The sequence below is a fragment of the Idiomarina sp. OT37-5b genome, assembly GCF_002968395.1.
GTDB classification, from domain to species: Bacteria; Pseudomonadota; Gammaproteobacteria; order Enterobacterales; family Alteromonadaceae; genus Idiomarina; species Idiomarina aquatica.
In genome coordinates, this window is record NZ_CP027188.1 from 978,816 (window position 1) to 1,036,486 (window position 57,671).

Sequence of the window (57,671 nt, forward strand, 5' to 3'; positions counted from 1 at the left end):
TGCGGTTGGCCATTGCTGCAGGCATTGGCGCATTCCTGGCGCTGATTGGCCTGAAAAATGCCAACATCATTGTCGCCAGTGACGCGACCATGGTGGCACTGGGGGATTTAGGGGATACCTCGGTGTTGTTAGCCGCAGCCGGGTTTTTCCTCATCATTGGCTTGGTAGCGCGCCAAGTGCAGGGCGCCGCACTGATCAGTATTTTGCTGATTTCGGTGATTGCGGTCACGCTGGGGCTGGTGGATTACAACGGTCTGGTTTCCATGCCTCCGTCGCTGGCACCGACCTTTATGCAGATGGATATCGCAGCGGCGTTTGATCTGGGTATGTTGTCGGTGATTTTTGCCTTTCTATTCGTCGACTTATTTGACACCTCTGGTACCTTATTGGCCGTTGCTCAACGCGCCGGCATCGCCAAGCCGGGGGGCGAGATGCCGCGCTTAGAAAAAGCGTTGATGGCGGACAGCACGGCGACGGTGGCAGGCTCGATCATGGGCACATCAACCACGACCAGCTACATTGAGTCGGCGGCGGGTGTTGCTTCCGGTGGCAAAACCGGCCTAGCGGCGGTAACGGTGGCGGTGCTGTTTTTGCTGGCGATGTTTTTTGCACCGCTGGCCGGCATGATTCCTCCGTATGCGACGGCCGGTGCCATCATTTATGTCGCCGTATTGATGCTGTTCACGCTTAAGGACGTCGCCTGGGAGGACATTACCGAGGCCGCACCGGTGGCCGTGGTGTTATTAATGACGCCGTTGACGTACTCCATTGCCGACGGCATCGCGTTAGGGTTTATCAGTTACGTCGTGGTAAAATTGTTGGCCGGTCGCTACCAGGATTTAAATCCCAGCGTGGTGATTCTGGGCTTACTGTTTATCGCTAAATTCATTTGGTTAGGATAGAAACATTATGGGATGGCACTCGAATAAAGAATTCTTTGTTTCCTGGGAAGAACTGCACCGCGCAACGAAAGAACTGGCACGTCGTCAGTTACCAGCCGAGCAGTATCAAGGCGTTATCGCCGTCAGCCGCGGTGGTTTGGTGCCTGCAGCCATTATTGCCCGTGAACTGAATTTACGGACGGTCGATTGTGTGTCGGTCAGTTCATACGACCATAACGAACAACGAGATGATTTGAACCTGCTGAAAGACGTAACCGCTACGGAAGACGGTGAAGGTTTCCTGGTGGTTGACGATCTGGTCGATACCGGTAATACCCTTAAGTTTTTGCGTCAACGTCTGCCGAAAGCCAAGTTTATTACGGTTTATGCTAAGCCGGCAGGCATGGAACTGGTTGACGATTACGTTGCTGATTTGGAGCAGGATACCTGGATTCACTTTCCGTGGGATATGCATTTGCACTACGTTGAGCCGTTGGCCGGCCAAGAAAGTTAATCTGCACTTTCGTCAGTGTTTGGGTAACCCGTGTTTAGGTAACCCTTGCTTAGATAATCAACGTTCAAACAACAAAAAACGGAGCCTATTATGGCTCCGTTTTTTTAGCTCGACAGCAGCGCCCGGCGATTAAGCCAACTGCTGCTGCAGGTGGCTTACCACGTCGTCAATGCTTAGCTTGATCTTGTTACCGTCTTTACGCGCCTGGTACTCGACCATGCCGTCATCGAGGTTACGCTCGCCAATGACCACCTGATGCGGTATGCCAATTAACTCCATGTCGGTAAACATCACGCCGGGGCGTTCTTTGCGATCATCAAACAGCACATCAACACCGGCATCAAGCAGGCTTTGATAGAGTTTTTCAGCCGTTTCCTGTACCCGTGCAGACTTGTGCATGTTCATCGGGATCAACACCACCTGGAACGGTGCCAGGTTGTTCGGCCATTTGATGCCTCGTTCGTCGTGATGCTGCTCGATAGCGGCGGCAACAATCCGTGATACGCCAATGCCGTAACAACCCATGGTCAGGGTTTCGTGCTTGCCGGTTTCGGACAGCACGCCAACTTTCATTGCGTCACTGTATTTTTTACCCAACTGGAAGATGTGACCAACTTCGATACCACGGGCAATTTTTAACTGACCGTTACCGCAAGGGCTTGGGTCACCTTCTACCACGTTACGGATATCCACGGTTGCGGTGATGCTGGCATCACGATCCCAGTTAACACCGGTCAACCAGACACCGTTTTCGCTGCTACCACAGGCAAAATCGGCCAAATGAGCGGCGCTGTGATCGACCAATACCGCGCCGTCAAAGTTAACCGGCCCCAGAAATGCCGGATGAATGCCGTGGGCTTTGTGGCTGTCAACCAACACCAACGGACTGGCAACCGCCGGGTGTTTCTCGGCCTTGATGGTGTTCAGTTCATGATCGGCTCGCACCGCCAACAGCACATACTCGGCGTCGATGTCGTCACTGGCTTCGGCAATATAGCACTTTACGGCCTGTTGGGTTTCTACCGACAAAGGTTGCAGCAGTGCCGCTAAATCGTCCCCTTTGACCTCGTGGCGTTGCATCTCCATGCTGGCTTTGGCACGCTCGCCGGTTGGTGGCAGCGCTTCCGCCATTTCAACGTTAGCGGCATAATCCGAACCGTCGGAGAACGCGATGGCGTCTTCGCCGGAGCTGGCCAGTACATGGAATTCGTGTGACGAGTGGCCACCAATGGAGCCGGTATCGGCGATCACTGGGCGATAATCCAGACCTAAGCGTTCAAAGATGCGGCAATAGGCCTGATACATCTGGTCATAAGCTTGTTGTAAGGATTCTTGTGACAGATGGAAGGAATAGGCGTCTTTCATTAAAAATTCACGCGCCCGCATGACCCCGAAACGCGGGCGAATTTCGTCGCGGAACTTGGTTTGAATTTGGAATAAGGTCAACGGCAGTTGTTTGTAACTGCTGATTTCCTTACGCACCAGCTCACTGATAATTTCTTCGTGAGTAGGGCCCAGCAGAAAGTCACGCTGGTTACGGTCCTTAAGGCGCAACAGTTCCGGGCCATAATCGTCCCAGCGACCGGATTCCTGCCATAAGTCGGCTGGCTGTACCATCGGCATCAAAATTTCCAATGCGTTGATGGCTTCCATTTCTTCACGCACAACTTTCTCTACTTTACGCAGCACGCGTAAACCACTGGGCGTCCAGGTATACAAACCGGCTGCCACCTTGCGGATCATACCCGCACGTAGCATCAGTTGGTGGCTGACGATTTCTGCGTCAGACGGGGTTTCCTTTAAAGTCGACAGTAAATATTGGCTGCTGCGCATGATGTCACAATCTCATGTTAATTAACCCGAAAAATCAGGGCGAAGTTTAACAGTGTCTGCCCAATGTCAAAAGTACTTTTAAAAAACAGTCGTTTGTCCTGCTGCTCAATCGTGGTCGCCTGTGATGGCGGTTACCCACAGTTGTTGATCACGGACATGCCAGTGGACATCAAGATCGTATAAACGGCTGGCATAACGCTTATCGGGGTTTTTGCTGGCATGATAGGCAGGGCGCGGATCCTGACTGAGCACTTCAACCAACACGGCGCCAAGTTCCGGGCGTAACTGTTGATGCTCGCTCAGTTGTAGACGAGCCTGGTCGGTAAAATGCACTGACAGCGGCGCTGGTTTTGCCTGGGCGAATTCACTGCGGGCGTCGGGTAGACAGTCGACATAAGGAACGTAAGGTTTGATGTCCATGATCGGTGTCTGGTCCAGTAGGTCGGCTCCGGCCACCACTAAGGCGACCTCTGGCTCGCGCACCACCTCAACCAACTTCACCACAGATAAACCAATGTTATTGGGACGGAACGGCGAGCGGGTGGCAAACACGCCCATGCTTTTGTTGCCGCCCAGCCGCGGTGGCCGTACTCGCTCACGCCAGCCGTGATCACGGTGTTGATTGAATTCAAACAGCAGCCATAGGTGAGAGTGCTGCTCGATACCCTGGATGCTGGCAAGGTGATCAAAGTCACCGGTAAATTCAATGCGGGCCGTCACCGACGGTGCCAAGCCCGGTTGTCGGGGAATACTGAATTTATCAGGGAACGGCGTACGAATGAGCGCAATCGGTTGCAAGGGATCACCTGCACAGTAAGTGAGTAAATTCGCCATATTTTAACCTAAATGGCTAATCCTGTAATGGCAGAATAAAAAGATGTTTCCATAAGGCATTGATTATATTGAATAAATAAAAATGGCACGGGCTTTGCTCAAACCTTTTTGTGAGTAACAGCGACTAATTAAAAAAAACAAAAGGAATACAGACTATGTTTAAGCAAAAAGTATGGCCTATCGCAATTGGTTTGGTTGGCTTAGTGACATTGAGTTCAGCCGCTTGTGCCAAAGATGAAGTCACTCATGAGCACCAATTCAGTGTCAGTTCAGTAACCGAGCTGTCTATTGATAATGCGGTTGGTGAAATTGAGTTTGTCCGTGGCGACAGTGATCAGTTACTGGTTGAGTTAACCATTAGAGAAACCGACGATGGCTTCTTTTACGGCGGTGGCGATATTTACTCGGTTGAACTGGTGAGTGATCGTTCCGGCGATGACTTGAACCTGTCTATTGAGCCGAACGAAGATGTTCAGGTTAACTGGCGCATTACCTTGCCACAGGTGGCGAGTCTGGAAGTGGATATGGGCGTCGGTGAAATTCATGGTGAAATTTACACCACGGACAGTCGCTTTGACCTCGGTGTCGGGGAACTGGATTTAACCCTGTATGGTGATGATATTGCCCGCATCAGTGCCGATGCCGGTATTGGTGAAACTTCGATTAAGGGGTTTGCCAACGGCGAGAGCAGTACCACCCGCGCCATTGTCAGCTCTGAATCTGACGCGCGCGGTCAGGGACGCTATCGGGTCAGTGCTGATGTTGGAGTCGGTGAAGCCAGTTTCCGAGTACGCGGCTTAAAGTAAGCCGCGCATCAATCGGTTAATAATACCGCTTTGCCAAAACAGCTGACTTGCGTATAACACTGCGAGTCCGCTGTTTTTGGTAACTGATAGCACTGATGGTCAATAATCGCCTGAGCGCCGAAGCGGGCAGCGTCTTCTCGTAAAAACTGTAACGCCTGCTGATTGGATGCCGCGGGTTGATCCATGCGCGTTTGGCAACTGTCACCGGTGACCACACTGAGCACTTTAATACCACTTCGTTGTGACGGTTGCAGCAACTCGATGTCGTCAGGGTTGCTAACCCGTGCTTGTGGATGCTGACCTGTAACGGCTGCACCACCGACGTCAAAGGGACTTTGCCAGGTTAATTCGGCGCAGCCGCTGGTGAGCAACGTGAACAATCCACACAGGCTTATTGTTGTTATTCGCTTATTCATCGCTTAGCGCTATCAGTCCTGTCCAGGGAAGGTCGTATTAGCGTATCAGAAAGTCTTGCAATGGACGACCATTGTCAACGGCTTTTTGTAACGCTTTCGGCATCCGGCCTTGACCCGTCCAAGTCTTACGCTCACCATTTTCGTCAGTAAATTCATACTTCGGTGGCTTTGGTGCACGTTTCTGCTTTGTCTTTTTCAATACTTCGCCGCCGATTTCCTCTTCCAGAATATCCGAGATATCAATACCGGCTTCTTGCATAGTGCGTTTTAACTCAGCAATTTTTTCTTTTTTCTTTTGCCGCTCTTGTTCCAATTCCGCTTCTTCTTGTTCGCGTTTCTTAACAACATTATCCAGTTTGGTCTGAATATCCTTTAACTCACTGATGCTTAATTCTTTAAGTGCGGCATTTAAACGGCGTTCGTGACTAATAATGTTAATAAAGTCGCTCATGGTTTTTCCTTTAATGAAAGTTCAATCTATATTGTAGCTAAAATATAGCGTCATATTTTATATTACAAAAACTAAGCGATATTCTACAGAAACTTTAAAAATACGATATATATTACAAATGGATAGTAAAAACATGAATAGAATGATCAAAAAAGGCGAGTCCTGATGGACTCGCCTTTTTCATTTGTTGCTCTTTACATATTAGGGTAAGTCGGGCCACCGCCTCCTTCAGGGGTAACCCAGGTGATATTCTGCGACGGATCTTTGATGTCACAGGTTTTACAGTGAATACAGTTTTGGGCATTAATTTTAAATACCTCTTTGCCGTCCTCTTCGACAACCTCGTAAACGCCGGCAGGGCAGTAGCGCTGTGCGGGTTCAGCGTATTCAGGTAAATTAACCGTAAGAGGAATATCGGCGTCTTTCAACTGCAAATGACAGGGTTGATCTTCCGCATGGTTAGTATTTGATAAAAATACCGATGACAAACGATCAAACGTTAATTTGTTATCCGGTTTAGGATAATCAATGGGTGAATAGTTCGCCGCTTTACCGGTGCATTTGTAATCGGGCGTCCATTCTTTAAATTTAAAGGGTAATTTACCACCGAAAATATTTTGGTCGAGGACATTATAAGCGCCACCTAAGGTGGTACCGAACTTATGAATGGCGCCACCGAAGTTGCGCGAGCGATACAACTCATCAAACGCCCAGGATTGTTCGAAAGCACTGGCATAGTTGGTTAAATCGGTGTGCTGTTGGTCATTTTGCAGCGCGTCAAAAATGGTTTCAGCGGCAATCATGCCCGATTTCATGGCCGTGTGGTTGCCTTTAATTTTGGCAAAATTCAGGGTTCCGGCATTACAGCCAACCATTAATCCGCCCGGGAAGGTCATTTTCGGCAAGGAATAATAACCGCCTTTAGCAATAGCTCGTGCGCCATAGCTCACGCGCTTACCCTTTTCCAATACCGCTTTAATGGCCGGGTGAGTTTTAAAGCGCTGAAATTCCTGGAACGGATTTAAATAGGGGTTTTTATAATTTAAATCGATGATTAAACCGACGTAGACCTGGCCATCTTCCGCGTGGTACAGGTAGCCGCCGCCAGAGCCGTTGTCAGCCAATGGCCAACCGGCGGTATGCACAACTTTACCGGCTTCATGAACGTCCGCAGGAACGTCCCAAATTTCTTTAAAACCAATACCGTAATGTTGTGGTGTCGAGTCTTTATCCAGCTCAAATTTTTGAATCAGTTGTTTGCCCAAGTGACCACGGCAGCCTTCGGCAAAAATGGTGTATTTTGCCCGCAGTTCCATGCCCGGCATGTAACCGTCTTTCTCTGAACCGTCGGCGGCCACACCCATATCACCGGTTTGAATACCGGCAACACTGCCATCGTCGTTGTAAAGGATCTCGCTGGCGGCAAAGCCAGGGAAGATTTCAACACCTAACTGCTCGGCCTGCTCGGCCAGCCAGCGGCAGATATTGCCCATACTGACGATATAATTGCCTTGGTTATGAAAGGTTTTAGGAACCGCAAAACCAGGGATTTGAGAGGCGGTTTGCTCATCTTTCAGCAATAAAATCTCATCGCCTGTGACCGGCGTATTGAGCGGCGCTCCTTTTTCTTTCCAGTCCGGAAACAGCTCGTTCATGGCGCGGGGTTCGAACACCGCGCCAGACAGGATGTGCGCGCCGATATCGGCGCCTTTCTCAACCACGCAGATCATCAGTTCCTGGTCGTTGTCCTGCGCTAACTGGCCAAGACGGCAAGCTGTCGCCAGGCCTGATGGGCCGGCGCCCACAATCACGACATCAAAGTCCATGCTTTCGCGTTCCACAATAACCTCCCGTTCACTAGGCAATCTGTATAGGGATCAGCCCGTGATAATTTTCCAGTAATTCGGTAATGTTTTCTGCCGACAGAGGGCGGCTAAACAGGTAGCCCTGGCCAATGCCGCATTCCCGGCTCATTAAGAAATCCACCTGATCCGGTGTTTCAATACCTTCAGCGACCAGTTGGATGTTTAAGTTTTTCGCTAAATTAATGATGGTCTGGACGATAACGGCATCGTCTTCGTTATCCGGTAAATCGTTGATAAACGAACGGTCAATTTTCAGCGACGTGACCGGAAAGTTTTTCAGGTAGGACAACGACGAATAACCGACACCAAAATCGTCGATCGCCAGACTGATGCCGTTTTCGCGTATCGCGTGCATAAAGTGCGTATGCGATTGGATGTTTTCGATAAAGACCTGTTCTGTCAGCTCCAGCTCGATGCGATCGGCCGGCACCTGCGCGGCATGAACCGTATTCATGATGTCGTCGACTAAGTGCGGCAAGTGCAACTGTTTGCCGGAGATATTAATCGCCATGGTAAGGTCATCAAAACCGAGCTTGTGCCAATGATGCAACTGTTTACAGGCTTCTTTAAGCACGAATTCTGACAGTGGAATGATCAGCCCGGTGTCTTCGGCAATGGGGATGAATTTGTCCGGCCCGACAACGGTGCCATCTTCCTGGATCCAGCGAACCAGCGCTTCCATACCGACGATACGGTGGCTGAGCAGCTCCACTTTGGGCTGGTAATAGACCACCAATTCTTCATTTTCTACCGCGTAGCGGAGTTGTTTTACCAGCTCGAGTTTCTTCGCCAAATCACGGTGTACGGCCTTATTGTATAAGTGATAGGTATTGCGGCCGTTATCTTTCGCCTGATAAAGGGCGGTGTCGGCATTACGGATTAAATATTCCGCATTAAAATCGGCGTCCTCGGCGAAGGCGATGCCGATGGATGCACTGATGAACAATTCGTAATCATCGACAAAGAAATGCGAATCGAGCGCTTTCAGCAACTGTGCGGTCAGATCCAGTACCTGTTGACGATTATCCGGTTGCATCAGCGCCAGCAGGAACTCATCCCCACCGGAGCGCGCCAGACGGCTGTTGTTCGGCGCCAGCTTACTGATACGCCGTGCCACCCGTCGCAGTAGCTCGTCACCAACGGTGTGGCCGAGCGCGTCATTGACTTCTTTAAAACGATCCAAATCGATAAAGAGGATCGCGGTATTGGCGCTTTTTTCGTTATCCTGTAGGTGTTCCGAGAGTATCCGCATCAGCGCGTTACGGTTAATCAGATTGGTCAGCGAGTCGTGCTCGGCCAGATACGCCATCTGTTTTTCGATGCGCTCGCGCTCGTCAATCTCGGTATAAAGTTCGATGTTGGCATCGGCCAGTTGCTGGGCTTTGTAGCGGCTTTGTGCGAGGATAAAAATCACAAACGTCAGCATCGCGGTAATCAACAACCCGGCCAGTAAAATCGCTACCGACACGCCACCCCGTAATTTCGCCAGTTTTTCCGCAGTCAGCCAGATGGTCAGTTGCCAGCTGTTACCCAGTAACTGCAGGTCGCGCTGTTCGCTCCAGCTTTGCTGCAGACTGATGTCACCGGCAAACTGATAGAGGGTTTGGTCGTCGTGACTGAGTGACAGTTGGAAGCCTTCCGAAATGTTGCCGCGAATGACATTATTGAGCAGATCCTGCATGCTGATGATCAACCCCAGGAAGCCACGCTTATTATCGCTTTCCAGCCGTGCGAACATCGCCACATCGCTGCTCAGGCGGCCCAGATTGCCGGCTTCGCCGACCATTGCATGACGGTTACCGGAGGAGGACTGTAACGTCGTCAGCAGATCCGACTCACGGAATTTGGTGCCCAGTAACTGGGGCTGCCGACTGGGCGGGTAAAAACGTTTAATGGTTAAATCGGGGCTAAGCCAGACTAACCCGTGCACGCTTTGATAATACAATGAGATCAATTCCGCGTCGCGCTGCCAGCTCTGTGCTATCGATTGCGGGCTCTGCTCCCATTCGCGAGCCAGTAACTCGGTGGCGAACAAATGGGCGGTCATATTCTGGCGAATCTCGCGCTGAATATTAAAGGCCTCGGTTTGTAACGCCTCCCTTGCGGTCAGGTTTTCTTCGTGGCGTAAATAGCCAAATGCAGCGAGTGACAGAATCACGCCTGCACAGGCTGTCAGCAGAACTTGTTTTGCGCCTGGAAATAATGTCATAACGGCCTTTCTGGGCTAGTTACTACAGCGCTTCATGACAACTCGGGGCGGTCACGAAATTCATCGAGTGCCTCCGGGTTGGCCAGAGCATCGGTATTCTTAACCGGCTCGCCGTGAATGACATTGCGAACCGCTAATTCGACAATCTTACCACTGATAGTGCGCGGTATGTCACGCACTTGCAAAATAATAGCGGGAACATGGCGTGGTGTCGCATTAGCGCGGATGGTTTTTTTAATCTGTTGGCGCAGTTCGTCGTCAAGGGTGATGCCGTCGCGCAGTTTTACAAACAGAATTACGCGCTCGTCGTCTTCGTATTGTTGGCCAACGGCAATGCTTTCCAGCACCGCGTCGACTTTTTCAACCTGACGATAGATTTCTGCGGTACCAATACGAACCCCACCGGGGTTTAACACCGCATCGGAACGGCCGTAAATGATCACTCCGTCGTGCTCGGTCAGCTCGGCAAAGTCGCCGTGCGCCCAGGTGTTATTAAAACGAGCAAAATAAGCGTTAAAGTAGCGTTTGCCGTCGTCGTCATTCCAAAAGCCGACCGGCATACAAGGGAACGAGTTTTCACAAACCAGTTCACCTTTTTCACCGCTGACCGGCTGCCCGTCTTCATTGTAGACATTAACCGCCAGCCCCAGCCCCCGACACTGTAGCTCACCGCGATAAACCGGCAGAATAGGGCAGCCTAAGGCGAAACAGGAAATGATGTCAGTCCCCCCGGAAATCGAGGACAGACAGACATCTTTCTTAATATCGCGGTAGACATAATCAAAACTTTCCGGCGGTAGCACCGAACCCGTGGTCAAAATGCTACGCAATGACTCCAGTTGATGCGATTCGCGGGGCTTCACGCCCGCTTTTTCCAATGCCGCTAAATATTTGGCGCTGGTACCGAACACACTGATGTTCTCTTCATCGGCGACGTCCCAGAGAAATTCAGGCTGGGGCGCAAACGGTGAGCCGTCAAACAGCACCAGGGTGGCGCCGTGCGCCAAACCACTGACCAGCCAGTTCCACATCATCCAGCCACAGGTGGTGAAGTAAAACAGCGTGTCTTCGGCAGCTAAGTCGGTATGCAGGCCATGTTCTTTAAGATGTTGCAGTAAGGTACCGCCGGCGCCGTGAACGATGCATTTAGGCACGCCGGTGGTGCCCGAAGAAAACATGATGTAAAGCGGGTGATTAAACTCGCTAACGACGAAATCCACGTCACCGGCGTCGTTATCGATAAATCGTTCGTAGGCAATGACTTTGGGGTCGTCAAGCCGATCGGACTGATCACTGAAATTGACCAGCACCAGTTGCTCCACACTCGGTAATTGCGCCAGGATGTCTGCCGTTTTGTCTTTGATGTTGAGGTTTTTGCCGTTGTAGAAGTAACCATCAACGGTGAGCAGCACCTTCGGCTCAACCTGACCGAAGCGATCCAGTACGCCTTGCACACCAAAATCCGGTGAACAGGAGGACCAGATGGCACCAAGGCTGGCGGTGGCCAGCATCGCGACGATGGTTTCGATGGTATTCGGCATCATTGCCGCGACCCGGTCGCCTTTGCTGACACCGCGTTGTTTCAATGCTTCGGCAAAACGCGCGACCTGCAGATAAAGATCGCTGTAACTGAGCTGTCGGCGAGCGCCGTTCTCACCCCGAAACACCAGCGCAACTTTGTCATCACGATGACGCAACAGGTTCTCGGCAAAATTAAGCCGTGCCTCAGGAAACCACTGGGCGCCGGGCAACTTATCCTTGTCCTTAACAAGGGTGTCGCCTTTGTCGCCGATGACATGGAAGTAATCCCAGATCATCGACCAAAAGGTTTCAGTGTTATCCAGTGACCACTGATAAAGATCATGATAATTGGCCAATGCCTGATCGTGATCGCTGTTTACCTGCTGTAGAAAATGCGTCATGTTCGCGTCAGCAATGGTATCGGCTGACGGTTGCCAAAGTTGTTCTGTTGTCATTGTTATTTCCCTTGTTTCGCCAGTTCTGCCAGCGCAACCTGAGAGCGTGGGCCATGATTTAAATGTTGGCAAATCGTGGCACCGGCGGCAATCAGTTTTTGTAAATCAATGCCGGTTTCAATGCCCATGCCGTGCAGCATATACACCGCATCTTCAGTGGCCAGATTACCGCTGGCACCTTGTGCATACGGGCAGCCGCCAAGGCCGGCAACGGCGGTATCAATGGTCGCGACGCCGAGGGGAAGACAGGCGGCGATGTTTGCCAGCGCCTGGCCATAGGTATTATGGAAGTGCAGTGCCAGATGCTGCATGGGCACCTGTTCGGCGACCGCCGCAAGCATATCACGCGCCTGCCATGGCGTGCCTACGCCAATGGTGTCGCCAAGTGAAATCTCGTAGCAACCCATGTCGAACAGAGTTTTGGCAACCCGCACCACATCGCTGAGTGGGACATCGCCCTGATAGGGGCAGCCTAACACACAGGAAACATAGCCGCGCACCTTAACGCCACGTTCGCGGGCGGCGTCAATAACCGGCTGAAAACGGGCCAGCGACTCATCGATACTGCAGTTGATGTTTTTTTGGCTGAACGCTTCCGAGGCGGCACCGAATACTGCCACTTCATCGGTCGCCACAGCGACCGCATTATCGAAGCCTTTTAAGTTCGGCGTTAACCCGGCGTAGGTAACGCCGGCAACACGGTCAATGCCGCGCATCACGTCGGCGCTGTCGGCCATTTGCGGCACCCATTTGGGGCTGACAAAACTGGCACTTTCAATATAGCGCAGACCGGCGGCAGCCAGTTGGTTAATCAAGTCAATTTTGGCCTGGGTTGGCACTGCGGTTTCATTCTGCAGGCCGTCGCGAGGGCCGACTTCAACAATTTTCACCTGAGTTGCCACTGCGTCTGCCATATTATTCTTCCTCACTCATTGCCAGCAACTCGTCACCGTCGCTGACCAGGTCGCCGGCCGCATAAAAGATATCAGTGATTTCACCGGCATGACCGGCACGGATGGTGTATTCCATTTTCATCGCTTCCATCACCACCAAAGGCTGATCTTTTTCAACCACATCACCTTTGTTGACCAGTACTTCCATAATAGTACCGTTCATCGGAGCAACCAAACCACCGTGCGCGGCTTCATCTACCAGGGTATCGGTCACTTTGTGGCGGTGCAGGGTAACCGGTCCCTGTTCGGTAAATACGGTCAGTTCCTGATCGTCGGCGCTGACGTAGCGTTGATAACGTTTACCGTCACAAACCACCGTCAGTTGGTCATCATTAACCCAGGCTTGCCAGTGCGTTGTGCGGTCATCATGGTGCGTGACAAAGCCCGTTGCTGTCTGTTGCAAGCGGACGTTATGCAGCTCACCCTGATACTGCAGTTCGATGTTGTGCAGTGCGGCTTCGTTCAGACGCAGGGCATTAGCCTGTTGCCAGGGCGTTGCTGTTGCATCTAAGCGGCGCTGACGGGAGACAATGTCATACAGCGCAGCTTCCGTGGTTACCCGCGCCAAATCGATATCCTGTGCCGGTAACAGGGTTTGCTCGTGCTGTTGAATAAACTCGGTCGTGAGGTTCATTTGCACGAATTGTGGATGACTGGCGAGCCGATGCAGGAAGTCGATGTTGGTGGTCAACCCGGTCAGACGATACTGGCGCAGGGCGCGTTGTAATTTTAGCAGTGCGCGTTCGCGATCAACGTCCCAGACAATCAGTTTTGCGATCATTGGGTCATAAAACGACGAAATCTCATCACCTTCGGTAATACCGGTGTCGATACGCACCCCGGCTTCAGCCTCCGGCGTCCGTAAATGGCGGATGGTGCCGGTACAGGGCAAAAAGTCGTTGTCGGGGTCTTCCGCGTAAATCCTTGCTTCGAAAGCGTGACCGTTAATCTGGATGTCATCCTGAGCCAGTGGCAGCGGTTGCCCGGAAGCGACCAGTAATTGCCATTCGACCAAATCCTGGCCAGTGATCATTTCGGTCACCGGGTGTTCCACCTGCAGGCGGGTGTTCATTTCCATGAAGAAGAATTCACCGCTCTGATCGTAGAGAAACTCGACCGTGCCGGCACCGACGTAATCAATCGCTTGCGCGGCTTTAACAGCGGCTTCGCCCATGGCTTTGCGGGTGCGTTCCGTGAGCGCTGGGGCCGGTGCTTCTTCAAGCACTTTTTGATGGCGGCGCTGCACCGAACAATCGCGTTCAGCTAAATAAACGGCGTTGCCGTGTTCATCGCAGAATACCTGAATTTCGACATGGCGCGGGTTACGAATAAAGCGCTCGAACAGCACTTTATCGTTACCAAACGATGACTTGGCTTCACGTTTGGCGGAGGCCAGTGCTTCATCGAATTCAGCGGCGCTTTCCACCACGCGCATCCCTTTACCACCGCCACCATAGGCGGCTTTTAGCAACAGCGGGAAGCCGACTTCTTCGGCTTTTTGCTTCAGAGTAGCGGCGTCCTGTTCACTGCCATGATAGCCAGGCACCAGTGGTACACCGGCTTCTTGCATGATGGCTTTAGCGGCACTTTTCGAGCCCATCGAGGCAATGGATGCGACCGGTGGGCCAACAAAAATGATGTTGTGCTGCTGACAAAGGTCTGCAAAATCTTCGTTTTCTGACAGAAAGCCGTAGCCGGGGTGGATCGCTTCGGCACCGGTTTGTCGTGCCGCTTCGATAATTTTATCGCCACGCAGATAACTGTCGCTGCTGGCTGCCGGGCCAATATGTACGGCTTCATCTGCCAGTTGCACATGGCGGGCGTTAGCATCCGCATCGGAATACACAGCAATGGTGCGGATGCCCATTTTCTGAGCCGTGGCGATAACACGACATGCAATCTCACCACGGTTGGCAATCAATAGAGATGTAATCATACCCTTTCCTAATTAGCTGTCGTTGCGCCAGGCGGCGGGGCGTTTTTGCAAAAAGGCACTGAGACCTTCCTGACCTTCTGCCGAAACGCGAATTTCAGCAATGGCCTCAATGGTGTGACGACGAACGCGGTCGTCAACCGGACGCGAACCGACATTGGCAATCAGCTGTTTACAGGCACCCAGTGCTTGCGGACTGTTATTCAGCAGGGCTTCCAGCCACTCATCAAGGGCTCCCTCAAAGTCATCGACAATGCGATGAACTAAGCCAAGTTGCAAAGCGTCATCGGCAAAAAAGCGCTCTGCGGTAAGCATATAACGGCGTGCCTGGCGCTCACCAATGGCTTTCACAACATAAGGACTGATGACCGCTGGGATCAAACCAATTTTCACTTCACTCAGGCAAAAACTGGTTTTCGGCTGGGCCAGCACCATGTCACAGCAGGCGGCGAGGCCGACGGCACCGCCAAAGGCTGCACCTTGCACCAGCGCGATGGTTGGTTTTGGCAACTCATCCAGACGCTGCATCAGCAGGCTCAGCTCACCGGCGTCGTCGATGTTTTGCTGATAATCTTTATCAGCCATCGAACGCATCCAGTTGAGATCAGCACCGGCGGAAAAGTTTTTCCCTTCTGACTGCAGAACCAGCACCCGTACGTTGTCGTCATCCGCGGCTTGTGTCAAAGCCGCAATGAGTTCGCCAATCATGACGTCGTCAAAGGCGTTATGCACGTCCGGCCGGTTAAGGGTTAAGCGCGCTACGCCGCGCTCATCGACCTGATAATCGGTGTATTGAGTCATGGTTACCTCCGATTACATGCGGAAGACGCCGAAGCGGCTGTCATTGATAGGAGCATTAAGTGATGCGGCAATGCTCAGCCCCAGCACATCACGGGTTTGTGCCGGATCGATGATGCCGTCATCCCAGAGTCTGGCTGACGCGTAGTAAGGGTGACCCTGTTGTTCATACTGGTCGATGATTGGCTGCTTCAGTTGTTGCTCCTGCTCAGCGCTCATCGATTCGCCTTTACGGGCCAGATTATCCTTGGTGACCTGCGCCATAACGCCGGCGGCCTGTTCGCCACCCATTACCGAAATACGCGCGTTTGGCCACATGAACATCATGGTTGGGTCATAGGCACGACCGCACATGCCATAGTTACCGGCGCCATAACTGCCGCCAATCAGTACGGTAAACTTAGGCACCTGTGCACAGGATACGGCCATCACCATTTTCGCGCCGTGCTTAGCAATGCCTTCTGCTTCATACTTTTTACCGACCATAAAACCGGTGATGTTTTGTAAAAACACCAGTGGAATTTTGCGTTGCGCGCAGAGCTCAATGAAGTGGGCGCCTTTTTGTGCCGACTCTGAGAACAAAATGCCGTTGTTGGCGACAATACCTACCGGATAGCCGTGGATGCGGGCAAAGCCGGTCACCAGGGTATTACCGTAGTTAGCTTTAAACTCGTCAAAGTCCGAGTCGTCAACGATGCGGGCGATGACTTCATGAACGTCATAAGGTTTGCGCAAATCCGTGCCGACGATACCGTACAACTCTTTGCTGTCGTAGCGTGGTGGTTTTACCTCGCGACGATCAAGCTCGGTTGGGCGCGGTCGGTTTAAACGGGCGACCGAACGACGGGCCAATGCCAAGGCATGCTCATCGTTGTGGGCAAAATGATCAGCAACACCGGATATCCGCGTATGCACGTCGGCACCGCCAAGTTCCTCGGCGCTGACTTCTTCACCGGTGGCCGCCTTTACCAGCGGTGGGCCGGCCAGAAAGATGGTGCCTTGTTCTTTTACGATCACGCTTTCGTCGGCCATCGCCGGAACATAAGCCCCACCTGCGGTACATAAGCCCATCACCACGGCGATTTGCGGAATGCCTTTCGCGGACATATTGGCCTGATTAAAAAAGATCCGGCCAAAGTGCTCTTTGTCAGGGAAAACCTCGTCCTGACGCGGCAGGTTCGCACCACCGGAATCGACCAGGTAAATGCAGGGCAGGTGACAACGTTCGGCGATTTCCTGCGCGCGTAAGTGCTTCTTAACCGTCAGCGGGTAATAGGTACCGCCTTTTACCGTCGCATCATTGGCAATGATCATGCACTCGACGCCTTCAACGGTGCCTATACCGGCTACCACGCCGGCCGCTGGTACGTAATCGTCGTAGCAATCCCAGGCCGCAAACTGGCCGACTTCCAAAAAGGGTGAGCCGGCATCAAGCAGTTTGTTGATGCGATCACGGGGCAGTAGCTTGCCCCGTGATAAATGGCGTTCCTGATACTTGGGACCACCACCTTGTTTGATTTGCGCGACCTTTTGCTGCAGATCGTCGACCACGCTTTGCATGGCTTTTTCGTTGGCTTTGAACTGCTCGTCGCGGGTATTAACTTTACTGGTTAAAATCGCCACGGTGACTCCTTATTTGGATTCGCTGAATAGCTCACGGCCAATCAGCATGCGACGGATTTCTGAGGTACCGGCACCGATTTCATACAGTTTGGCATCGCGCAGTAAACGCCCGGTTGGGTATTCATTAATGTAACCGTTACCACCAAGTAGCTGAATCGCGTCCAGCGCCAGTTGTGTTGCCAGTTCGGCTGAGTAAAGAATGGCGCCGGCAGCGTCCTTACGCGTGGTTTCACCACGGTCGCACGATTGGGCGACCGCATACACATAAGCGCGTGCCGCATTGGTACGGGTGTACATATCTGCGACTTTGCCCTGCACCAACTGGAATTCGCCAATTGCTTTACCAAATTGGGTACGGTCATGGATATAAGGTACGACCGTATCAAGGCACGCCTGCATGATACCCAGCGGGCCGGCCGCCAGAACCGCACGTTCGTAATCGAGGCCGCTCATTAACACTTCAACGCCGCCATTGAATTCACCCAGAATGTTTTCGGCCGGGACTTCAGCGTCCTCAAACACCAGTTCACAGGTGTTTGAACCGCGCATACCGAGTTTGTCGAGCTTTTGTGCCTGTGAGAACCCCGGGGTGTTTTTCTCGACAATAAAGGCCGTGATGCCACGAGAGTTTTTCTCTGGATCGGTTTTCGCGTAGATGACAAATACGTCGGCATCGGGACCGTTGGTGATCCACATTTTGTTGCCGTTAAGGATGAATTTGTCACCCTTTTTCTCGGCGCGCAGTTTCATGCTGACCACGTCCGAACCGGCATTCGGTTCGCTCATCGCCAATGCACCAACGTGCTCGCCGGTGCACAGCTTTGGTAAATATTTTTGTTTTTGTTGTTCATTACCGTTACGGGCAATCTGGTTTACACACAGGTTTGAGTGCGCACCATAGCTTAAGCCCACGGACGCCGACGCACGGCTGATTTCTTCCATTGCGATGACGTGCTCGAGATAGCCCATACCAGAACCGCCGTACTGTTCTTCAACCGTTAAGCCCAGTAGCCCCATGTCACCAAACTTGCGCCATAAGTCGCTTGGAAACTCATTCTTTTCATCAATTTCTGCGGCACGCGGCGCAATTTCATCACGAGCAAATGCATTGACCTGCTCACGCAACATATCGGCGGTTTCGCCAAGGCCAAAATTAAACGTGGTGTACTGACTGATCATAGTGACTCCTGAGATTGAACTGCTTTAGCTGACGGTTTAATGGCATTTAACTCATCGCGGCATCGTTGTTCGAGACCGGTGAGCTCCGTCAGTAATACGTTGATATCTTCCATCTGTTGTCGCAGAGACATTTTTTTCTCTGCGATGAGTTCCAACACTTTTTCTAACTGCGCCGCTGAACTGTTGTCCGCGTCGTAAAGTTCGAACAGGCGGCGGGTTTCGGCGAGCGAGAAACCCAGTCGTTTGCCGCGCAGCACCAATTTCAACCGTACACGGTCCTTATTGGTGTAGATGCGGTGTTGACCCTGACGCTTAGGTGACAGCAGGCCTTCGTCTTCATAAAAACGAATGCTGCGGGTGGTAATGTCAAATTGTTTTGCCAATTCGCCGATCGTATAAGTGATTTTGTTGCTCATCAGACTTGCTTTTTGGTTGTCCTAGGATCTAAGCTTAGAGGAAGTTTACGTTAACGTAAAGTGCAATTGGAGGAAAGATGTCGAGCGATGCCATTGTAATCGTAGCCGCTAACCGTACGCCTATGGGCGGTTTTCAGGGCAGTTTAAGTGAAGTCAGTGCCCCCAATTTGGGGGCGGCTGCGATCAAAGCGGCACTCGCTAACAGCGGGCTGTCAGCCGATGATGTGTCGGAAGTGATTATGGGTAACGTGTTGCCGGCTGGCTTAGGCCAGGCGCCGGCACGTCAGGCCATGTTATACGCAGGCTTACCGCGGGCAGCCGGTGCCACCACCATTAATAAAGTCTGTGGTTCGGGCTTAAAAGCCGCGATGCTGGCACACGATCTGATCAAAGCCGGGTCGGCCGATGTCGTGGTAGCCGGTGGTATGGAAAGCATGTCAAATGCGCCGTATATGTTGGCGAAAGGCCGCAGCGGTTACCGTATGGGCCACGGCCAGGTGCTTGACCACATGATGCTGGACGGGCTGGAAGACGCCTATGAGCATCAGGCCATGGGTTGCTATGCACAGTCAACGGCCGATGACTATGGTCTTGATCGGGAGGCGATGGATGAGTTTGCCATCCAGTCACTGACCAAAGCACAAAAAGCCATTAAAGAAGGGTTGTTTGACGCGGAAGTCACCCCGGTCACTTACAGTACCCGCAAAGGCGATATCACCGTTGATACCGATGAACAACCGGGTAAAGCACGGTTGGACAAGATTCCGCAATTGCGTCCGGCGTTTAAAAAGGACGGCACCATCACGGCCGCGAACTCCAGCTCTATTTCAGACGGTGCTGCGGCGTTGATCCTGATGCGTGAGAGTGAAGCTAAAGCGAAAGGTCTGACCCCATTGGCTCGTGTTATGGGGCATGCTACCCATTCACAGGCGCCGGCCGAATTTACCGTTGCGCCAATCGGTGCGATGAACAGTCTGCTGAATAAGCTGGGCTGGAGCAAAGACGACGTCGATTTGTGGGAAATTAATGAAGCCTTTGCGATGGTGACCATGCTGGCGATCCAGGAGATGAAACTGGATGCAGCCAAAGTCAACGTTCACGGTGGTGCCTGTGCGTTGGGTCACCCCATCGGTGCCAGCGGCGCTCGCCTGTTGGTGACGCTGCTGCATGCCCTTAAGCAAACCGAGCAGAAGCGCGGCATTACCTCGCTCTGCATCGGTGGCGGAGAAGCGGTCGCACTGGCTGTGGAGATGATCTAAACGGCTACTGCCGCGCCGGTCGTAAGCGTTGTGCGCGACCGGCAAGCCATACGGCAAAAACAATAATAAGTGCGCCGATGGCAAGCCGGCTGTAGTCGGTCTGCTGTTGCCAAAACAGCACGTTGACCAGAATACCGGCGGGAATAAGGGCGTTATTCATGGTGGCTAACTGACCGGTGTTAACCTGCTTGGTGGCAAGGTTCCAACCAAGGTAACCAAGCCCGGAGGCCACGACGCCAAGCCAAATTAGGATGCCCCACTGAAGCGTGGTGGTTGGCAATTTGGCGAAGTCGGCGAAGGCTACAACGCCGATCGCGGCAACCACGGTAGCACCGAAGAAGAACGCTGCAAACTGTTGGCTTTGCGCCAGCTTGGCTCCGGTAGGCAGACGCTTATAAGCGACCTGACCGAGGGCAAAACAGGCATTGGCGGCCTGAATCAGGAAAAAGCCGGTGACAAAATCAGCCGACAGCGGCTGATAACGAATGACGGCTGCGCCGGCTACGGAAATGGCTGCCGCCAGCCACCAGATCAGTGGCAAATGACGACGATTTAAAATCAGTTCGTCGATGAGTGTGATGTAAAGTGGGGTGAAGATAGTGAACAACAACACCTCGGCGACACTCAAATAGATAAACGCATGGTATAGAAACAGATACATTAAACCGATTTGCACCGCGCCGATGCCAGCCAGCTTGAGTAACTGGCGACGGTCGCTGCGCAAGCTCTGCCAGCGAAACAGTGGTAATACGGTCAGCAGCGCGAGCGCCATGCGGATAAAGACAACCAAATAGCCGTCAACTTGGCCGGCAAGATAGACGCCAATCAAGGAAAAGCTGGCGGCCCAGAGTATAGTGATAAGAATTAACAGAGTCATATCAGGCTCTCGAGATTAAATTTACATCGTCCGACGACGCGTCAATGGGCGATAAGATAACACAACAAGAAGGTGAATTATGTCTAAGAAAGTGCCTCTGTATATAGATGGCGAATTTGTCGCCTCGAAGTCAGAACAGTGGATTCCGGTCACCAACCCGGCAACTCAGGAAGTGATTGCCGAAGCGCCTTGTGCGACGCAAAGTGAAATGGAAGCGGCCGTTGCCAGTGCCCGCGAAGCCTTCAAAACCTGGAAAGAAGTGCCAGTGTCTGAGCGCGCTCGTGTGATGATGCGTTACCAAGCGCTGTTAAAAGAACATCACGATGAAATCGCGGAAATCCTTGCACAGGAAACCGGCAAAACGTTCGAAGACGCAAAAGGCGATGTTTGGCGTGGTATCGAAGTGGTTGAGCACGCCGCCAATATTCCTTCATTGTTGATGGGCGAGACCGTTGAAAACGTTGCCCGCTCAATCGATTCTTACAGTTATACCCAACCGTTGGGAATTTGTGCCGGCATCACGCCCTTTAACTTCCCGGCGATGATCCCATTATGGATGTTCCCGGTGGCGATTGCCGCGGGTAACACCTTTATCCTGAAGCCGTCGGAGCAAGACCCGTTAACACCGACCCGCCTGGTCGAACTGTTTGAACAGGCCGGTGCGCCCAAAGGCGTACTGCAGGTCCTGCACGGTGGCAAAGAACAGGTCGACTTCATTCTGGATCACCCGGAAATTCGTGCCTTGTCATTTGTCGGTTCGGTGCCAGTGGCTGAGTACATTTACCGTCGCGGTACCGAAAACGGCAAACGGGTACAAGCCTTTGCCGGAGCGAAGAACCACTGTGTGATCATGCCTGATGCCAATAAACAGCAGGTGATTAATAACCTGGTGGGCTCCTCGGTCGGTGCCGCCGGTCAGCGTTGTATGGCGATCTCGGTAGCGGTATTCGTTGGCGCCGCGAAAGAGTGGATTCCGGAAGTGGCAGAAGCGATTGCCAAAGTCCGTCCGGGCGCGTGGAACGATGAAAATGCCGCATACGGTCCGGTGATCAGCCCGCAGGCCAAAGAGCGCATTGAAAAAGTCATTACCGAAGGCGAACAGGAAGGTGCCAAGTTGTTGGTTGACGGTCGTAATTACACCGTCGAAGGGCTGCCAAACGGTAACTGGGTAGGGCCAACCGTATTCTCTGGCGTCACTCCGGACATGAATCTGTATAAAACCGAGATTTTTGGTCCGGTACTGAGCATCAGCGAAGTGGAAACGCTGGATGATGCGCTGGAAATGGTGAATAACAACCCATACGGTAACGGCACCTCGATCTTTACCGCCAGCGGCGCGGCAGCGCGTAAATATCAGCACGAAGTCGAAGTGGGTCAGGTTGGTATCAATATTCCAATCCCGGTACCACTGCCGTTCTTCTCATTCACCGGTTGGAAGCGTTCGTTCTTCGGTGATCTGCATGCCTACGGTAAACAGGCCGTGCGTTTTTACACCGAAACCAAGACCGTTACTGCACGTTGGTTCGAGAGCGATATCGAAGCAACCGGTCCGAACATGTCGATCCACCTGAAGTAATAGGGGCTGCCCGATGAATTTTGAATTGACCGAAGATCAACAAGCCTTTGTCGATACGGCAAAGGCCTTTGCTGACAAGGAACTGGCGCCAAACGCAGCGCAGTGGGACGAAGAATCGTACTTCCCGCTGGAAGTGTTCAAAAAAGCCGGCGAAATGGGCTTTATGGGCATGTATACGCCAGAAGAAGCGGGCGGCTTTGGTATGAGCCGGCTTGATTCGGCACTGATTTTTGAACAACTGGCCGGTGGTTGCACGGCGACAACGGCGATGATGACCATCCATAACATGGTCAGTTGGATGATCGGCTCGTTCGGTCAGCAGGAGGTGATCGATGAGTGGGTTCCACAATTGGTCACCGGTGAAAAACTGGGCTCATACTGCCTGACCGAGCCGGGTTCCGGCTCCGATGCCGCCAGCTTGCGCACCAGCGCCAAAAAAGAGGGCGATGAATACGTCATCAACGGTTCCAAGATGTTTATCTCCGGAGCCGGCGCAACGGACGTGCTGGTGGTTATGGCTCGTACCGGCGAAGAGGGGCCGAAAGGCATCTCGGCGTTCGTCGTACCGGCCGATGCGGCGGGCATCAGCTACGGCAAAAAAGAAGCCAAAATGGGCTGGAACGCACAGCCGACTCGTTTAGTCACCTTCGAAGATGTGCGCATTCCGGCGAAGAATTTGCTGGGTAGCGAAGGCGAAGGTTTTAAGTTTGCGATGATGGGGCTGGATGGCGGTCGTATTAACATCGCCGTATGTTCAGTCGGTACCGCGCAGGCTGCATTAAATACGGCCAAAGCCTATATGCAGGAACGTACCCAGTTTGGTAAACCGTTAGCCGCTTTTCAGGCGTTGCAGTTTAAGCTCGCGGATATGGCGACGGAACTGGTGGCAGCGCGTCAAATGGTGCGTTTGGCAGCCTCCAAAGTGGATAACAATGACGCCGATAAAACTACTTATTGTGCGATGGCGAAGCAGTTCGCTACCGATGTTGGTTTTAAAGTGTGTAATGAGGCGCTGCAGTTGCATGGCGGTTACGGTTACATCAAGGAATACCCATTAGAGCGCCACGTGCGTGACGTGCGGGTACACCAGATTCTGGAAGGTACCAACGAAGTCATGCGTCTGATTATCGGGCGTCGGTTATTGTCGGATATTGACCGCGAAATTTTGTAAGGAGACTCCATGCAAGACGTGGTACTTATTGAAGAAATCAGCGCCGGTGACAAAGTCATCGGCGTTGCTACTTTAAATTCAGAAAAATCATTGAACGCATTGAGCCTGCCGATGGCAGAAAAGTTACTGCCGCAATTGCAACAGTGGGCCGCTGATGATCGCGTGGTGTGCGTATGGTTGCAAGGCGCCGGTGAAAAAGCGTTCTGTGCCGGCGGTGACATTGTGGCCATGTACAAAGCGATGCAAGCCGAGCCGGGCAAACTGGTCAGTGAAGTGGAAAACTTCTTCACTCAGGAATACCGCTTGGACTACGCTATCCAGACCTTCCCGAAGCCACTGATTTGTTGGGCAGACGGTATTGTTATGGGCGGCGGCATGGGGCTTATGAACGGCGCCAGCCATCGCATCGTGACCGATCGTTCATTGCTGGCGATGCCGGAAGTGACCATTGGGTTATACCCTGACGTCGGTGCAACCTACTTTTTAAACCGTATGCCGCAGGGTTGTGGGCTGTTTCTCGGCATGACCGGCGCCACCATGAACGCTAAGGATGCGTTATTCCTTAACCTTGCCGATCATTACCTTGGCCATAGCCATAAAGCGACGTTACTGGAAAAACTGCAACAGTTGTCGTGGGGTGAGACCGGAGCGTTGAATAAGCAAAAAGTCACCGATTTGCTGGCCGATATGGCGGCAGACGATATGACCGAGATGCCGGCACCACAGGTTGAACCGATGCACGATCACATTAAACGCTTAACCGCCGGCGACGATGTTACCGATGTGGTTGAGGCGATCCTGAATGATGAGACGGAAGACAAATGGCTAAGCCGGGCGCGCAAAAACCTCGCCAACGGTTGTCCAATGACCGCACATATTGTCTGGAACCAGTTGCAGCAGGGGCGTGATCTGTCGTTACCGGATTGCTTCCGGTTGGAGCTGACACTGTCCTGCAATTGCGCCGTTCGCGGTGACTTTGCGGAAGGCATACGTGCCTTATTGATCGATAAAGATAAAACACCGAAATGGCAGCATGCGTCAGTCGCCGATGTCGCGGCGGAAGACGTGGATGCTTTCTTTATGCCGCCATGGGGCGAACGTACGCACCCATTGGCCGACCTCGAGCACGTGTTAGAGGCAAACTAAGAATACGTTAGAAGGAGTGCCAACTATGGCTACGGTAGGTTTTATTGGTTTAGGTAATATGGGTGGCCCGATGGCCGCCAACTTAGCGAAAGCAGGCCATGCGGTAAAAGCGTTTGACCTGTCAGACGCTGCACTTAAAGCGGTTCAGGAAGCAGGAGCAACGCCCTGTAACAGCGCTAAAGAGGTGATTCAGGACGTCGAATTTGTGGTATCGATGCTGCCGGCAGATCATCATGTTGAAGGCGTTTACCTGGGTGATGATGGGTTAATCAACCACCTGCAGTCATCGCAGCTGGTCATCGATTGCAGCACCATTTCATCGGAAGCCGCTATCTACGTTGGCGGTGAACTGGAAAAAGCCGGGATCGCCTTTATTGATGCGCCGGTATCCGGTGGTGTTGGCGGTGCCAAAGCCGGTACCTTGACCTTCATTTGCGGCGGTACCGAGAGCAATGTTGATCGCGCCCGTAGCGTACTTAACGATATGGGCAAAAACGTCTTCCGCGCCGGTGATGTCGGTGCCGGCCAAATCGCCAAAATCTGCAACAATATGCTGTTGTCGGTATTAATGGTGGGGACGTCAGAGGCGTTGCAGTTGGGTAAAGCCAACGGTCTGGACCCGAAAGTGTTGTCAGAAATCATGCTGCAGAGCTCTGGCCGTAACTGGACCCTGGAAGTTTATAATCCGTGCCCCGGGGTAATGGACAATGTGCCTTCCAGCAACGATTACCAGGGCGGCTTTATGGTCGACCTGATGGCTAAAGATCTGGGGCTGGCGCAGCAGACCGCCTTAAAAGCGGGCGCGGCAACGCCGATGGGATCGTTAACCCGCAACTTGTATCACAGTTGGTCACAGCAAGGACACGGGCGACAGGACTTTTCCAGCATCTTTAATTACGTGCAGCCCGCTGCGAAAAAATAAATAACGCATATTGAATTAGGGGAATTACATGCAGATAAAAGACAGTGTGATTGTCATTACCGGTGGTGCGCAAGGCCTCGGCTTGGCAATGGCAGAAGATTTCGCTCAGCAGGGCGCGAAACTGGCCTTAATTGACATCAACGGCGACGTGCTTGGTGACGCACAAGAACGGTGTGAAACCTTAGGTGCGGCGAAAGTGGTTGGCTACGAAGTCGATATTACCGACGAAGAATCCGTAGAAACCGTCTTTGAACAAATTCAGCAGGAATTTGACGGCATTGATGTGCTGGTCAACAACGCCGGTTTGTTGCGTGATGGTCTGTTGATCAAATTCAAAGACGGTGAACTGAAACAAAAAATGCCGTTGCAGCAATTCCAGTCGGTACTGGACGTAAACCTGACCGGCACCTTCTTGTGTGGTCGTGAAGCGGCAGCGCAGATGGTAAAAGCCGGTAAAAAAGGCGTTATCATTAATATCTCCAGTGTCGCTCGTGCCGGTAATATCGGCCAGACCAACTACGCCGCGACCAAAGCGGGCGTTGTTGCCATGACCGTCACCTGGGCGCGTGAACTGGGTCGTTATGGTATTCGTTGTGGTGCCATCGCTCCGGGCTTTATCGAAACCCCGATGACCGCACAAATGAAACCCGAAGCGGTAGAGCGGGCGCTGTCTATGGTGCCGCTGAAGCGTTGGGGACAGCCGAATGAAATCGCCCACAGTGCGCGTTATATCATTGAAAACGACTTCTTCAGTGGCCGTGTGGTCGAGATCGACGGCGGTGTGCGTCTGTAACTGCGGTTAGCGATGCCAACAGCGGCCGTCTCTGTTATAGTGTGGTCCTTAACCACCAACTAACAGAGGCGCTTTTTTTATGCAAATGCGGTATCGCGGCATCATTAAAATGGTTCCTGTCTGTGCCATTTGGCTGGCCATTGCTGTGCTTGCGCTGGCATTGATTGAGACCCCCGCCGAACCCGTTTCTGTGGTGATTAACAGCCTAATTTGTGTGGCGGTTGTTGCACTTGCCTTCCGGCTGAGCGCGGAAATCTTTTTTAAAGTCATTCGGCTGAACAAACAACGTATTGAGTATACCCAAGCCTGGGGTAAACCGCGCAGCTATCGCTGGCAAGACGTCGAAGCGGTCAACTTTGTCGGCTGGTGGCAGGCGTTTGAATTGGTTTTCCGAGACGGTAAGCGGGTAAAAGTGTCATTAATGATGGATAATCTGCGCTCCTTTCTGCAATTGTTATCCGAGCAGTTACCGCGCGACAAATACCAGCACGCGATCGAACAGTTTGCCGGTACCTTTGGCGGTAAGAACAATGACGATAAGGATTAACCATGCGCAAACTGCCCCCTCTGAATGCGCTTAAATCCTTCGAAGTTGCTGCGCGTCATCTCAGTTTTACCAAAGCCGCGGAAGAGTTGTTTGTCACTCAAGCGGCGGTCAGCCATCAGGTGAAAGCGTTGGAAGATTTTTTGCAGCTAAAGCTGTTCATCCGCCGCAACCGGTCGTTGTTACTGACCGAAGAGGGGCAGGCCTATTACCTGCAACTGCGCGATATCTTTGAGCAACTGGCACAAGCCACCGATAAATTGCGGCTGGTGTCAGAGCGGGGGGCGTTAACCGTGTCGGTGCCGCCCAGCTTTGCTATTTTATGGTTCGTACCGCGGCTCAGCAGTTTTCGTGAAGAACATCCCGACATGGATATTCGCATCAAGGCGGTGGACGAGATCAGTGGCTCGTTGACCGATGACGTTGACGTCGCCATTTATTATGGTGATGGCCGTTGGCCACATGTGAAAAGTTATCGTTTGCACAAGGAATACCTGTGGCCGGTGTGCTCGCCGCTCTTGGTGGATAAAGCCGGTATTCGCGAACCGGAAGATTTGTTAAAGCAAACGCTGCTGCATGACGAAACGCGTAACGCCTGGAAAGACTGGTTTGAGATGGTCGGTATTAATGGTTATCGCAACGATAACGGGCCGGTGTTCAGCCACTCCAGTCTGGCATTACAGGCTGCGGTGCACGGGCAGGGGGTTGCCCTCGCCAATAATGTGCTGGCGAAGCCGGAAATTGACAGCGGTCACCTGGTGCGGGTTTTTCCGCAGGCATTGCAGCGTAATAAAGCCTTTTACCTGGTTTGTCGTGACAATCAGGCGGAAGTGGGTAAAATCGCGACCTTTCGCCAGTGGATACTGGCGCTGGTCGAACGGGAAGAACAAGAATTCAGCGAATGATTCATTACCAACAGCAAAACCCTCAGGGTGATTTCCGGGTGGTGTTTTTACACGGCTCCGGCGGCGGCCCGGAAACACCTTTTATGGATTTTTTTGCCGACTACTGTGTACACCTGGGCGCCGAAGTGGTGCGTCCTGATTTTCCGTATTGGCAACAGGTTCGGGTAAGCGGAAAACCGCGGCCGCCCAATCGTATGCCGGTGCTGGTGGAGGCGGTAACGGAATTACTGAATCACCTGCAGCAGGACCACAAACCTTTGGTGTTGATGGGCAAATCACTCGGCAGTCGGGTGATGCTGCGTTTGGCCGCACCCTTTAATGCCACGCGGCTGGTGGCGTTAGGCTTTCCGTTTCATCCACCGTCAAAGCCGCAAAATTCCCGGCTTGAAGAACTCAGTCTGAGTCCGGTGCCCGGATTAATTCTGCAAGGCACTCGTGATCCCTTCAGTAAGCCGTTGCCAGCGTCGGTTGAATTACCGGACAATTGGCAAATGACCTGGTTGCAGGGTGCTGATCATGGCTTCCAGGCAACCAAAGCCAAGGCCGCCGACACGCCCAAACTGTGGCAACAGGCGGCGGATGCAATAGGAGGATTTTTAGCATGAGTCAGTTATTTTTGATCATTGCGGCGCTGTTTGGCGGCGTAGCTGTGATGTTAGGCGCGTTCGCCGCGCACGGACTGCGCGGTAAACTCGCCGATAACCTATTTCGCGCCTTTGAAACCGGCGTTACCTATCAGTTTTACCACGCGCTGGCGCTACTGGCGCTGGCGTTGTGGATTAAGCAAAGCAGTTCGCCCTGGTTGTTGGCGAGTGGTTATTTGTGGATTGCCGGAGTGCTTTTATTTTCCGGCAGTTTGTACGCGCTGGCGTTGACCGGCGTTAAGTGGTTTGGTCCTATCACCCCAATTGGCGGTGTGTTGTTTATTCTCGGATGGGTGTCGTTGCTTATCGGCGCCGTTAAATTAGGAGCGGTGAGTTAATGAGTGGCATCATACTGTTGTGTCGGGCAGGCTTTGAAGGGGACTGTGCGGCGGAAATTCAGGATAAGGCAACCGAACTGGGTATTTACGGATATTGCCAGACGCAGCCGGATCAAGCCTATGTCACCTATCATTGTCAGGCCGAAGAGGCCGATCATATTGCCCGTAAGCTGGCGCTTAAAGAACTGGTGTTTGCGCGTGAAATGTTTGTGCTACTCAGTGCCATAAAAATGGCGGGTGTCGAAGACCGCGCCAGTGCCGTACTTGAGGCGTTGTTACCGCATCAGGAAAGCTTCGGGCTGGCCGGCGAACTGCGGGTAGAAACCCCCGACACCAACGAAGCCAATCAATTGTCGAAGTTCTGCCGCAAGTTTGCGGTACCGCTGCGTCAGAGCCTGCGCAAAGCCGAATTACTGAGTAACAAACCGCTGGCCAAACGCCCGTTGCTGCACGTCATGTTCGTCAATTCAGCGCACGCACTGACCGGCTACTCCTACAGCTATAACCAGACCCCTTATGCCGGTGGTATTCTGCGCTTAAGAATGCCTAAGGACGGTCCCAGCCGCTCGACGCTAAAGTTGGATGAAGCCTTTCAGGTGTTCGTGCCGGAAGAAGAACGCGACAAACGCATTCAAGCCGGCATGCGAGCCGTGGATTTGGGCGCCGCGCCAGGTGGCTGGACCTATCAGTTGGTCCGTCGCGGGATGATGGTGCAGGCGGTGGACAATGGTCCGATGGCCGATTCGTTGATGGAAACCGGTCAGGTTCAGCACATCAAGGAAGACGGCTTTAAGTTTCGTCCAAAACGGCGCAACATCAACTGGTTGGTCTGCGATATGGTGGAAAAACCGGCTCGGGTGGGAGAGTTAATGACCCGCTGGTTGTTAGATGAATACTGCCAGGAAGCCATTTTCAATTTAAAACTGCCAATGCGACAACGCTATGCCGCGGTCAAAGAATACTTACAGCAAATTACCGAACAGCTGCAAACCGAAGGTACCAAACCCTTCGAAATCCAGGCCAAGCACCTTTATCACGACCGCGAAGAAATTACCGTACATTTGCGCTGGGTGCCAAGAACGCGCTAGCGCTACGCGCGGCTCGGACGCCCTTTTACGAGGCCGTCGTGGGGTTACTCAGTGAGGGACGCCGTAAACCCATCCCTGGGGGCTTGTCTGCAACCATCCATGGCGCAGACACCCTCACTGAGCAATCCCCACGACGGCCTCACAAGAACGTCAGGGCCGCGCAGGATACGCCTTTCACATAATCCCTATAAGCGTTCGATAACGGCTTGGGTGAAGTCGGTGGTACCGTGGCTACCGCCCAGATCGCGAGTGGTGCGGTCACCGCTTTCGATGACGTCAGCCAGTGCTTTAACGATCTTGTCGGCTTTGTCTGACATGCCTAAATATTCCAGCATTTGTACAGACGCCAGGATCACAGAGCTTGGGTTTGCCAGGTTTTTGCCGGCGATGTCGGGTGCCGAGCCGTGTACGGCTTCAAAGATGGCACAGTTTTCACCGATGTTAGCCCCCGGCGCCATGCCCAAACCGCCGACCAGACCGGCACACAGGTCGGAGACAATGTCACCGAACAGGTTGGTGGTAACGATAACGTCGAAGTCTTCCGGGTTCATCACCAGGCGCATGCACGCGGCATCAACGATCATCTCGGCCGATTCGATGTTTGGATACTCTTCGCCGATTTCACGGGCAACTTTGAGGAATAAGCCCGAGGTTGATTTCAGGATATTGGCTTTGTGTACCGCAGTGACTTTCTTACGGCCTTCACGTTCAGCCAGTTCGTAGGCAAAACGGACGATGCGTTCAGCGCCGGCACGGGTGATTTTGCTCATGGCTTCGGCTTCTGAACCGTCGTCTGATACTTTTTGCCCCAGACCTGAGTACATGCCCTCGGTGTTTTCACGGACGGTAATGATGTCAATATTGTCGTAGCGAGCTTGGGTGCCTTTGAAGGACTTAACCGGACGCAGGTTCGCATACAAACCGAAGTGCTTGCGCAGGCTGACGTTAATTGAAGTGAAGCCTTCACCGACTGGAGTGGTGAGTGGACCTTTAAGCGTTATACCGTTGCGCTCAATGGCATCCAAGGTTGCTTGCGGCAGCAGTTCACCGGTTTTTTCCAGAGCGGTTAGGCCGGCTTCAACGTATTCGTATTCAAAATCGCAGCCCGCTTTGTTCATGATTTGAATGGCAGATTCAACAATATCCGGGCCAATACCGTCGCCGGGAATAACCGTTATCTTGGTGCTCATAATAGGTTCCTTATTCCATGTTACAGCTTTAAAACAGGGGGAGGTAAACGTGCCGCAAAGTCTAGCACCGAAGCGAATCACAGGCCAGTAACGCACTATTAGACTAGTGAATTGCAGGTATTTTTACTGTGAATGCGAAAACTCGGTCAGCGGAGAGTAGGGGTGACAACGGCTGATGGCTTTACTCAATACGCGACGCGCATCATCGCTACTGAGTTTGAGTGAGGTCAATGCATTTTCAAACTGTTCCTGCGCGGGTTCAGACAGACGCAGACGGTAGTGAAAGGTCTGTGCCACCAGCACGTTACTCACGGTCATCATTGCCGGTAGCGGATGTGCGGTGTGTTGTTCGGGCTGTAATAACGGTGCCAGCGGCTTGTCCAATTGCCAACGGGCGATTAACTGACGCGATAAGCGTTGCTTATTGTTCGGCATTGACGCCGACTGAGGACCCAGCCAGGCTTCTTTATCCGCTGAGTCCAGTTGGTGCAGTCGTGGCCAGCGTGCCGAGCGCAATAGGCGTGGATCGCGGAACAAGTCGGCCGCGGTCAACAAGGTTAACAGCGACGGCGGCGTAGGCAGAGCATGGCCGGTTAGGTCACTTAAATGCGTAAGCAGTTCGGTCAGCAGATTTAACCGTTGCATGAGTGATTGCTGCAAGGGCACCCGCTGTTGCAGAAATTGCTGTTGCAACGAGGCCGTTGCCAGGATGATGGCAGCGCGGGTGCCGCCCAGCCACAAATAAATGTGCTTAAGCTGCATGCGATGCGGATCATTGGCCGGCAACTGCTGTTGCTCGACCGCCTGGCGCAGACTTTGTGCCAGTATCGGTCGCTGGGCGATGTGATTAATGACCGGTTCCAGTGCGCCGGTGCCGGACGTATAGCGCTTGATGGCGGTAAGTAGTGGCTTGGGTGCTTTAAAGGTTACCGACGGCAGGTGCTGGCTCAGCGCGCGTAAATATTCAAGCTGCGCCAGCAACTTTTGCGGCGTTGCTTTAGTGTCAATCGGTTGCCAGTGAGAAAGCTGACTGAGCGGTAATTTGCGCAACGTTTGGCGTTTACTGTCCAATACCAACCAGTGACTGGCATCGGCACTGACCATAACCACCTGCGCTTGCGTTGGTTGGTGTTGCAGTACGCTGCCGGTGGTGATCGTCGGGCTGTGCGGGAGCTGCTCCGCAAACAACCAGTAACGAGCCCGTGCGGAGCCGCACAACAGCTCAGTCAGCGGTTGGCGTTGTTGTTGGCACTGGCATTGTGCCAGTGCCAGACACCACTGCGTAAAATAAAACGCATCCGTTAGCGGTGGCTGGCAAAAAGCCGCTGACCATAACGGTTGTTTTAACCCGCACTGCTGCCAGTATTCAAGGTCATCGGCCAACGCCCGTGACAGACAGGCGGCTGCCAACACTCGGCGAGAGTGGGTATGAAACTGTAAGCGGATAGCCAGTTTTAGCGCTTCAACGGCGCTGATAATGGCGATGGCGAGGTTGTTTTCAAGCTTTTCGGTGCGCAGTGCATGAACCAGCAATTCGGGATAACGGTGGCGGCCGTATTCACTGTCAAGGTGTTGAACCCACTCATAAAGTCTCGCCGGATCCCGATGTTGCAGGGCGTCTGTTGCCGAGCGAATGAGCTCTTCACAACGGCTCATTGCAGTTCCTGATAATCCTGATAGGCGTCACCACCCCAGGCGATCAACTGGTTATCCCGAAACAGCAGCGGCGTGCATTCATCTTTCGTGGTGATACCGTCGGAGGTGACATGGTGAGTGCGATAAAACAACACTTGATGGGCACCGGCTGATGTCTCTTTTGCTTCGTTAATATCGGGCGAACCCAGCATACGAATGACGTCGTCTTTGCTCATGCCAAACTCAAGCTGACCGATTTGTTTGGCATTGTAGGTTTCGCGTTCCTGCCATTTCATATCCGCCGGATCGGCCTCGTACAAAACGTGTACGAGAGCGACCACGGCCAAATACGATAGCGTACCGCCGACCAATAAAAGGACGATCTTGCGCATGCTGGTATTACAACCTCGTGTTATTCCGTAATCACTTTATAACACGGATGATACACCGAACCGGGCAATTTCATACGGCCTTGTTCGACGAATGCACGAAGTAACTCGTCCAGACGTTTCATCAATGAACGTTCGCCATTGATGGTGAACACACCGTGCTTACGGATTTGGCGAATGCCTTCATCTTTCACATTTCCGGCAACAATGGCTGAGAAGGCGCGACGCAAGTCGGCAGCCAGGCGTTCTTTCGGCTGATCCGGATGCAGATTAAGCGACGCAACGTTCTCGTGCGTCGGCGAGAATGGACGCTGGAACTCTTCGTTAATTTTCAGCGTCCAGTTGAAGTAGTACGCATCACCGGAATCACGGCGGTACTGTTTCACGGCGGCCATTCCGGCATGCATATGCTGGGCAACCGCAGCTGGATCATCAATGATGATGCGGTACAGTTCTCTGGCTTCGTCACCGATGGTGGCACCAATGAAATCATCGAGCGCATCGAAATAGGCACGCGACGATTCCGGTCCGGTCAGGATAACCGGCAGGCTTTGGCGCTTATTGTCCGGGTGCATCAAAATGCCCAGCAGATACAGCAGTTCTTCTGCAGTACCGGCACCACCCGGGAAAATAACGATGCCATGCGCAGATCGTACAAAGGCTTCCAGACGTTTTTCGATGTCCGGCAAAATCACCAGCTCGTTGACAATCGGGTTAGGCGGCTCGGCGGCAATAATACCGGGTTCGGTTAAGCCCAGGTAACGGCCGTTGGTGATACGCTGTTTGGCGTGACCAATGGTTGCGCCTTTCATTGGCCCTTTCATCGCGCCCGGACCACAGCCGGTACAAATATTTAAGCCACGCAGACCGAGGTGATAACCCACTTGCTTGGTGTACTTGTACTCGATTTCGTTGATCGAATGTCCGCCCCAGCAGACCACCATGTTGGGTTCCTGCATGGGTTTTAGCGTCCGCGCGTTACGGAGAATATCGAACACCACGTGCGTCAGTGTGGCGCTGTCAGCGGCTTGCAACTCGGCTTCCGAATAGCGTTCACCGGTGAACAGAATATCACGCAGCACCGACTCTAATAGCTCGCGGATACCGGCAATCACTTCGCCATCAACGAACGCTTCTTCCGGCGGCTCAATCAGTTCCAGCTTAATACCGCGTTCTTTACGGATAATATTGACCTGAAAATCTTTGTAGGCGTCGTAAATATCGGCGCTGCTATCGGTGTGGCTACCGGCGTTTAATACCGCCAGACAGCAGTTACGGAATAGCTTGTACAGTTGGCTGTTGGATGATTCTTTTAGTCGTTCGATTTCTAATTGTGATAGCAGGGACATACTGCCCTGCGGAGAAATACTTGCTCTCATTCTTGTGACTTACTCCTGTTGTACCAGGGCGTCGTCGCAGCGTTGTTTTGGATTACGCTGTAACGATTTGATCTCGACCACGCCGCTTGGCTTCATATAGTGCCTTATCGGCAGCTTCAAAGACAGTCACCACCGTGTCACTGTCCTGGCTAAATTGTGCGACACCAACGGAAACCGTGATGCGAATATCCTCGCTCTTAAATTTAAACGGAATATTACTGATTTTCTCGCGCGCCAGTTCGAGCCGTTCGATGGCCTGCTCAAGCTGGGTTTGTGGAAAGATAATCACGAATTCTTCGCCGCCATAACGACAGACGAAATCCGACGCTTTTACCGATTTACGCAGCATACTGGCCAACACCTGCAGGGTTTTATCACCGGCAACATGGCCAAAACTGTCGTTAATACGTTTAAAGAAATCGATATCTGCCACCGCGATACACAGTGGTTCTTTATAGCGCGTCCAGCGCTCGAATTCCAGCTGAAATCGTTCTTCAAAGGCGGCGCGATTGGGCAGTTTTGTTAACGGATCCTGCAGACTTTTAAACTTCTGTTCCGCCAACTGGCGCTTATATTGCTCCACCTGACGTTCCAAATTTTTAATCCGTGATGAGGCCTTTTCGTACTGACGTTCAAAGTTACGGCGCTCGTCGCGCTCAAGGCTAAATTTTTGTTGCAGCGCCGCATTGATCGACTGCATATGGTCGCTGACCTGAGCTTTCAGCTCAGCCAACTGGGTTGCGGTTTCGACCGAGTCATTGAGCTGCTTCATGTCCGCTTGCAACTGCTGATTCAAGACGCCGCTTTTGTCATGAAATTCGGTGCGGCTCGCCAGCGTATTTTGCAGCGCTCCCTGCACCAGCGTCAGCGTTTGGTTCAGTTCCAGCAGGAAGCTTTGTGCCGATTGACGCTCATCATTGATGGTTTTCACAATCTGACGAATTAACTGCAACATCAACTCGATAAACTGTTGTTGATCCAACGCCTGATTCAGTTGCAGCTTGGTGCGCTGGATCAATTGTCCTGTTGCACCGTCAAAGTCGACCTGGTTGAGCAGCTCAAGCAACTGCCTTGATGGCACCTCCGCCGAATTTTGTTGCGGTTTAGTGTGCGAATCAGCAAGCGAATGTGCCGATGCAGTGAACAACTGCAGCAGTTCCAGCATAACCGGAATGTAATGAGTGACCGCAATGCTGGGCGACTCGAGCATGTTTTCAATGGTGGCGAGTCTATCCCGTCCTGCTTTTTGCAAGGATTGTTGGCGTAAAAATGCGACGGTTTCCTGAGTTTGCTCGCTGGTTTGTTTGAGCAGCCGCTGCACGTTTAAGGTGTGTTTTTCGATGACCGTTTGGGTGTCATTGATGGCTTGCTCGAGTTCCGCCATACCGGCATTACGCTGTAACAAGCCGCGTAACTTAACCAGTTTATTATCAAGACCGTGGTCCATGCCGGCACAGGCGTAGGTGAGCTTTATAATGAGCTCGGCAAGCACGTTGTAGTCGTGCTGAAAACTATCTTCGAGCTGCTTGCGGGACTGAATGCTTTGCTGTAACCGCTTGCTCAGCTGCTCAATTTTCGCTTCGGCTGTGTTCGGGTTATTCAAAATGCGACCTTACTTTTTACTGGGCGGTACTGTCTAAAGCAGTAAATACATCGTAGTAAAGTTAAACGTAATAACGGTAAAAACCGGTCACCATTGTACGGACTCTGCTGAACTAACGCCATAACAGAATGATGAAATGTCGTTAACCTATTGATTTGTTGCGTTAGTCTTATCAACTCAGGAATCGTTCCATTTTGTGATAGCCTAATAAGCACCTTGTCACAGGAATTATAAAAATACTAGAGGAACCCTTGTGTTAAAACGGACTCTTATTGCAAGTGCATTAGCAGCACTGACCTTTCCAGCGGCGGCAGACGTTGATTACTACATCGATCTGACCGAACCGACGCACCATACCGGTGATGTATCCATTACCTTCCCGGCCACCGATAAAGACTATCTTGAGGTGAAAATGCCGGCCTGGCGTACCGGCTATTACCGCATTCTCAATTTAGCCAACGGCGTGCGGGAGTTTTCGGCGCAGACCGACGATGGAGAACCGTTGCAGTGGCATAAAGTGGACAAAAGCACCTGGCGGATTCAAATCCCGGAGACAGCAAAAGGCGACGAGGTTGTCGTTGATTACCAAATCTACGCTGACCTACTGGGTCGTCGCGCGCGCCATATTGATGACTCGCATGCGTATTTAGATGCGTCAGCGGTGTTTATGTATGCCGATGAATATCGTCAGCAACCGGTGTCGGTGGAGTTGAACGTTCGCGATGACTGGCGCAGTGTGTCGGGCATGGAGAAAACCGCGGAGCATCGTTTTGTCGCCGATAACTGGGACATTCTGGTTGATAGCCCAATCGAGACGGGTATTAATGATCTGTACCAATTTGAAGTTGACGGCCGCGAGTACGAGTTGGTGATTTGGGGAGAGGGTAACCTTGACCATCAGCAAACCGTGGAAGATTTGAAAAAGCTGGTAACCACCGGCCCTGAAATTTGGGACGGTTACCCCTATGAGCGCTACGTGTTTATGGTACACCTGACGACCGATGCCGGTGGTGCGACAGAACACCGCAACTCGACCATCATTCAGCGGCCTCGCTACCGTTATGGCTCACGCGATGATTACTTGTCGTTTATGTCGACCGCCTCCCATGAGTTTGTCCATACCTGGAACGTGAAGGCGTATCGACCGTCACCACTGGTACCTTATGACTATCAAAAAGAAAATTACACCGATCTGTTTTGGTTAGCGGAAGGTTCGACCAGTTACTTTCAGGATCATCTGTTGATGGTGGCTGATATCATGACCCCGGATGAGTACTTCGAACGCCTGGCGGATGATATTGAGAGCCATTACCGTAAGCCAGGTACCGAGGTTATGTCGGTTGCTGAAGCATCGTTTGAAGCCTGGAGTGATCAATACGGCGATCGGGCGCAAAACTTCTCGGTCAATATCTATTCAGAGGGCGCGATGGTCTCCTGGCAGTTGGATATGGCGCTGCTTGAAGCAACCGATGGCGAGGTGAGCTATCGCGACGTGCACAACGAGTTATATCAGCGTTTTGACGCTGACGAGGTCGGTTTTACGGCAGCGGATGTACTGACGATTTTGCAGGATTTGACCGGCCAGTCGTGGCAGAACTGGTGGCAACAAAACATCAACAGCCCGGTCGGAGAAATTCCGTTTGCCGATATGCTGGCGAGCGCCGGACTCGAGTTGAGCTTTGCTTCCGCGGATAAACAAACCCCTTGGGTTGGCTGGAGTGGTAACGCCGCGCCCGCGGGTATTGAGCTGACCCGGGTTGAGCGTAATGGTCCCGCCTGGAATGCCGGTTTCACGCCCGGCGATGTGATTGTCGCCTATGATGGCTTCCGTGCCGCCGGCGGACGTTTCGACGAAGCGCTGAAAGAGTACGAGGTGGGTGACGAAGTGGAAGTCACTTATTTCCGCCGTGATCAATTGCACACCACCACCTTAGTGATCGGTGAACAGCAACACACGGGCGCCTCAATTACGCCGGTTGCAGAACCAACGGCAAAACAAAAGGCGCGGTTCCTGCAATGGCTGGGTGTACCGCACCCGAATGCTTCACCAGCGGACTAAAACTACTGTCGCGCCAGTCGTTTAACGGCTGGCGCCTGCTCGAAGTTGGAGCGGAACGGGTTGATGTCTAACCCACCGCGGCGCGTATAACGTGCGTACACACTCAATTGTGCAAATCCCAGCGCAAACAGATCCTGATAAATGCGTTCAACACACTGCTCATGAAACTCATTATGACGCCGAAAACTGACCAGGTAGCGGAGCAATGAGGCGGTATCCAGTTGTGGACCGGTGCCGTGAATATAAACCGAGCCCCAATCCGGCTGATTGGTGATCAAGCAGTTAGACTTTAATAAATGACTTTTGTACTGCTGTTGCACCGGCGTCGTCGACACCACCTGCAATAAGCCGGGATCGTAATCGTAGTGGGTGATACGAATATCCTGATGATCGATGAGCTGACCGGGTAAATCATCGACGGTTTCGCCGGTAACATCGGTCAATGCGCGCAGCTCAACCTCAACGGCACCGCCGGCACAGTTCGATAAGTCGCGCTGCATCAAACGTTGTACCTGTTGCCAATGACTAAAGCGTGATTCGTTAAAGCTGTTCAAATACAACTTAAAGGACTTAGATTCAATCAGGTTGGGCGTGCTTGCCGGCACACTAAAGTAGCCCACGGCAACCTGCGGCAGACCCTGCTCGTTAAGCCAGGAAATTTCGTAACCGGTCCAATAATCCACGCCGTCAAAAGGCAATTGTGCATCCCTGATGCCGATCGGCTCACGGTTCAGCGCACGGGGCACGGCTTTAAGTTGGCCGGCATCGTATTCGGTTGGGTAAGCGGTTGTCTGACCCAGATTAAGGTGCTTTAACGGGTTGTCGTTTGGCATTTGTTCACTCCACGCATACAATGCGCGTAGTTTAAAGCCATTTAACAGCGAGTACCAGATGAGCGAAGCCCTGGACAGATTAATCGAACGTTACCGGACCCAGGTTGATCCCCTGATTACCGAATACGTTGCCGAATGGAACAGTCCCATCTATCGACAACCCCTGGATGAAGACCAGGTCGCCTGGCAACCGGTGCGACAACAACCCGAACTCGACTTCAGCGCTCTGGAAACAGCCCTGGAACTGACCTTTCACAAGCATGTGAAAGACTATTACGGGCGTTGGTTTGCCGGCGACCTGAACGTCATCGTTACTCATCAGCAGCAACAGCATGGTCTGTCATTGCTGCAAACCCAAGGGCCAGAGGATGCGGAACGGCTGTTGCAAAACATTACCGGCCACATTCTGATGAAGCGCAAGTTGAAGCAACCCGAAACCGTATTTATCGGCTTGGCGCACGAGGCCGATGACTTACTGGTCAGTATTGATAACCAAAGCGGAGTCGTTGGGCTTGAGTGGATAGGTAAAGCGCAACATGAAGTTATCGCACAGACGCTGGATGAGTTTCTTGAACTGTGCCAACCGCAGTGTTGACCAATAAGTCGCGGAACTCGCCAAATTGTTTGACAAACGCCTCATGCTGACAATAAAAAATGCTTTAAAAACAGGCTATTAAAATTTGGAACAGCATTTGCATTAACCTTAGGGAATCAGGGTTGCAGACCCGCTGCAACCGCCCCTGGAATGCAAAAATAACAATTTGGGAGAATTACTCGATGAAAGCATTACCCGTTCTTGCGACCGTTTTGGCAGGGTCTTTATTATTGCAGGGTTGCGTTATTGTAACCGAATCGGACTGGAAAGAAGGTCGTGCAGAGTACGACGGGCAGGTCGATGAGCGCGAAAATCGAAACCGTATTGCGGCGCTGCCGATGCAACTGTCGGTGAATGACGTTAAACAGCGCTTGGGCACTCCGGATTTTAGTGATCGCTGGCAAGCCGATGACAGTGACTACCAAGTGTTGTACTACCGCACCCACCGAACGCATGCTGATGGCATGACCACTCGTGATGAATGCACGCCGCTGGTTTTTGTTAACGGTGAATTAACCGGAACGGGTGATTTGGCACTCGACAGCATCAAAAAATCTCGCTAGGTTGGTGAAATAATAACAACCAAAGAGAGATGCAATGGTGCAGGCAACAACTGAGCAAGTCGACACGCACACAATCGCTGGTGAGTTGGTGTATTTGACCGCCGAAGACTTAAAAGCGGCGGCGTCGCTGTTATTCAAAACCTATCACGATGATGCGCTGTTTCAACGCATCTTTCGGGCCGAGAAAGCCGATTACGATAAGCGCCTGCGGGCGGCGATTCGCGAAGATCTGACGGCGTTTTGGGAAAGTGACCAACCCATTATTGGTGTGCGAGACGGCGACACGTTGCTCGGTGTTGCCTGTCTGACCCGGCCGGGTGCCAGTTTTGGCCCTAACCGTTTCTGGCACTGGCGTATTTCGATGCTGTTAACGGCGGGTTTCTTAAGTACCAAGCAGGTATTGGAAAAAGAGCGTCGTATTCAGCAGGCGATGCCGGATGTGCCTTATCATATGCTGGCTTTTATTGCGGTGGCGCCACAGTATCAACAACACGGATTAGGCCAGTTACTGGTGCAAGCGGTTGATACTCTGTTGCAGGAAGATCCCGAATCACAGGGCGTTGGCGTATACGTAACGCGCGACGACTATCGCGATTTTTTCCTCAAACGAGGTTATCAACGGCGGGCAAACATTAACGTCGCCGAGTTAAACGGCGACTTGTTGTTTCATGCCCGCAACAGCACGGATAGCGACGCCACGTAAGCTCGCGTGATGACGTTACTAGTGCAGTGGTTCGCGATTGGGCACACGAAACGGTGGTAATTCGACGCCGATAAGTTGTTGATTATGTAACTCCAAATCACCTTCATAGCGGGTTTCACCGTCACTGCTAAACCCCATTTTAAAGGTCGCCCGCCACCCCGGCTGACGGCCCTTAAAGGACCAGCGTGTGCGATCACGTCGGACATCCAACAATTGTAGCCCCTGCTGTTTGCAATAGTGCGCCGCGTGTCGGTAGGCGCTTTCCGATTGCTGTCGGTGCTGCCAGAATATCCAGCCGAGTAACAGCAGCCCGAGCAGTAGCAGAACATCCAATAAGCTCATGCCTTATCCCTGTACGTTTTGTTTTAGTCGGTTCAGTGCCTGCAAACTGTCGTTACTAAGCTGTCCCTGTGCCAGCAGGCTAAGCAGTAACGGGCGTAATTGCGGTAAGCTGATAATATCCTGAAACAAGGCATCGAACATTACCGGTTGCAATTGGGCGATGGCATGAATATAACGTGTTAACCGTGTTGGGTCAGCTAATGCCGGCCACAGTCGGGCGGCCATTACGGTCAGCCTGTCCGCGTCCAGCGATTCGCTTGCGGTTGTCGTCAGCTGGTTGCGAATCAATTGAATCACCGGCCCTTGTTCGGCACAAGAGGCTAAAGCTCGCATCGCGTCACAGCGTGTTTCCGCGGTACTGGTAGCGGCAACCGTGACCAATGCATCACGGAGCTTAGCCGGTAACGGTTGGTGCTCCAGTGCGGCGGCTAGCTGCTGACGAACGGCCGCTGGATAATCGGTGAAGTGCGACGCAATGGCGGCGCAGAGTTGCGGAAGCTGTGCCAGGCGTGCTGCACAATCGTGTAAACCCTGCATACCAAGGTTTTGCCAGTCCCCCTGTTGCGATGCTAAATAGGTTTCGGCGTCATCAAAATAGAGGCTAGGAGCCGCCCGGCGCTGAACCGCGATACGGGCATGTAAGGCCGCGCGCTGAACGTCACTCGGCGTGAACAAATAGGGGTTTTGCTTAAGCTGCTGCTCTTGCTCATCGGTTAAACTGCCGGTGATTTCGTGACCCAGAGCGTTGAGCACAAACTCCAGATAATGATCCCGGGCGGCGCTGCTTAATAAGCCTCGCTCATCCAGCGGCAATTGAATAAACCACAAGTAGTCGTTATCCGGTTGTTGTCGGTGTCGAAACAGCACCGCCAGTTGCGCCTGTTGACGAATCGGAAAAGGGTAGGGTTGTTGCTGACGTTCGATACGGTCAAAGGTGGTTTGGTCAATTTCGTGCAGGCAACGTCCTAAATCAAAGACCTGATAATCCGCTTTTCCCGCTTGTAAAAATTCGCCGAGCGTACTGATAGATTGCGTCACAACAACTCCAAAACTTGAATTTTATGTAGGTTTAACTCACTATTGCCCTCATTATATCGGTTTTACTGAACGAAGTGGTAACGGAGTCTCCGATGGAGCAGTATCAACGAGCCGCACGATTGCTCGATCGAATTGAACGCGAACTGAACAGCCTGGGTTTGTGGCAGTCACACCAACCGCCGGTACAAGCACTCGAAAGCCAACAGCCCTTTGCTATGGACACGTTAGAGTTCCATCAATGGTTGCAGTTTGTACTTATTCCAAGAATGTGGGCATTAATTGATGGTCAGCAACCATTGCCGTCGTCAATTGCAGTAAGCCCGATGGCCGCACATACCTTCCGCAATGAGCTGGAACAACACGAGCAACTGATCGAACTGATCCGCGAGTTTGATGTTTTGTTGAGCGGTACCGATCCGTTACAGGACGACGTCTAGTGGACTCATCGCCGTTACCTATTGTCTACCAGGACGAGTCCCTGGTAGTGATTGATAAACCCTCCGGGTTATTGGTTCATCGAAGCCGCCTTGCCTCTGATGCGAAAGTCTTTGCCATGCAATTACTGCGTGATCAACTCGGTCAGCATGTATTTCCGCTGCACCGATTGGATCGCCCGACGTCCGGGTTACTGGTGTTTGCGTTGGACAGTGACACGGCACGGTTAGTGAACGAGCAGTGGACTGAACGTGCGGTCGAGAAGACCTACCACGCGGTGGTGCGGGGCTATGTTGATGACGCCGGGATCATCGATTATCCGTTAAAAGAAGAGCTCGATAAAATTGCGGACAAAGATGCCCGCGAGGATAAAGAAGCCCAACAGGCGATCACAGAATACCGTTGTCTCAAGCGTATCGAACTGCCTTTTAAAGTGAGCAAAAAACACGATACCAGCCGCTATTCACTGGTCGAACTGAAACCCAAAACAGGGCGTAAACATCAGTTACGTCGCCACATGTCGCACATTCGCCATCCCATCATTGGCGATAGCCGTCATGGTGAAGGACGACACAATCGCTTTTTCCGCGACCAGTTTGGTTGTAACCGACTGTTACTGGCTGCGACGCACATCCGTTTTCAGCATCCACACAGCAATGAGGCACTGGATCTATCCATCGACATACCCGATGAACTGTTGCGGGCCTTTTCGTAAATAAATCCTTCCCCAACACCTTGCTGTTCAGCGATGCATTTTCTATTTCAGATACTTTTGTTTCATTTCGCAGTTATTTTGATAGTTTAATAACAACGGCTACGAATCAATGGGCTTTATTAAGCGACGCTGAATTTCATGGAGAATGACAATGAAAAAATGGATTTATCCGATTACGCTCGTTATCAGTATCACCAGCACAGCGGTTGAGTCATCCGAAAAAGACTATCTTGAGGAAGTGAATAAAGCCTTTCGCACGGTTGCTGAAGAAACCAAAAATAAAACGCTCACTGAAAAGATTTCTGTGTTAAATCGACTGTTAAATGAATTTTCGGATAATGAAATCGTTCACGACGCTTTGCTTCAGGAGATTGGCACGACGTACTCGTTCATGGGGGAGTATAACAAAGCGCTGGCATCATTTGATAAACGCGGACTTGCGGCTAAAACGATACCGCAGGATGTTAAAACGCTTGTGCCTGACAATGCCCGCTCTGCATTAGCGAATGAGGCAGAGAAGTATCAGATCGTGATGATTAATGAAGCTCACCACGTTCCTCAACATCGAGTCTTTACCCATCGTTTATTAGACGACCTTTGGCAACGAGGGTATCGCTATTTAGCGTTGGAAGCGTTATCAGAAAATGCGGAGCATGAGTTAGCAAAACTCCGCGTAAACCCTCGCCCAATCGGGCGGGGATACAAGCGGGAACCGCGCAGCGGTTCTAGTCCGGTGTAGCCTGACTCTGCACATACTCTCTCAGTGTTTCAATAGTTGCCCCGCCTGCACTACAGGCAAAGTAAGAGCGTGACCAGAGCGCTGCGCTTTTGCTTTGCCGGGGTATGTGGGTATTGAGTATGCGTATCCGGCGTGATGAAACCGATTGGTGGTAAAGACCAGATGCATAACCAGCTTGGTGACGCTGTGGCGTTTTCGGAGGTAATCTGACAGCAACGCTTTATTATGCATACTCACTTGAAGAGTGACCTTACTGGCATATAATAATTGAATCATATCAATGAGCGCTGAAATGTTAAAGGCCACGAAAGTACGCATCTACCCGACACCTGAACAGGCGGAATTTCTCAACCGCCAGTTCGGTGCTATGCGGTTCGTGTACAACAAGGCGCTGCATATCATCAGCTCACAGTACAAACGCCACGGGCTGAAGCTCAAGGCCAAGAAAGACCTTAAGCCGCTGTTGGCGGTGGCGAAAAAGTCCCGCAAGTATCACTGGCTCAAGGATTTTGACTCGATTGCACTCCAGCAAGCGTGCATCAACCTCGATGAAGCCTTCCAGAACTTTTTTGACCCGAAGCTTCCCGCCCGTTATCCGAAGTTCAAGCGCAAACACGGTAAACAATCCAGCTACCACTGCATGAGTGTGAGTGCTGGTGAGAACTGGATCAAAGTGCCGAAGATGAAACCGATTAAGGCGCGGGTCCACCGTGAGCTGGACAGAAAGCTCAAGAGCGTAACGCTGTCGCGCACGGTAACAGGGAAATACTATGCCTCGCTGTTGCTCGAAGACGGCTTGCAAACACCTGCCCCATTGCATAGCGTTGATACCGTGCTGGGCGTTGATATGGGGCTCACCCATCTTGCTATCGACTCCGAAGGTAACAAGACGGCGAATCCCCGTTTCCTGAAACGCGCCCAGTCTAACTTGCGACGCAAGCAAAAGGCCCTGTCCCGGTGCCGGAAAGGCAGCAAAGGACGTACGAAAGCACGTCTTAAACTTGCCAAGGCGCATGAGCGCCTAGCGAATGCACGTGCGGATTTCCAGCACAACCTGTCCCGACAACTCATTGACGAAAACCAAGCGGTGGTGGTCGAGACATTGAAAGTGAAGAACCTGCTGAAGAACCGGAAATTGGCGAAGCACATCGCAGACGCAAGCTGGTTCGGCCTGATTCAGAAACTGGAATACAAGGCGAAGGAGCAGGGCAAACATCTGGTCAAAATCGACCAGTGGTTCGCCAGCTCCAGGACCTGCTCCTGCTGTGGGCACAAGGTAGACACCCTGCCGTTGTCGGTGCGTAACTGGTCGTGCCCTGCTTGTAAAGCAGAGCTTGACCGCGACATCAACGCCGCGGTCAATATCCGCCAGCAGGGTATTATCAAACTAAGAGCCGAAGGACTGTCGGTTCCTGCCAATGGAGGCTTGCGTAAATCCGGCCACGCGCCGGTTGCTGCCTGAGAAGTTGGAAGCCTCGCCCGGCAGGGCGGGGAGCAGTCACATAAAGGTTACGTTTCAGAAAAAACCGGTTTTTACACAGCGGAACCCATTTTTGCCAATTTAGTTTTACACGCGAAGCGGCTTGGTTTTCAACTTGTCTCGTACGATTATGGCTCTGACGTTTCAGGCGACACAGAAGCCCGTGAAAAAGCGGCTGTTAATAACCTTCGTGACAAAGTGTTTAACCAAGAACCAGAAGCCAAAGTGGTTATTCATGTTGGCTACAGTCATATTGATGAAAGTGCGTGGCTGGCACACTATATAAAAGCAAGCTTAAATAGCGATCCGTTAACAATCAACCAAACGGATATTGCGCAAAAGAGTGAAGCCCAATTTGAGTCCGAGACCTACACCTGGCTGGCGGAAAACCATTCATTTGAACACCCCTTTGTACTAACCGATAGTGACGGCGAACTGTGGTCGCTGAAGCCTGATACCTATGACGTCAATGTGGTTTGGCCGAGGACGAGCTATCAGTCGAATCGGCCTGAATGGGCGCGCTTGGATCGGCAACAGCGGATTGTTGATAAGCAGTGGTGCAAGGGACACTTCCCTTGCACTGTCGAAGTTTTCAGGGTTGGACGGGATAATGAAATTCCAGCCGACCGGGTTATTGTTTCAAAGCAGAGTAAAGAGACCGCTATTTTTATTTCCGATGACAGTGGTCTGATTCAAGTCAGCAATGCACAGGGTGACGTTATTCACACAGAAGTCTTGAAATAAACAACAATAGTAGCTTGCCGAAATTTTCGCTCGGCAAGGTGTCAGCGTTTATTTTCGATACGTTGAATTTTTTGCCATAGCTCATCCGCTTGTTGGCTGATGTGAGAACTGTCACGAATATTGCCATTGCGTTGCATTTCCATTGCTTTTTGTTGGAGCTGTTGAAGTTCTTTACGCATTTTTTTGGTGGGGTTGGATTTAAACAAGCCAAACATACTATTTTCCTACTGTTTGAAGTTATTGATGATACGTAGTGTTTAAGAAAATAGTTTTTATCGGTAGGCTAGCGTTAACATTGTGGATAAAGTAAGACTCTCGCTAGAGCAATAGCTGCATTAAGGAGTTGAGTATGCCTGACCAGTTAACATTATACGAAGCCATTATGTTACTCGCTCTGTGTGAGGAGCGAGGCACAATGAACGGTGTCTTTGTCGAATACGCAACGGCCGGCGCACTGACCGCAGAGCTGTTGATGCTCGAGCGCATTAAGGTTGATGTCGATAATAAGGAAAAAGTGGCGGTGGTTGATGATAGTACCACCGGTGACGCGTTACTGGACGAAGCGTTAACGATGATAGCGCAGGCAAAGCGGCCACTGAACCTAAAGCATTGGGTGCAAAAACTGGGCAGAATTAAACACCTTAAACATAAAGTCGCACAGAAGCTGGCGGCTGACGGTATCGTGGCAGCGGAAAAAGAAAAAGTATTGTGGCTGTTTGAGCGTCAGGTCTATCCTGAACTTAATCCGCAACCGGAACAGCAGTTACGTCAACAAATGCGGGCCGCCGTGCTGGCCGATCATGACGATGTCGAACCCAACATTGCAATTCTGGTGGCACTGGCAAACAGCGCGAAATTACTGCCACAAGTGTTCACAAAAGATGAGCTGAAGCAGCGTAAAAAGCGTCTCAAACAATTAGAAAATGGCGAAGTGGTTTCAAAAGCGGCGAAGCAAGCGGTTGCTGCCATCGAGGCTGCGGTAATGATGGCCGCCATCATGCCGGCCATCTCCGCGGCAGCTGTCACGTCAAGTCCGGGGTCGTGTTAGCGCCGTCTTCCGGAGGCGCGTCGAAGTATCGCGCTAAAAGCTCGGTCAGTTGCCGTCTGTCGTCGCAATGAACGTGGGCTAATAATTGCTTTTGCGTTTCCACGTGAGCGAGGATGATGTCGTCGCTCATCGCCAGCGCCGATGGTGTTAATTGAACCCAAACCACGCGTTTGTCGTGTTCATCCGTTAAGCGACAAACCCAGCCCTGTTTCTCAAGCCTGCCCAAACGACTGGTCATACTGCCTGAGGTAACCAGCATTTGCTCCAGTAACTGACCTGCGGTTAGTTTATACGGAGGACCTGACCGCCGTAATGTCGCGATGACATCAAAACCCGCATCGGTGAGTCCGAAACGTCGAAAAGTCTGGTTCATTCGCGTTGTCATTTGTTTGTGGACCAGTTGCAGCCGGCCAATCAACATCATGGTTGAAGTATCTAGCTCAGGCCACTCTTTCGCCCACTGTTGTTTTATTTTTTCTAAATTTTGCATCGTTTAGGTGAACCATTATGTCAATAAACAAGGTATTATCTTTAATTCAAGATAATTAACTGAAACGAAAAACTCAAGGAAAACAGGCTGCAATGAAAAAACGGTTAATTGCGATGTTGATAGTGCCGCTGACGGTGTCGCTGACAGCGCTTGCGCAGAAGGTTGATAAGGTGACTGCACAGCAGTTCGTTGATTTACAACAGGGCGAACGGGTTTACGCTGGATTTCGTCGAGCGCATGCAAAGGGAATCTGTGTCACAGGTGAGTTCGTGTCAAATGGCCGCTTGGCGGCATTCAGCCGAGCCACCATTTTTAAACCGGGCGCCACTCCCTTTACGGGGCGCTTTTCGATTGCCGGTAACAATCCGACGGCACCGGATCTGAAAGCACCGGTACGAAGTCTGGCATTAAGTTTTGTCAGCAGTGCGAGTCAGCAATGGCGACTTGCCATGAACACACCACCGGTAACCGCAGTATCGGATCCACAGAGCTTTTATCAACAGTTACAGGCGCTAAAAGCTGGACCCGAGGCCATAACGGCGTTTTTCAGAGCGCATCCCGAGAGTGCTGACTTTTTGGCCTGGAAAGCTCGCTATCAGCCAACCGCAAGCTTTGCGACTGAGCAATATCACAGCATCAATGCGTTTTATCTGGTTGATGAGAGCGGTCAACGGCGGGCGGTTCGCTGGTCATTCGAGCCACGTGCTAACAAGCCGGTAACCCAGGCTCAGCATAAGGACGCACTGCACGATGAGCTGCAACAACGGTTAGCGCAGCAAACGGTGGTGTTTGACTGGGTGTTCACCTTTGCCGGCGCGGGTGACGATGAAAATAATCCGGCCAAACAATGGCCGGATAACCGTCAACGGGTGGTCGTTGGTGAGTTGGAGATTAGCGCTTGGCAACCGCAATCGAGTGGTCATTGTCATGTCATCAACTTTGACCCGTTGGTGTTGCCCGATGGCATTGAGCCCACACGAGATCCTATCCTGCGGGCGCGCTCAGCGGCTTATGCGGAATCCTATCGGCGTCGCGCATGGGAACGGTTAACGGCCGGTGGGGAGGGCGCAAAAAATGACTAGTCGTTACCCATATTCGATGCGTTTATTACATTGGTCAATGGCTGCCTTAATGATGTCAATGTTGTGTGCTGGTCTGCTTATGGTTCGGTCACTGGAGCCGTGGCAACTGACGCTGCTGAATATGCATAAAAGTTTTGGTCTGGTAGCGGCGTTGCTGATTGTGGTGCGAACCGTTAACCGGTTGAGGCTGAAACTTCCAACGCCAAGCGAACCGCAAAACCGCTATCAATCAGCCGTTGCTAAAACGGTACATAGGTTGCTCTATGCGTTGATGTTTCTGATGCCGCTAACGGGCCTGTTGATGCAATATGCGGCGGCACGTCCGGTTGACGTGTTCGTGGCATTCCGGTTGCCGGCAGCGAAGCTGACGGATATTCAACAGTTTGCCGTTTTTCGCGAGCTTCATGGCCTACTGGCGGTTGTGTTTATGGGCATCATAGCCTTGCATATTGCCGGAGCCTGTCACCACTACCTTAGTGCGCGTCGGCGTTAGCTTGGTGTTTCCCACAACAACTCAACAAGTACTCTGCTACGGCTTGGTAAGCTGGCAGTGAGGTTGGGTCTGTATGCGTATTCTTTGCCAGCGGGTGGGAAGCAAAACGCACAATCACCATATCTGCCGTGGGGTCAACATAAATGGTTTGTCCATGAACCCCACGAGCAGCGAATGCCTGGTGTTTATTGTGTAAAACCCACCACATACTGCGGTAGCTTGCGCCCTCTAAATAACGGTAATTGGCTTGACTGAACGCGGCTTTATCACCACCTTTACGGATTTGTTCAACAACGGATTGTGGAAAAAGCCTTTCGTTATTCAACGTCCCTTCATTTAGCATCAATTGGCCGACTCGAGCCATATCCCGTAAACCGGCACTCAGGCCACCACCGGCAAAGGGTGTGCCCTTGCTGTCGATGGTCATGTAGGCATCTTGTTCTGCTCCGATATTCTTCCAAATTTTTGCTGACAGCAATTGCGCGACAGAAGAACCGGAAACACGTGCAATGATCCACCCCAACACATCGCTGTTAATGGTCTTGTAGCCAAATGCCTTGCCATGTTCGCCCGCCTTTTTGACGGTTTGCAAATATTCGTAGTAGCCCACTGGCCCTGTATAAGTATCGGGTTTGGGTAACGGGTTGGATGCCGCGGAGTAGATCCAAATGTCGGCATTGGGATCCTCGTAATTTTCGCTGTAATCCAGTCCGGTTGTCATATCCATGACTTGCCGTACCGTTGCGTCAGCAAAAGCCGATTCAGCGAGCTCCGGGACAATGGAAGCAACGGTCGCCTGCGCGTTGAGGGTGCCCTCCGCGACTAATATTTCGGCCAATAGTCCGGTTAACGATTTGGTCATGGACATAGCGGCATGTTTACGTTCCTCGTTAAGGCAACCGGCGTATTCCTCGTAAACAATCACGCCCTTGTGCAGAATGAGAATACCATCGGTATAGTTCTCCGTTAACGATTGCTTCCAGGTCAGTTCACGATGATTATCGAGGCGTTTGAAAGTGATATTGTCAATTTCTGAGTCCAGCTTTTCAGGTAATGAGGCAGGAGCTGAAAGCCCTCGGCTAACGGGGGTTGTCGGAAGTAATTCACGAATATGACAGACGGTCCAACGGAGTTTGGGAAAACTAAAGAAATCAGATTCCGGGTGAGTAATAATTTTATCAGCAGGAGGCGGAAAGCCTTGCATCCATTTTAACTTATTCGGGTCGGTGGCTTCGGCACTATCGAAACGTTGTTGCTGAGCTGTTGCTGTTACGCTAAACGATAGCATCACAAAAACAGTGAGGAAAAACAGACGTGACAACATAGAACGACCCCGAATGGTTTGGTAACGGTTTCGTTAACTATAGACCTTAACGAAAAATAGAAAAGTAACCTATGCCATTTTGTGGGGACAAGCAAAGAAGAGGAAAGAGGCGGGAGCCTCTTTCACTCGGTTTCGCCGCCGGGGGATTATTCCGCGCTGCGAAGGAGGGCGTTGATGCCCACTTTAGCGCGTGTTTTGGCATCAACGCGCTTAACAATAATGGCCGCGTAAAGGCTGTGAGAACCATCCGCAGAGGGCAGTGAACCTGGCACAACAACGGCGCCTGCAGGTACACGACCGTATAGGATTTTATTGTTTTCACGATCATAAATACGGGTACTTTGACCGATGTAAACGCCCATTGAAATGACCGCACCTTCTTCAACGATAACCCCTTCAACGATTTCTGAGCGCGCGCCGATGAAGCAGTTGTCTTCAATGATGGTTGGGTTAGCCTGCAACGGCTCGAGTACACCTCCGATGCCGACGCCGCCGGACAAATGCACGTTCTTGCCAATTTGTGCACAAGAGCCAACCGTAGCCCAGGTGTCGACCATTGAGCCTTCACCAACATAAGCGCCAATATTTACATACGATGGCATCACCACCACGTTACGGCCAATGTAGGCACCTTTACGAACCATCGCCGGCGGTACTACGCGCATACCTTCGGCGCGGAAACGGGCGCTGTCGTAATCGGCAAATTTGGCCGGAACTTTGTCCCAGAAACGGGTTTCGCCACCTTCCATCAGGTAGTTGTCGTTTAAACGGAACGACAACAGTACGGCTTTTTTCAGCCACTGATGAACAACCCATTCACCGGATACTTTCTCAGCAACGCGCAGTTCTCCGCGGTCAATTTTATCGATAATGTATCGCACCGCTTCACGGAGATCATCGTCATCGGTATTGACGTTGATGGCATCACGGTTGTCAAAGGCTTCGGTTATCTTCTGCTTGTAATAGTCAATTGGCATTCGTGCTCCTAGTAATCCAATTCTGTTACGATTTGTTGTTTAAGTTGTTCTCGTTGCTGCTCTGATAACGCCTCGTTGTCAGCGGAAGCAACAATGAATAAATCCTCGGCCTGTTCGCCGATGGTGGTGATTTTGGCTGCCAATACACTGACATTGAGACGTTGCAATATGGCCGCAAGCTTAGCAACCAAACCCGGCCGATCGAGTGTGGTTAACTCAAACGTCGTGCGGCGCTGATGCTTGCTGGGTAAAAACTTCACCCGTGTCTTCACCTCAAAGTTTTTCATCCGGCGTGATAATGGCCGGTGGTTTTCGGGTACCGACTGACGCCGATGCAGCACGTCCAGTAACTGCTGTTTGACTTCCTCAATGCGTTGCGGGTCGGTCAGCGGCTTGCCATCACGTTGCAGCAGCACAAAGGTGTCCATCACAAAACCGTCACGGGTTGCCAGTATTTGCGCATCCAGAATACTCAACTGCTGAGCGTCGAGAACACCGGCGACCGAGGCGAACAAATGGCTCTGTTCATGGTGGTAAATGAACAGTTCAGTGGTGCCGTAATTGTTCTCATCGCCGATAAGGATAAGCGGTAATTGCTCGGCAGACAACTTCAGGATATGTTGCGAATGCCAGCTGATTTGTTCGGCGGTATGACGGAAAAAATAATCGGCGGTAAAACGACCCCACAGACTTTGAATGTCGTTCTCGTTAAAGCCAGCGCTGAGCAACAGCGCCATGGCGTTGGCTTTATTCTGCTGAATTTTTTTACGAACATCCAGCGTTGGGCTGCTGCTGTTCTGCTCCAGTAAGTAACGTGTGGCGTTATACAACTCTTCCAGCAGGGTGGCTTTCCAGTTGTTCCAGAGCGAACGGTTAGTGGCTCGAATATCGGCAACGGTAAGACAATATAAGAAGTCGAGACGCTCCTTAGTCTGCATTTTATTGGCGAAATTCTGCACCACATCAGGATCGTGAATGTCACGTTTTTGAGCCGTCACCGACATGGTCAAGTGATGCTCGACCAGCCACGCGACCAGCTCTGCATCATCGTCGCTGTAGCCATGCTGATGGCAGAAATTGCGCGCGTCCATTGCCCCCAATTCTGAATGATCGCCGCCGCGGCCCTTGGCAATATCGTGAAAAATGCCAGCCAAATAAAGGCAATAGCGTCGCTTCATCTGCTTAACCAGTTGTTCGCACAACGGGAAATTGCCGGCGTACGCTGCATCGCTGTAGCGGTACAAATTGCGCACCAGTCGATAGGTATGTTCGTCGACGGTGTAAGCGTGGAATAAGTCAAACTGCATTTGCCCGACAATTTGCTGCCATTGTGGCAAATAACTGGCCATCACACTGTGGTGATGCATCAGCGCAAAGGCTCGGCCGCAACCATTCGGGTGTTCAATCAACTGACAGAACAGTTTGCGGCAGTCGGCATCGTAGCTCAGCGGCTCATGCAGTTGTGCTCTGGCGTTGCGCAGCAGGCGAATCGTGTGGGACTGGATACCGTTTATTTCAGGATGCTGAGCAATCAGTAAAAACGCTTTGATCAGATTACTGCGGTTTGCAAATACCTGATCATGACGTGCACTGAGCATATGACCGGTAACGGCAAAATCGGCATCCAAGTGCGTAGAGTCCATCAGATCCTGTGCGCCGAGAATGGCCTGCTGGAAAAATTGCAAGAGCATCTGGTTTAACTCGCTGACCCGTAGCACCACTTTAAAGTAGTCCTTCATCATCAGCTCTACCGACTGTTTACCTTCATTACCGTAGCCTAAGCGCACGGCAACACCGGGCTGGAAATCAAACAGCAGCCGGTCTTCGCGTTTGCCGACCTCCAGGTGCAGTGCAAAGCGAATGCGCCAGAGCCAGTTCATGCAATCCCGCAACTCAACAAATTCATCGGCGGTCATGTAGCCGTATTCGACCAGGCTCTCGTCAGAGTGAGTCTGAAAGTGACGTTTGGCGATCCAGCCAATGGTTTGGATGTCGCGCAGACCGCCGGGACTGGATTTGATGTTCGGTTCCAGATTGTAGGACGTGCCATGATATTGTTGATGGCGTTGTTCCTGCTCTTCCAGTTTGGCCTGATAGAAATCGCGACTGGACCATGGAAATTCGCTGACCAGTTGTTGCTGAAAACGCTGAAACAGCGTTTCGTTGCCACACAGATAGCGAGCTTCGATCAAGTTGGTGGCGACAGTGATATCGTCCGCAGCTTGCACAAAGCAATCGGCGACGCTGCGTACCGCATGACCAATATCGAGGTGCAGATCCCAGAGAAAGGTGAGAAAAGCGGTTAACTTACTGGCGGCCGAGGCCGACTGGGTATCGTCCAGAATCAGTAGGTCGATGTCGGAGCCCGGGTGTAAGGTCTGACGTCCAAAACCGCCCACTGCAACCAGTGAAACGGTTTCTTCGTTCAACTGAAACTGTTGCCATAAGCGTTGCAATAACTGATCAAAAAACGTCGAGCGGTGGTGTACCAGCGCGTCAATATCGGCGGTGATAAACTGTTGCTCTGACCATTGCCGATAGCGCTCAAGCAATTGTTGGTACGCCTCACGTGACGGCGCGGCGTCCGCCGCCGGCCACTGGCTGTAAAAATCTTCACAAGCTAAGTGTTCTGAGGCGACGGGGTCGATCATCGTTGTATTTCCCTTTCTGGGCTAATCATCGTGCTTGATGACGCGCGGCAGCGTATCTTCTTCTTCAGCACGTAGGGTTAATACTTCCACGCCGTCTTCCGTCACCAGCAAGGTGTGTTCCCACTGTGCGCTCAAACTGCGGTCTTTGGTTAATACGGTCCAGCCGTCTTTCATCAGTTTGGTGTGGCGTTTGCCGGCATTTACCATGGGTTCGATGGTAAAGCACATACCGGCCTTGAGTTCTTCACCGGTACCCGCTTTACCGTAATGAACCACCTGCGGGTCTTCATGAAATACGGCGCCGATGCCATGACCACAGTATTCGCGCACGATGGAATAACCGTGTCCTTCAGCGTGTTGCTGGATCACTTCGGCGAAATCGCCGAGGCGAACACCGGGCTTAACCATCTTGATCGCTTTGTAGAGTGATTCTTGAGTAACGCGGATTAAACGCTCGGCTAAAATGGACGGTTTGCCCACCACAAACATTTTTGAGGTGTCGCCATGATAGCCATCGAGCTTGACGGTCACGTCGATGTTCATGATGTCGCCGTCTTTTAATTTTTTCGGGCCGGGAATACCGTGACAGACGCAGTGATTGACGGAGGTACAAATCGACTTAGGAAACCCGTGATAGTTTAAAGGTGCCGGATAGGCACCGTGATCGACGATGTATTTATGGCAAATTTCATCCAGCTCTTCGGTGGTGACACCAGGTTTGACGTAGTCGCCAATCATCTCAAGTACGCTGGCCGCCAGTCGGCCGGCCGCGCGCATTTTCTCTATTTCTTCCGGGGTCTTTATCGATATATCCATTCGTACGGCTCTCTGTTATCGAAATTGTACTGTCATTTAGTCGTTCATTGTGGCGCTAGTTTATCAGCCAGAGGCGCTTTTCGCTATCTTCTTTCTGTTGTGTTGCCAGTGCGGATATGGTATAAAATGCGCGCCGTTTTGAAGGCAACTTAAACTAACTTTAAACCACACATATACCGTCACATAATACGGGGTGCCCAAGGCGCTATAGTCAATAGCCTGGGTCGTGTTATGGGGTGTATGGAGGCTTAACCCCTACAAAAGGAAAAAGATTATGGCAAACGTGTCAATGCGTGACATGCTGAAAGCGGGTGTCCACTTCGGTCACCAAACTCGTTTCTGGAACCCAAAAATGAAGCCGTACATTTTTGGTGCTCGCAACAAGATTCATATCATCAACTTAGAAAAAACCGTGCCTATGTTCAACGACGCGTTGAGCTACCTGCAGCACGTGGCTTCTAACAAAGGTAAAATCCTGTTCGTTGGTACTAAGCGTGCCGCTGCTGAGTCAGTAAAAGAAGCAGCACAAGCGTGCGGTCAGTACTACGTAAACCATCGTTGGTTAGGCGGTATGTTGACTAACTGGAAAACCGTTCGTCAATCGATCAAGCGCCTGAAAGACCTCGAAACCATGAGCCAGGACGGTACCTTCGAAAAGCTAACCAAGAAAGAAGCGCTGGTTAACACCCGCGAAATGGAAAAGCTTGAGAAGAGCCTGGGTGGTATCAAAAACATGGGCGGTTTGCCTGACGTTTTATTCGTAATCGACGCGGATCACGAGCACATCGCAGTGAAAGAAGCGAACAACCTGGGTATCCCAGTGGTTTCTGTTGTAGATACCAACTCTGACCCAGACGGCATCGACTACATCATCCCAGGTAACGACGACGCCATTCGTGCGGTACAGTTGTACTTAAACGCTGCCGCTACTGCTGTTAAAGAAGCTGGCGCTGCGCAAGGCGATGTAAAAGACGCTGACGAATTTGTTGAAGCAACTGAAGAATAATCGAGGATAAAACCATGGCAATTACTGCAGCTCTGGTAAAAGAACTGCGCGAGCGCACTGGCGCTGGCATGATGGACTGCAAAAAAGCGTTGCAGGAAGTCGACGGTGATATGGAAGCAGCGATTGAACTGATGCGTAAAAGCGGTCAGGCAAAAGCAGCGAAAAAAGCGGGTCGTACTGCGGCTGAAGGCGTTATCTTGGTGAAATCTGAAGGTAACCAGGCAACATTGGTTGAACTGAACTGTGAAACCGACTTCGTTGCTCGTGACGACAGCTTCCTGGCATTCGGTGACCAAGTCATCAACGCCGCGTTCGCTAACAAAGAAAACGACATTGAAAAACTTCGCGCAACAGAAATCGACGGTGAAACCGTTGAGAAGAAACGTGAAGACCTGGTTGCTAAGATCGGTGAAAACATGGCTGTACGTCGTGTTGCAACCATCGAAGAAGGCAATGTTGTTGCAACCTATACGCACGGTGCTCGCATCGGTGTAGCGGTAGCATTGAACGGCGGTAACGAAGACCTGGCTCGTGATATCTGCATGCACGTTGCAGCAAGCAGCCCACAATTCGTTAAGCCTGAAGATGTTAACGCTGAAGTGGTTGAAAAAGAGCGTGCTATTCAGGTTGATATCGCTATGCAAAGCGGTAAGCCGAAAGAAATCGCTGAGAAGATGGTTGAAGGCCGTATGCGTAAGTTTACCGGCGAAATCAGCCTGACAGGTCAGCCTTTCGTTAAAGATCCTTCAATGACTGTCGGCGAATTGCTGAAGAAAGAAGGTGCAGACGTCGTTACGTTTGTACGTTTCGAAGTTGGTGAAGGTATTGAGCGTAAAGAAGAAGACTTTGCGTCTGAAGTTCAAGCTCAAGTGGCGGCTGCGAGCAAAGGTTAATTCTTTGTGACCGGGTCGTCCCCTAAGTAATGAACAAAAACCGCGTCTTGAAGGTTCAGGACGCGGTTTTTTTTGAATATACTTCTTATCGAATAAAAGGCTAAAGCGAGGCTATGATGAGCACCCACCCGAAACCCAGCTATCGACGAATTTTATTAAAACTCAGTGGCGAAGCACTGATGGGCGATGAGCCTTTCGGTATAGACGCAAAAGTGCTGGACAGAATGGCACAAGAAATTAAAGAATTGGTCGAACTTGGTGTGCAAGTGGGCTTAGTTATCGGCGGCGGTAATTTATTTCGCGGTGAAGGCCTGGCTAAGGCCGGAATGAATCGGGTCGTTGGCGACCATATGGGGATGCTGGCGACCGTAATGAACGGTCTTGCCATGCGTGACGCACTGCACCGTGCTTTTGTTAACGCGCGTTTAATGTCCGCGATTGAATTGACCGGTGTGTGTGACAGCTATAACTGGGCGGAAGCCATCAGTTTACTCAAGTC

The 57,671-nt window shown here is 51.8% G+C and carries 57 protein-coding genes and 1 pseudogene (2 of these 58 cut by a window edge); 29 read left to right on the plus strand and 29 right to left on the minus strand.

Features of this window, described 5'->3' with window-relative positions:
- Both C5610_RS04470 and gpt read left to right on the plus strand, forming a co-directional pair.
- On the plus strand, positions 1-902 hold the 3' portion of the coding sequence (locus C5610_RS04470; protein WP_316042306.1) for an NCS2 family permease. 391 nt of this gene lie to the left of the window's left edge; only the last 902 of its 1,293 coding nucleotides appear in the window; its start codon lies beyond the left edge, outside the window; it ends in the stop codon at positions 900-902.
- Positions 903-909: 7 nt separating this feature from the next.
- Positions 910-1,395, plus strand: coding sequence for a xanthine phosphoribosyltransferase (gpt, locus tag C5610_RS04475; protein ID WP_105306099.1), 486 nt, complete (start codon positions 910-912; stop codon positions 1,393-1,395).
- A 129-nt stretch (positions 1,396-1,524) separates the two neighbouring features.
- Here gpt and C5610_RS04480 read toward each other — a convergent pair whose 3' ends face one another.
- Entirely contained in the window at positions 1,525-3,228 is a 1,704-nt protein-coding gene (locus C5610_RS04480; RefSeq protein WP_105306100.1) for a proline--tRNA ligase, read from the minus strand.
- Positions 3,229-3,333: 105 nt separating this feature from the next.
- Positions 3,334-4,062, minus strand: a complete 729-nt coding sequence (gene tsaA / locus C5610_RS04485) for a tRNA (N6-threonylcarbamoyladenosine(37)-N6)-methyltransferase TrmO (RefSeq protein WP_105306101.1) — start codon at positions 4,060-4,062, stop codon at positions 3,334-3,336.
- Positions 4,063-4,217: 155 nt separating this feature from the next.
- Here tsaA and C5610_RS04490 point away from each other — a divergent pair, with 155 nt between their 5' ends.
- Complete coding sequence (locus tag C5610_RS04490; protein WP_105306102.1) at positions 4,218-4,868, plus strand: hypothetical protein; 651 nt, start codon at positions 4,218-4,220, stop codon at positions 4,866-4,868.
- 8 nt (positions 4,869-4,876) lie between these two features.
- Here the strand turns inward: C5610_RS04490 and rcsF are convergent, their stop codons facing one another.
- From rcsF to C5610_RS04545, 11 genes are all read right to left on the minus strand, one after another.
- Positions 4,877-5,284 (minus strand): Rcs stress response system protein RcsF, encoded by a 408-nt coding sequence (gene rcsF, locus C5610_RS04495; RefSeq protein WP_126819202.1) that lies wholly within the window; start codon positions 5,282-5,284, stop codon positions 4,877-4,879.
- Positions 5,285-5,321: 37 nt separating this feature from the next.
- Entirely contained in the window at positions 5,322-5,735 is a 414-nt protein-coding gene (locus C5610_RS04500) for an H-NS family nucleoid-associated regulatory protein (protein WP_105306104.1), read from the minus strand.
- A 194-nt stretch (positions 5,736-5,929) separates the two neighbouring features.
- Positions 5,930-7,576, minus strand: coding sequence for an electron transfer flavoprotein-ubiquinone oxidoreductase (locus C5610_RS04505; protein ID WP_105306105.1), 1,647 nt, complete (start codon positions 7,574-7,576; stop codon positions 5,930-5,932).
- A 16-nt stretch (positions 7,577-7,592) separates the two neighbouring features.
- On the minus strand, positions 7,593-9,809 hold the full coding sequence (locus C5610_RS04510) for a putative bifunctional diguanylate cyclase/phosphodiesterase (protein WP_105306106.1): 2,217 nt from the start codon (positions 9,807-9,809) through the stop codon (positions 7,593-7,595).
- Positions 9,810-9,841: 32 nt separating this feature from the next.
- Complete coding sequence (locus C5610_RS04515; RefSeq protein WP_105306107.1) at positions 9,842-11,785, minus strand: acetoacetate--CoA ligase; 1,944 nt, start codon at positions 11,783-11,785, stop codon at positions 9,842-9,844.
- Positions 11,786-11,787: 2 nt separating this feature from the next.
- Entirely contained in the window at positions 11,788-12,699 is a 912-nt protein-coding gene (locus C5610_RS04520) for a hydroxymethylglutaryl-CoA lyase (RefSeq protein WP_105306108.1), read from the minus strand.
- Position 12,700: 1 nt separating this feature from the next.
- Positions 12,701-14,674 (minus strand): acetyl/propionyl/methylcrotonyl-CoA carboxylase subunit alpha, encoded by a 1,974-nt coding sequence (locus tag C5610_RS04525; RefSeq protein ID WP_105306109.1) that lies wholly within the window; start codon positions 14,672-14,674, stop codon positions 12,701-12,703.
- 12 nt (positions 14,675-14,686) lie between these two features.
- Positions 14,687-15,472 carry an enoyl-CoA hydratase-related protein gene (locus tag C5610_RS04530; RefSeq protein ID WP_105306110.1) on the minus strand — a complete coding sequence of 262 codons (786 nt, stop codon included), beginning with the start codon at positions 15,470-15,472 and terminating at the stop codon, positions 14,687-14,689.
- A 12-nt stretch (positions 15,473-15,484) separates the two neighbouring features.
- The gene (locus tag C5610_RS04535; protein ID WP_105306111.1) at positions 15,485-17,092 is read right to left on the minus strand and encodes a carboxyl transferase domain-containing protein; all 1,608 of its coding nucleotides are present in this window, start codon (positions 17,090-17,092) and stop codon (positions 15,485-15,487) included.
- Between the two features lie 9 nt (positions 17,093-17,101).
- On the minus strand, positions 17,102-18,271 hold the full coding sequence (locus C5610_RS04540; RefSeq protein ID WP_105306112.1) for an isovaleryl-CoA dehydrogenase: 1,170 nt from the start codon (positions 18,269-18,271) through the stop codon (positions 17,102-17,104).
- A complete protein-coding gene (locus C5610_RS04545; protein WP_105306113.1) occupies positions 18,268-18,687 on the minus strand; it encodes a MerR family transcriptional regulator in 420 nt (139 codons plus the stop codon). Before C5610_RS04545 ends, C5610_RS04540 begins: the two co-directional genes overlap by 4 nt.
- Before the next feature lie 77 nt (positions 18,688-18,764).
- On the opposite strand from C5610_RS04545, the gene C5610_RS04550 reads away from it, so the two are divergent.
- Positions 18,765-19,946 (plus strand): acetyl-CoA C-acyltransferase, encoded by a 1,182-nt coding sequence (locus C5610_RS04550; protein WP_105306114.1) that lies wholly within the window; start codon positions 18,765-18,767, stop codon positions 19,944-19,946.
- 4 nt (positions 19,947-19,950) lie between these two features.
- On the opposite strand, the gene C5610_RS04555 is transcribed toward C5610_RS04550, so the two are convergent.
- Complete coding sequence (locus tag C5610_RS04555) at positions 19,951-20,823, minus strand: EamA family transporter (protein ID WP_105306115.1); 873 nt, start codon at positions 20,821-20,823, stop codon at positions 19,951-19,953.
- Positions 20,824-20,902: 79 nt separating this feature from the next.
- Here C5610_RS04555 and C5610_RS04560 point away from each other — a divergent pair, with 79 nt between their 5' ends.
- The 10 genes from C5610_RS04560 (at position 20,903) to rlmM (ending at position 29,950) form a co-directional block, all read left to right on the plus strand.
- On the plus strand, positions 20,903-22,399 hold the full coding sequence (locus C5610_RS04560; protein WP_105306116.1) for a CoA-acylating methylmalonate-semialdehyde dehydrogenase: 1,497 nt from the start codon (positions 20,903-20,905) through the stop codon (positions 22,397-22,399).
- Positions 22,400-22,412: 13 nt separating this feature from the next.
- Positions 22,413-23,570: an acyl-CoA dehydrogenase family protein gene (locus C5610_RS04565; RefSeq protein WP_105306117.1), complete on the plus strand. Its 1,158-nt coding sequence runs from the start codon at positions 22,413-22,415 to the stop codon at positions 23,568-23,570.
- Positions 23,571-23,579: 9 nt separating this feature from the next.
- Entirely contained in the window at positions 23,580-24,716 is a 1,137-nt protein-coding gene (locus C5610_RS04570; RefSeq protein ID WP_105306118.1) for an enoyl-CoA hydratase/isomerase family protein, read from the plus strand.
- 25 nt (positions 24,717-24,741) lie between these two features.
- Complete coding sequence (mmsB, locus tag C5610_RS04575) at positions 24,742-25,638, plus strand: 3-hydroxyisobutyrate dehydrogenase (RefSeq protein WP_105306119.1); 897 nt, start codon at positions 24,742-24,744, stop codon at positions 25,636-25,638.
- 28 nt (positions 25,639-25,666) lie between these two features.
- Positions 25,667-26,431: an SDR family oxidoreductase gene (locus C5610_RS04580; RefSeq protein ID WP_105306120.1), complete on the plus strand. Its 765-nt coding sequence runs from the start codon at positions 25,667-25,669 to the stop codon at positions 26,429-26,431.
- Between the two features lie 79 nt (positions 26,432-26,510).
- Positions 26,511-26,978, plus strand: a complete 468-nt coding sequence (locus tag C5610_RS04585; RefSeq protein WP_105306121.1) for a hypothetical protein — start codon at positions 26,511-26,513, stop codon at positions 26,976-26,978.
- Between the two features lie 2 nt (positions 26,979-26,980).
- A complete protein-coding gene (locus C5610_RS04590) occupies positions 26,981-27,880 on the plus strand; it encodes a transcriptional regulator GcvA (RefSeq protein WP_105306122.1) in 900 nt (299 codons plus the stop codon).
- On the plus strand, positions 27,877-28,485 hold the full coding sequence (locus C5610_RS04595; RefSeq protein ID WP_262340038.1) for an alpha/beta fold hydrolase: 609 nt from the start codon (positions 27,877-27,879) through the stop codon (positions 28,483-28,485). Before C5610_RS04590 ends, C5610_RS04595 begins: the two co-directional genes overlap by 4 nt.
- Positions 28,482-28,862 carry a DUF423 domain-containing protein gene (locus C5610_RS04600; RefSeq protein ID WP_105306123.1) on the plus strand — a complete coding sequence of 127 codons (381 nt, stop codon included), beginning with the start codon at positions 28,482-28,484 and terminating at the stop codon, positions 28,860-28,862. The genes C5610_RS04595 and C5610_RS04600 overlap by 4 nt, the downstream gene beginning before the upstream one ends.
- Positions 28,862-29,950, plus strand: a complete 1,089-nt coding sequence (rlmM, locus tag C5610_RS04605) for a 23S rRNA (cytidine(2498)-2'-O)-methyltransferase RlmM (RefSeq protein WP_105306124.1) — start codon at positions 28,862-28,864, stop codon at positions 29,948-29,950. Before C5610_RS04600 ends, rlmM begins: the two co-directional genes overlap by 1 nt.
- 185 nt (positions 29,951-30,135) lie before the next feature.
- On the opposite strand, the gene C5610_RS04610 is transcribed toward rlmM, so the two are convergent.
- The 5 genes from C5610_RS04610 to C5610_RS04630 form a co-directional block, all read right to left on the minus strand.
- A complete protein-coding gene (locus tag C5610_RS04610; RefSeq protein WP_105306125.1) occupies positions 30,136-31,140 on the minus strand; it encodes an isocitrate dehydrogenase in 1,005 nt (334 codons plus the stop codon).
- 123 nt (positions 31,141-31,263) lie between these two features.
- A complete protein-coding gene (locus tag C5610_RS04615) occupies positions 31,264-32,796 on the minus strand; it encodes a hypothetical protein (protein ID WP_105306126.1) in 1,533 nt (510 codons plus the stop codon).
- Positions 32,793-33,167 carry a DUF3192 domain-containing protein gene (locus C5610_RS04620; RefSeq protein ID WP_105306127.1) on the minus strand — a complete coding sequence of 125 codons (375 nt, stop codon included), beginning with the start codon at positions 33,165-33,167 and terminating at the stop codon, positions 32,793-32,795. The genes C5610_RS04615 and C5610_RS04620 overlap by 4 nt, the downstream gene beginning before the upstream one ends.
- A 20-nt stretch (positions 33,168-33,187) precedes the next feature.
- Complete coding sequence (gene ppnN / locus C5610_RS04625; protein ID WP_105306128.1) at positions 33,188-34,543, minus strand: nucleotide 5'-monophosphate nucleosidase PpnN; 1,356 nt, start codon at positions 34,541-34,543, stop codon at positions 33,188-33,190.
- A 52-nt stretch (positions 34,544-34,595) separates the two neighbouring features.
- Complete coding sequence (locus C5610_RS04630) at positions 34,596-36,146, minus strand: GGDEF domain-containing protein (protein ID WP_105306129.1); 1,551 nt, start codon at positions 36,144-36,146, stop codon at positions 34,596-34,598.
- A 253-nt stretch (positions 36,147-36,399) separates the two neighbouring features.
- Here C5610_RS04630 and C5610_RS04635 point away from each other — a divergent pair, with 253 nt between their 5' ends.
- Positions 36,400-38,205, plus strand: a complete 1,806-nt coding sequence (locus tag C5610_RS04635; RefSeq protein WP_105306130.1) for a M61 family metallopeptidase — start codon at positions 36,400-36,402, stop codon at positions 38,203-38,205.
- 2 nt (positions 38,206-38,207) lie between these two features.
- On the opposite strand, the gene queF is transcribed toward C5610_RS04635, so the two are convergent.
- Positions 38,208-39,038, minus strand: a complete 831-nt coding sequence (gene queF, locus C5610_RS04640) for an NADPH-dependent 7-cyano-7-deazaguanine reductase QueF (RefSeq protein ID WP_105306131.1) — start codon at positions 39,036-39,038, stop codon at positions 38,208-38,210.
- 58 nt (positions 39,039-39,096) lie between these two features.
- Here queF and syd point away from each other — a divergent pair, with 58 nt between their 5' ends.
- The 3 genes from syd to C5610_RS04655 all read left to right on the plus strand — a co-directional run bounded on the left by syd (position 39,097) and on the right by C5610_RS04655 (position 40,899).
- Complete coding sequence (gene syd / locus C5610_RS04645; RefSeq protein ID WP_105306132.1) at positions 39,097-39,633, plus strand: SecY-interacting protein; 537 nt, start codon at positions 39,097-39,099, stop codon at positions 39,631-39,633.
- A 182-nt stretch (positions 39,634-39,815) separates the two neighbouring features.
- Positions 39,816-40,196 (plus strand): DUF3192 domain-containing protein, encoded by a 381-nt coding sequence (locus C5610_RS04650; RefSeq protein ID WP_105306133.1) that lies wholly within the window; start codon positions 39,816-39,818, stop codon positions 40,194-40,196.
- Positions 40,197-40,230: 34 nt separating this feature from the next.
- Complete coding sequence (locus tag C5610_RS04655; RefSeq protein ID WP_105306134.1) at positions 40,231-40,899, plus strand: GNAT family N-acetyltransferase; 669 nt, start codon at positions 40,231-40,233, stop codon at positions 40,897-40,899.
- A gap of 18 nt (positions 40,900-40,917) precedes the next feature.
- Here C5610_RS04655 and C5610_RS04660 read toward each other — a convergent pair whose 3' ends face one another.
- Positions 40,918-41,241: a DUF3301 domain-containing protein gene (locus tag C5610_RS04660; protein WP_105306135.1), complete on the minus strand. Its 324-nt coding sequence runs from the start codon at positions 41,239-41,241 to the stop codon at positions 40,918-40,920.
- A gap of 3 nt (positions 41,242-41,244) precedes the next feature.
- Positions 41,245-42,279, minus strand: a complete 1,035-nt coding sequence (locus C5610_RS04665; RefSeq protein WP_105306136.1) for a DUF3549 family protein — start codon at positions 42,277-42,279, stop codon at positions 41,245-41,247.
- Between the two features lie 92 nt (positions 42,280-42,371).
- On the opposite strand from C5610_RS04665, the gene C5610_RS04670 reads away from it, so the two are divergent.
- The 3 genes from C5610_RS04670 to C5610_RS04680 all read left to right on the plus strand — a co-directional run bounded on the left by C5610_RS04670 (position 42,372) and on the right by C5610_RS04680 (position 44,168).
- The gene (locus tag C5610_RS04670; RefSeq protein WP_105306137.1) at positions 42,372-42,716 is read left to right on the plus strand and encodes a YqcC family protein; all 345 of its coding nucleotides are present in this window, start codon (positions 42,372-42,374) and stop codon (positions 42,714-42,716) included.
- Positions 42,716-43,429: a tRNA pseudouridine(65) synthase TruC gene (gene truC, locus C5610_RS04675; protein ID WP_105306138.1), complete on the plus strand. Its 714-nt coding sequence runs from the start codon at positions 42,716-42,718 to the stop codon at positions 43,427-43,429. The genes C5610_RS04670 and truC overlap by 1 nt, the downstream gene beginning before the upstream one ends.
- Positions 43,430-43,580: 151 nt before the next feature.
- Entirely contained in the window at positions 43,581-44,168 is a 588-nt protein-coding gene (locus tag C5610_RS04680) for a hypothetical protein (protein ID WP_105306139.1), read from the plus strand.
- On the opposite strand, the pseudogene C5610_RS13850 reads toward C5610_RS04680, so the two are convergent.
- Positions 44,155-44,316 (minus strand): annotated as a pseudogene (locus C5610_RS13850) (transposase); the annotation flags it as partial. The gene C5610_RS04680 and the pseudogene C5610_RS13850 sit on opposite strands and share 14 nt — an antisense overlap.
- Positions 44,317-44,448: 132 nt before the next feature.
- On the opposite strand from C5610_RS13850, the gene C5610_RS04690 reads away from it, so the two are divergent.
- The gene (locus C5610_RS04690) at positions 44,449-45,630 is read left to right on the plus strand and encodes an RNA-guided endonuclease InsQ/TnpB family protein (RefSeq protein WP_222843005.1); all 1,182 of its coding nucleotides are present in this window, start codon (positions 44,449-44,451) and stop codon (positions 45,628-45,630) included.
- A gap of 216 nt (positions 45,631-45,846) precedes the next feature.
- Positions 45,847-46,392: a hypothetical protein gene (locus tag C5610_RS04695; RefSeq protein ID WP_105306141.1), complete on the plus strand. Its 546-nt coding sequence runs from the start codon at positions 45,847-45,849 to the stop codon at positions 46,390-46,392.
- A gap of 41 nt (positions 46,393-46,433) precedes the next feature.
- On the opposite strand, the gene C5610_RS04700 is transcribed toward C5610_RS04695, so the two are convergent.
- Positions 46,434-46,607, minus strand: coding sequence for a DUF6435 family protein (locus C5610_RS04700; protein ID WP_105306142.1), 174 nt, complete (start codon positions 46,605-46,607; stop codon positions 46,434-46,436).
- A 134-nt stretch (positions 46,608-46,741) separates the two neighbouring features.
- Between C5610_RS04700 and C5610_RS04705 the strand changes: the two genes are divergently transcribed.
- Positions 46,742-47,440: a GOLPH3/VPS74 family protein gene (locus tag C5610_RS04705; RefSeq protein ID WP_105306143.1), complete on the plus strand. Its 699-nt coding sequence runs from the start codon at positions 46,742-46,744 to the stop codon at positions 47,438-47,440.
- Here C5610_RS04705 and C5610_RS04710 read toward each other — a convergent pair.
- Positions 47,415-47,930 carry a MarR family winged helix-turn-helix transcriptional regulator gene (locus C5610_RS04710; RefSeq protein WP_105306144.1) on the minus strand — a complete coding sequence of 172 codons (516 nt, stop codon included), beginning with the start codon at positions 47,928-47,930 and terminating at the stop codon, positions 47,415-47,417. The two genes, C5610_RS04705 and C5610_RS04710, sit on opposite strands and share 26 nt — an antisense overlap.
- 92 nt (positions 47,931-48,022) lie before the next feature.
- Here C5610_RS04710 and C5610_RS04715 point away from each other — a divergent pair, with 92 nt between their 5' ends.
- Positions 48,023-49,012 carry a catalase family peroxidase gene (locus tag C5610_RS04715; protein WP_105306145.1) on the plus strand — a complete coding sequence of 330 codons (990 nt, stop codon included), beginning with the start codon at positions 48,023-48,025 and terminating at the stop codon, positions 49,010-49,012.
- On the plus strand, positions 49,005-49,505 hold the full coding sequence (locus C5610_RS04720; protein WP_105306146.1) for a cytochrome b: 501 nt from the start codon (positions 49,005-49,007) through the stop codon (positions 49,503-49,505). Before C5610_RS04715 ends, C5610_RS04720 begins: the two co-directional genes overlap by 8 nt.
- On the opposite strand, the gene C5610_RS04725 is transcribed toward C5610_RS04720, so the two are convergent.
- From C5610_RS04725 to map, 4 genes are all read right to left on the minus strand, one after another.
- Positions 49,486-50,829 carry a serine hydrolase domain-containing protein gene (locus C5610_RS04725; RefSeq protein ID WP_105306147.1) on the minus strand — a complete coding sequence of 448 codons (1,344 nt, stop codon included), beginning with the start codon at positions 50,827-50,829 and terminating at the stop codon, positions 49,486-49,488. The genes C5610_RS04720 and C5610_RS04725 overlap by 20 nt on opposite strands.
- Positions 50,830-50,975: 146 nt before the next feature.
- Complete coding sequence (gene dapD, locus C5610_RS04730) at positions 50,976-51,806, minus strand: 2,3,4,5-tetrahydropyridine-2,6-dicarboxylate N-succinyltransferase (RefSeq protein WP_105306148.1); 831 nt, start codon at positions 51,804-51,806, stop codon at positions 50,976-50,978.
- Between the two features lie 8 nt (positions 51,807-51,814).
- Positions 51,815-54,457, minus strand: a complete 2,643-nt coding sequence (gene glnD, locus C5610_RS04735; RefSeq protein WP_105306149.1) for a [protein-PII] uridylyltransferase — start codon at positions 54,455-54,457, stop codon at positions 51,815-51,817.
- Between the two features lie 21 nt (positions 54,458-54,478).
- Positions 54,479-55,273, minus strand: a complete 795-nt coding sequence (map, locus tag C5610_RS04740) for a type I methionyl aminopeptidase (protein ID WP_105306150.1) — start codon at positions 55,271-55,273, stop codon at positions 54,479-54,481.
- A 274-nt stretch (positions 55,274-55,547) separates the two neighbouring features.
- Between map and rpsB the strand changes: the two genes are divergently transcribed.
- The 3 genes from rpsB to pyrH all read left to right on the plus strand — a co-directional run.
- A complete protein-coding gene (gene rpsB, locus C5610_RS04745; RefSeq protein WP_105306151.1) occupies positions 55,548-56,279 on the plus strand; it encodes a 30S ribosomal protein S2 in 732 nt (243 codons plus the stop codon).
- A 14-nt stretch (positions 56,280-56,293) separates the two neighbouring features.
- Positions 56,294-57,172: a translation elongation factor Ts gene (tsf, locus tag C5610_RS04750; RefSeq protein WP_105306152.1), complete on the plus strand. Its 879-nt coding sequence runs from the start codon at positions 56,294-56,296 to the stop codon at positions 57,170-57,172.
- Positions 57,173-57,288: 116 nt separating this feature from the next.
- Positions 57,289-57,671: the 5' portion of a UMP kinase gene (pyrH, locus tag C5610_RS04755; RefSeq protein ID WP_105306153.1), read on the plus strand. It continues 370 nt past the right edge of the window; only the first 383 of its 753 coding nucleotides appear in the window; the start codon lies at positions 57,289-57,291; its stop codon lies off the right edge, out of view.

Coding starts and splice junctions, on each gene's coding strand:
- queF (WP_105306131.1), bottom strand. CDS start 39,038: ATGCCAAACGACAACCCGTTAAAGCACCTTAATCTGGGTCAGACAACC.
- ppnN (WP_105306128.1), bottom strand. CDS start 34,543: ATGAGAGCAAGTATTTCTCCGCAGGGCAGTATGTCCCTGCTATCACAA.
- C5610_RS04585 (WP_105306121.1), top strand. CDS start 26,511: ATGCAAATGCGGTATCGCGGCATCATTAAAATGGTTCCTGTCTGTGCC.
- C5610_RS04610 (WP_105306125.1), bottom strand. CDS start 31,140: ATGAGCACCAAGATAACGGTTATTCCCGGCGACGGTATTGGCCCGGAT.
- C5610_RS04490 (WP_105306102.1), top strand. CDS start 4,218: ATGTTTAAGCAAAAAGTATGGCCTATCGCAATTGGTTTGGTTGGCTTA.
- C5610_RS04720 (WP_105306146.1), top strand. CDS start 49,005: ATGACTAGTCGTTACCCATATTCGATGCGTTTATTACATTGGTCAATG.
- C5610_RS04700 (WP_105306142.1), bottom strand. CDS start 46,607: ATGTTTGGCTTGTTTAAATCCAACCCCACCAAAAAAATGCGTAAAGAA.
- rcsF (WP_126819202.1), bottom strand. CDS start 5,284: ATGAATAAGCGAATAACAACAATAAGCCTGTGTGGATTGTTCACGTTG.
- C5610_RS04590 (WP_105306122.1), top strand. CDS start 26,981: ATGCGCAAACTGCCCCCTCTGAATGCGCTTAAATCCTTCGAAGTTGCT.
- C5610_RS04530 (WP_105306110.1), bottom strand. CDS start 15,472: ATGACTCAATACACCGATTATCAGGTCGATGAGCGCGGCGTAGCGCGC.
- C5610_RS04545 (WP_105306113.1), bottom strand. CDS start 18,687: ATGAGCAACAAAATCACTTATACGATCGGCGAATTGGCAAAACAATTT.
- C5610_RS04725 (WP_105306147.1), bottom strand. CDS start 50,829: ATGTTGTCACGTCTGTTTTTCCTCACTGTTTTTGTGATGCTATCGTTT.
- C5610_RS04555 (WP_105306115.1), bottom strand. CDS start 20,823: ATGACTCTGTTAATTCTTATCACTATACTCTGGGCCGCCAGCTTTTCC.
- map (WP_105306150.1), bottom strand. CDS start 55,273: ATGGATATATCGATAAAGACCCCGGAAGAAATAGAGAAAATGCGCGCG.
- rlmM (WP_105306124.1), top strand. CDS start 28,862: ATGAGTGGCATCATACTGTTGTGTCGGGCAGGCTTTGAAGGGGACTGT.
- C5610_RS04620 (WP_105306127.1), bottom strand. CDS start 33,167: ATGCGCAAGATCGTCCTTTTATTGGTCGGCGGTACGCTATCGTATTTG.
- tsaA (WP_105306101.1), bottom strand. CDS start 4,062: ATGGCGAATTTACTCACTTACTGTGCAGGTGATCCCTTGCAACCGATT.
- C5610_RS04580 (WP_105306120.1), top strand. CDS start 25,667: ATGCAGATAAAAGACAGTGTGATTGTCATTACCGGTGGTGCGCAAGGC.
- C5610_RS04690 (WP_222843005.1), top strand. CDS start 44,449: ATGAGCGCTGAAATGTTAAAGGCCACGAAAGTACGCATCTACCCGACA.
- C5610_RS04520 (WP_105306108.1), bottom strand. CDS start 12,699: ATGGCAGACGCAGTGGCAACTCAGGTGAAAATTGTTGAAGTCGGCCCT.
- C5610_RS04600 (WP_105306123.1), top strand. CDS start 28,482: ATGAGTCAGTTATTTTTGATCATTGCGGCGCTGTTTGGCGGCGTAGCT.
- C5610_RS04655 (WP_105306134.1), top strand. CDS start 40,231: ATGGTGCAGGCAACAACTGAGCAAGTCGACACGCACACAATCGCTGGT.
- C5610_RS04510 (WP_105306106.1), bottom strand. CDS start 9,809: ATGACATTATTTCCAGGCGCAAAACAAGTTCTGCTGACAGCCTGTGCA.
- C5610_RS04680 (WP_105306139.1), top strand. CDS start 43,581: ATGAAAAAATGGATTTATCCGATTACGCTCGTTATCAGTATCACCAGC.
- C5610_RS04525 (WP_105306109.1), bottom strand. CDS start 14,674: ATGATTACATCTCTATTGATTGCCAACCGTGGTGAGATTGCATGTCGT.
- C5610_RS04660 (WP_105306135.1), bottom strand. CDS start 41,241: ATGAGCTTATTGGATGTTCTGCTACTGCTCGGGCTGCTGTTACTCGGC.
- gpt (WP_105306099.1), top strand. CDS start 910: ATGGGATGGCACTCGAATAAAGAATTCTTTGTTTCCTGGGAAGAACTG.
- C5610_RS04500 (WP_105306104.1), bottom strand. CDS start 5,735: ATGAGCGACTTTATTAACATTATTAGTCACGAACGCCGTTTAAATGCC.
- C5610_RS04705 (WP_105306143.1), top strand. CDS start 46,742: ATGCCTGACCAGTTAACATTATACGAAGCCATTATGTTACTCGCTCTG.
- C5610_RS04550 (WP_105306114.1), top strand. CDS start 18,765: ATGTCGAGCGATGCCATTGTAATCGTAGCCGCTAACCGTACGCCTATG.
- C5610_RS04570 (WP_105306118.1), top strand. CDS start 23,580: ATGCAAGACGTGGTACTTATTGAAGAAATCAGCGCCGGTGACAAAGTC.
- C5610_RS04715 (WP_105306145.1), top strand. CDS start 48,023: ATGAAAAAACGGTTAATTGCGATGTTGATAGTGCCGCTGACGGTGTCG.
- C5610_RS04650 (WP_105306133.1), top strand. CDS start 39,816: ATGAAAGCATTACCCGTTCTTGCGACCGTTTTGGCAGGGTCTTTATTA.
- C5610_RS04540 (WP_105306112.1), bottom strand. CDS start 18,271: ATGATCAGTCAGTACACCACGTTTAATTTTGGCCTTGGCGAAACCGCC.
- C5610_RS04565 (WP_105306117.1), top strand. CDS start 22,413: ATGAATTTTGAATTGACCGAAGATCAACAAGCCTTTGTCGATACGGCA.
- rpsB (WP_105306151.1), top strand. CDS start 55,548: ATGGCAAACGTGTCAATGCGTGACATGCTGAAAGCGGGTGTCCACTTC.
- dapD (WP_105306148.1), bottom strand. CDS start 51,806: ATGCCAATTGACTATTACAAGCAGAAGATAACCGAAGCCTTTGACAAC.
- mmsB (WP_105306119.1), top strand. CDS start 24,742: ATGGCTACGGTAGGTTTTATTGGTTTAGGTAATATGGGTGGCCCGATG.
- C5610_RS04560 (WP_105306116.1), top strand. CDS start 20,903: ATGTCTAAGAAAGTGCCTCTGTATATAGATGGCGAATTTGTCGCCTCG.
- C5610_RS04615 (WP_105306126.1), bottom strand. CDS start 32,796: ATGAGCCGTTGTGAAGAGCTCATTCGCTCGGCAACAGACGCCCTGCAA.
- syd (WP_105306132.1), top strand. CDS start 39,097: ATGAGCGAAGCCCTGGACAGATTAATCGAACGTTACCGGACCCAGGTT.
- tsf (WP_105306152.1), top strand. CDS start 56,294: ATGGCAATTACTGCAGCTCTGGTAAAAGAACTGCGCGAGCGCACTGGC.
- C5610_RS04515 (WP_105306107.1), bottom strand. CDS start 11,785: ATGACAACAGAACAACTTTGGCAACCGTCAGCCGATACCATTGCTGAC.
- C5610_RS04480 (WP_105306100.1), bottom strand. CDS start 3,228: ATGCGCAGCAGCCAATATTTACTGTCGACTTTAAAGGAAACCCCGTCT.
- C5610_RS04595 (WP_262340038.1), top strand. CDS start 27,877: ATGATTCATTACCAACAGCAAAACCCTCAGGGTGATTTCCGGGTGGTG.
- C5610_RS04710 (WP_105306144.1), bottom strand. CDS start 47,930: ATGCAAAATTTAGAAAAAATAAAACAACAGTGGGCGAAAGAGTGGCCT.
- glnD (WP_105306149.1), bottom strand. CDS start 54,457: ATGATCGACCCCGTCGCCTCAGAACACTTAGCTTGTGAAGATTTTTAC.
- C5610_RS04670 (WP_105306137.1), top strand. CDS start 42,372: ATGGAGCAGTATCAACGAGCCGCACGATTGCTCGATCGAATTGAACGC.